Here is a 56,236-nt window from a genome sequence, read left to right as displayed (position 1 = left end):
GGCACGGCACCGATGGCGCTGATCGAACCGGTAAAATCGTTGAAATGCCGCACTCCCATATCGGTAAGTGCCACCAGGTCACACTGGCCCTCGCGAAAGTCCCTGATGGCCAGGTCTTCATCTGTGTAGGACTGCATCACCAGAGATGTACCTGCGGAGACTGCGCCGCGCTGGTAATCACGAAGTAACTGATAGACAAAGCCGTTAACGCCGGCCACATCAAACACGCAGAACTGCTTTCTTTCGGTAGCCGCCAGTGCCGGGCGAACCAGGAGCACCAACAGACCAAAAATCACTGCCAGGGTAAGGGAGAATTGACGGAACGTCCTCATTGGGCTGCTTCCTTATCGTTGTTATTGGCAAGCCGTGGCAAATCGCCACGCATTCTTTGCCTTAAACTGACAGAAGTTGCCCTGAAATGGATTGACAGCACGGCCAGGCGCTGGGGCCTGCTTCGGTCAACCGATTAACAGCCAGCGCCACCTGCACCAAGACAGCGCCCGTCAAGGCGCACCACAAAAAAACCGCTGCCGGACATAGCCCGGCAGCGGCTTCCATTACCAACGATTGCGGTCAAACCGCTTCGGCTGGCTCGTCCTCATAGTCAAAGACCAGTTCATCGTCCTTCAACTGAATGAACACGTCCCCGCCCTTCTCCGACAACCGGCCAAACAGGATCTGCTCAGCCAGCGGCCGCTTGATCTTGTCCTGAATCAGGCGAGCCATCGGTCTGGCACCCATGGTGACATCGTAGCCCTTCTCTGCCAGCCAGGATTTAGCGGCATGGTCCACGTGCAGCACCACGTGCTTCTCGTCCAGCTGGGCCTGAAGTTCGGTCAGGAACTTGTCGACCACGTGGGTGATCGTTTCCTTCTGCAGGTCGGCAAACTGGATAATGCCGTCCAGGCGGTTACGGAACTCCGGCGTGAAGGTCTTGGTGATCACTTCCATGCCATCGGTGCTGTGGTCCTGCTCGCTGAAGCCAATGGAACGGCGAGCCATACTCTCGGCACCGGCGTTGGTGGTCATCACAAGAATCACATGGCGGAAATCGGCCTTCCGACCGTTGTTGTCGGTCAGGGTACCGTGGTCCATCACCTGCAGCAGCAGGTTGAACACTTCCGGGTGCGCCTTTTCAATTTCATCCAGTAACAACACGCAGTGCGGGTGCTTGTTAACCGCCTCGGTCAGCAGGCCACCCTGGTCATAGCCGACATAACCGGGAGGCGCACCAATCAGCCGAGACACGGTATGCCGCTCCATGTACTCAGACATGTCGAACCGCACCAGCTCGATGCCAAGCACCTTCGCCAGCTGTTTGGTCACTTCTGTTTTACCAACCCCGGTTGGGCCCGCAAACAGGAAGGCGCCTTCCGGTTTCTCCGGCGCTTTCAAGCCGGCACGGGCCAGCTTGATCGCCGTGGCCAGAGATTCGATGGCCGGGTCTTGTCCGAATACCACCATTTTCAGATCGCGCTCAAGGTTACGCAGCAGATCCTTGTCGCTGGTGGACACGTTCTTCGGCGGAATCCGGGCGATGTTCGCGACCACGTCTTCGATGTCGGTAACATCAATGGTCTTCTTGCGCTTGTCTTCCGGCTGCAGGCGCTGCCTTGCGCCGGCTTCGTCGATCACATCGATGGCCTTGTCTGGCAGATGCCTGTCGGTGATGTAGCGGTCCGCCAGCTCAGCAGCCACCCGAAGCGCCTTGTCGGTGTACTTCAGGTCGTGGTGCTTCTCGAAGCTCGGCTTCAGCCCTTTGAGAATCTGATAGGTATCCTCGACACTTGGCTCGTTCACATCGATCTTCTGGAAGCGACGTGCCAGAGCACTGTCTTTCTCAAAGATGCCGCGGAACTCCTGGAAGGTGGTGGAGCCGATGCAACGCAACTCCCCGGAGCTCAGCATGGGCTTGAGCAGGTTGGACGCATCCATCACCCCGCCCGAGGCCGAACCTGCTCCAATGATGGTGTGGATCTCGTCAATAAACAGAATGGCGTGATTCTGCTTCTTCAGATCACTCAGCAAGCCCTTCAGGCGCTTCTCAAAATCGCCCCGGTACTTGGTGCCCGCCAGCAGGGCGCCCATATCCAGGGAATACACCACCGCATCGGAAATGATCTCCGGTACCTGGCCATCCACAATTCGCTTGGCCAGCCCTTCGGCAATAGCGGTCTTGCCAACACCGGCCTCGCCCACCAACAACGGATTGTTCTTGCGACGGCGCACCAGTATCTGGACCACACGCTCTACTTCGTGCTCACGACCAATCAACGGGTCGATGCGGCCCTGACGGGCCTGCTCGTTCAGATTGGTGGCATAGCTTTCCAGCGGCCTGGACTGGGAGCCTTCCTCGCCGGCCTCTTCATGGGCAGCATGGTCTGCGCCTTCCTGGTCTTCCGCGCCCTGCACCCGGGAGATACCGTGGGAAACGAAATTGACCACATCAATCCGGGCGATGCTCTGCTTCTTCAGGACATATACCGCCTGGCTCTCCTGCTCGCTGAAGATAGCCACCAGTACATTGGCACCGGTCACCTCTTTCTTGCCAGAGGACTGGACGTGGAATACCGCTCGCTGCAGCACGCGCTGGAATCCCAGCGTTGGCTGGGTTTCACGCTCGCTGTCTGTGCTTGGAATTAATGGTGTAGTGGAGTCGACAAATTCGACCAGTTCATCTTCAAGGCGCTTGAGATCTGCACCACAGGCTTTGAGGACACCCACCGCCGATTCGTTATCGAGGAGAGCCAGCAACAAATGCTCGACCGTCATGAATTCATGGCGCTTATCACGGGCATTTTTGAAGGCCGTATTCAGCGTAATTTCAAGATCTTTGCTCAGCATGGGCCACCCCGCCGTCTATCAGTCCGCACGTTCAATCTCGCAAAGGAGCGGATGCTCGCATTCCGAAGAATACTGGTTCACCTGTGCCGCCTTTGTTTCCGCGATGTCACGGGTATATACCCCACATACGGCTTTTCCCTGCGTATGGACGAGCAGCATCACCTGCGTCGCCTTTTCTTCGTTCATTCCGAAGAACTTCATCAGTACATCCACCACGAAATCCATGGGTGTGTAGTCATCGTTCAGGAGCACAACCCGATACCGGGCCGGGCGCTTCAGAGCTGGCTTCTCGGGCGCAACACTAACACCTTCATGACGCCCGGGCTGTTCGTCCTCCCCCTGATTAAATACTAGTAGAGAATTCTCAATTGTCCGCATGGTTCTGTTTACCGGTTATTCGGTTTCCTGACTAAATGTGGTTGCCCGCAACCCGGTTTTCAAGCGAAAGCCCGGTTCAAGCGTGAGTTATTTATCAATACGGACATGATACCGCTTCCGGACCTTGTTGAACCACTCATTCGGCGACTACTGCCCCTTGACTCGAGCCCGGGTTTGGCCGACAGTTAAGGTGCATTGTAAAATAATGTAAACCTGTGCAACCGGCATGTAACAGCAAGCGACACCTGCCATGCCGAATCGCACCATTTATGACCCGGCCCGTCCGGGTCTCAGGCAGCAATTCCAATAATAAGAGTGACAGCAAAGGAACAGGGGAGTTCATCATGCCTAGAGGCAAGGTCAAATGGTTCAACAACGCCAAGGGATACGGCTTTATCATCGAAGACGGCTGCAGCGATGACCTGTTCGCCCACTTCTCTTCGGTGCAAATGGACGGCTACAAAACGCTGAAAGCTGGCCAGGCGGTCACCTTTGAGAAAAAGCCCAGTGACAAAGGGGTGCACGCCGTCAATATCGTTCCTGACGAAACTCAGGCGAAGCAGCCCTCTGAAATTGGGGGCAAGCAGTCTGAGCCGTCCTCCCGGGACCAATCGTCAGGCCGGGACGGATATCCGCCCAGAGCCGTTAACGCCTGAGAAGGCGCCTTGGCCAATCACTCTCACCTGCCAGTTCAGCTGGCAGGTACGTTTTTTTATGCTTTTTTCACAGGGGTTAATCCTATACGCTTGCCGCTTTCGAGCACCCGTTAGCGAGACAGGACCCCGTGCATGGCGGAGCTGATTCTATTCAACAAGCCATTTCAGGTGTTAAGCCAGTTCACCGATGAACGCCAGAACAATCCTCGCGCAACACTCGCCGACTGGATCAGGAAACCGGGCTTCTACCCCGCCGGCCGTCTGGACTATGACTCCGAAGGCTTGCTCCTGCTGACCAACCACGGCCTGCTACAACATCGAATTGCCGCTCCCGACAACAAGATGCCAAAAACCTACTGGGTTCAGGTGGAGGGCGAGATTTCCCAGCAGGCCGTTGAACAGCTTTGCCAGGGGGTAAAGCTGAAAGACGGGTTAACGAGGCCCGCAACAGCCCGCCGCATAGAAGAACCGTCGGTTTGGCCCAGGGTGCCGCCGGTCAGGTATCGGGCAACCATCCCGACCAGTTGGCTTGAACTTACCATTACCGAAGGCCGCAACCGCCAGGTAAGACGCATGACAGCCGCCGTCGGCTACCCTACCCTTAGACTGATCCGGTACCGGATCGGGGACTGGACCCTCGACAATCTGGCGCCTGGCCAGTATCGGCTTGAGACTGTACACCTGCCCGACAGCCCGGTAACCAGCAAACCGAAACCCGGCCGCCACAAATCGCGCCCGTTCAGACACAGGAGCCCACGTTAACCATGACCTGGAAACCCCATGCCACCGTCGCCGTTGTGGTCGAAAACGAACAGGGTCAGTTCCTGCTGGTTGAGGAAATCAGCAACGGCAAAGTGGTGTTCAATCAACCAGCGGGCCACATTGAAGAAAACGAAGCCGTGCTGGATGCGGTGCGCCGTGAAACCCTGGAAGAGACCGGCTGGGAAGTGGAGCCTCAGTTCTTTTTGGGCGTATACACTTATAAAGCACCGGCCAACGGCGTTACCTATCACCGCTTTTGCTACGCCGCCCGCGCGACAAAGCAGGTCACCACGGAGCTGGACACCGGCATTATCCAGCCGCACTGGCTCAGCATTGAAGAAATTCGGGGACTCGGCGACAAGCTCCGCAGCCCTTTGGTGCTGCGCTGTATCGAGGATTACCGAAATGGCCGGCAATTCCCCCTTGATGTAGTGGTGGATGACCAGACGTAACCACCACAAGATGATAAAATCGCCGTTTTCAACCGGCTACCGAAAGGCTCATGATCCAGAATCCTGACTCCAGTACTCCCAAGAACACCCGCGTGATTGTCGGCATGTCCGGCGGCGTGGACTCCTCTGTTGCCGCCTGGCTGTTGAAAGACCAGGGCTACCAGGTGGAAGGCCTGTTCATGAAAAACTGGGATGAAGACGACGGTACTGAGTACTGCACCGCCATGACCGACCTCGCCGATGCCCAGGCAGTGGCGGATGCCATTGGTATCAAGCTGCACACCGCCAGTTTTGCGGCTGAATACTGGGACCGGGTGTTTGAGCACTTTCTGTCAGAATACAGCGCAGGGCGCACCCCCAACCCGGACATCCTGTGCAATAAGGAAGTGAAATTCCGGGCGTTTCTGGATTATGCCGTCACCCTGGGTGCCGACTACATCGCTACCGGCCACTACACCCGCCAGCGCCCTCTTAATGATGGCACTGGAAAAGCTCAACTGCTGAAGGGTCTGGACCCCAACAAGGATCAGAGCTACTTCCTGCACGCGGTGTCTGGTGACCGTATTGCGCGCACCCTGTTCCCGGTAGGAGAGCTGGAAAAACCGGAAGTTCGCCGTATTGCCGAGGAACAAGGCTTTGTTACCCACGACAAAAAAGATTCTACCGGTATCTGCTTCATCGGCGAGCGCAAGTTCACCGACTTCCTGAAACAGTACCTGCCGGCCCAGCCCGGCGACATCGAAACACCGGATGGCAAAGTGATCGGCAAACATCAGGGCCTGATGTATCACACCATCGGCCAGCGCCAGGGGCTGGGTATCGGCGGCCTCGCGGAATTTGGTGACGAGCCCTGGTATGTGGCTGAGAAAAACCTGTCCCGCAATGTACTGATTGCCGTTCAGGGCAAGAACCACCCCCTCCTGTTTTCCCGCGGCCTTGTGTCTGGCGCCATTGACTGGGTGGCCGGTGAGCCGCCCGCCCAAAGCTTCCGCTGCAAAGCAAAAACCCGCTATCGCCAGCCAGATCAGGACTGCGAAGTGACCGTTATCGAAGGCGGCGTCAAAGTGGTCTTTGACGATGCCCAGCGGGCCGTCACCCCCGGCCAGTCAGTGGTGTTCTATCAGGGCGATGTCTGCCTGGGCGGCGGCGTGATAGAACACACCTGGCGGGATGGCGAAGCGCTGCCATCACGGCTGGAGCTAACTGTCGATGCAGGGGCCCGCGCATGAGCAAATCCCTGCACGACCAGACCCTGGCGTTGGCTGGCCTGTTCCAGGCCGCAGCACTGGTGAGGCAGATTGCCCATAATGGCAGCTGTAGCGACGAGTCCCTGGAAACCTGCATACGCTCTCTGTTCGCCACCGATCCCGCGTCCACCCTGGATGTTTACGGGGGCGAATTGTCCGACATCCGTGAAGGCCTGGAGGCCCTGTCTACCTCACTGGCGCAACAGAGCCGCCCACAGGATGTCGAGATACTGCGCTACGTGCTGAACCTCGTTCATCTTGAGTCCAAACTCAAGCGCGACGGCGACATGCTCAATGTGATTGGCAGCCGGATTGAACAGGCACGGCATACCGCCAGCCACTTCGGATACACCCACAGCAACCTGATCGGCAATCTGGCGTCCATTTACACAGACACCATCAGCACGTTCCGCCTACGCATTCAGGTCAGCGGCAACCCCCAGGTGCTGCAGCGGGAAGAAAATGCAGCGAAGGTCCGCGCCCTGTTGCTGGCTGGTATCCGCTCGGCAGTGCTCTGGCGTCAGAGCGGCGGCCACCGCTGGCAGCTGATCTTCAAACGCAAAAAGGTCATCATGCACGCCCGGGAGTTGCTGCGCTGATTCGCGGCGCCCTCTGGTGTATCATTAGCGCCTTCATATATTTCCGATCCGATTTTTCTTTGATGAACTGAGAGGTTTTCGATGGAACTCACCGCCCTGACCGCCATTTCCCCGGTCGATGGCCGCTACGGCAGTAAAGTCAGCGTATTTCGCAGCATCTTCAGTGAATACGGGCTGATCCGTAACCGGGTAACTGTCGAAATCCGCTGGTTGCAGAAACTGGCCGCTCACCCGGCCATTACCGAAGTGCCAGCATTCTCCGACGAAGCCAACGCCTTCCTGGACAAAATGGTCAGCGAATTCAGCCTGGCTGACGCCGAGCGCATCAAGGACATCGAACGCACCACCAACCACGATGTCAAAGCGGTCGAGTACCTGATCAAAGAAAAGATCGCCGATGTGCCCGAGCTGCACGCGGTGACCGAATTCGTCCACTTTGCCTGCACTTCCGAAGACATCAACAACCTGTCTCACGGGCTGATGCTGCGCGAAGGCCTGGACCACGGCCTGTTGCCGGCCATGGACAAAGTCGTCGACAAACTGGCCGAACTGGCCAAGGAACATGCCGAACAGCCCATGCTGTCCCGCACCCACGGACAAACCGCGTCTCCCACCACCGTCGGCAAGGAACTGGCCAACGTGGTGTATCGCCTGCGCCGCCAGTTGATGCAAATCCGCGAAGTGGAAATCATGGGCAAGATCAACGGTGCGGTCGGCAACTACAACGCCCATCTGTCCGCCTATCCGGATGTGGACTGGGCAGCCAACGCCGAAGAGTTCATTGAGAGCCTGGGCCTGGACTGGAACCCGTACACCACTCAGATCGAGCCCCACGACTACATCGCCGAACTGTATGACGCCATTGCCCGCTTCAATACCATCCTGATCGATCTGGACCGGGACATCTGGGGTTACATCTCCCTGGGCTACTTCAAACAGAAGACAGTGGCCGGCGAGATAGGCTCCTCCACCATGCCCCACAAGGTAAACCCCATCGACTTCGAGAACTCCGAGGGCAACCTGGGCATCGCCAACGCGCTCTTCAGCCACCTGTCTGCCAAGCTGCCAATCTCCCGCTGGCAGCGTGACCTGACAGACTCCACAGTGCTGCGTAATCTGGGCGTGGGCTTTGCTCACAGCCTGATTGCCTATGAGGCTACCCTGAAGGGCCTGGGCAAACTGGAAATCAACCCGGCCCGCCTCAACGAGGACCTGAACAACGCCTGGGAAGTGCTGGCCGAGCCAATCCAGACCGTGATGCGCCGTTACAACATCGAAAAACCCTACGAAAAGCTCAAAGACTTGACCCGTGGCAAAGCCATGAGCCCGGAAGTCATCAAGAATTTCGTGGAAACACTGGATATTCCGGAGCACGCCAAGGCCGAACTGCGCGCCCTGACACCGGACACCTACATTGGTAATGCCGTCGAACAGGCCGGCAATATTTAACCTGGAGCAACACCATGGACATGCTTGGCGGACTGACAGCTTCTGAATTTCTGCGGGACTACTGGCAGAAGAAGCCGCTGGTTATCCGTCAGGCATTTCCCGGCTTCCGGTGTCCGGTCAGTCCGGACGAACTGGCCGGGCTAGCCTGTGAGGAAGCAGTAGAATCTCGCATCGTGATCGAGAACGATGCCGGTAAACCCTGGCAACTGCACAACGGTCCTTTCAACCCGGACCGCTTCAGTGACTTGCCGGAACAGGACTGGACCTTACTGGTTCAGGGCCTGGACCACTGGGTACCGGAGATTGCCGACCTGCTCGACAACTTCCGCTTCATTCCCAACTGGCGTCTGGATGACATCATGGCCAGCTACGCCCCGAAAGGTGGCAGCGTTGGCCCCCACTACGACATGTATGATGTTTTCCTGCTGCAGGCCCAGGGCCACCGGCGCTGGACGTTCGGCGGCCACTGTGACCATACCTCGCCGAGAGTAGAAGGCACCCCACTGCGCATCCTGAGCAGCTGGGATGGCGAGGAAACCGTCACCCTGGCCCCGGGCGACATGCTGTACCTACCCCCGGGTATAGGCCACCACGGCGTGGCTGAAGACGACTGTATTACTCTTTCCGTGGGTTTTCGTGCCCCGACCATCGATGACTTGCTCACCAGTTTTACCGATTTTCTCAGTCAGAAAGAAAAAGCCGCCGAGCATCTGGATGACCCGGACCTTCGAGTACAGGACAACCCCGGTACCATCGGCCCGGAGGTCATCAACCGCCTGGACACCATCATCCGTGAACAACTGGGTGATCGCCGCAACCTGGCCCTGTGGTTTGGCCAGTTCGCCACCGCTCCCAAGAGCCTGGAAATTGTGGTGCCGGCGGATGAACCTGCAGAAGCAGAAGATCTGGCTGAAGCCATCCGCGCCGGCGAGCAACTGCGCTGGAACGAGGGTTCCCGCTTCGCCTATCATGAACTGGACAGTGAAACTGCCCTGTTTGTGGATGGCGAACAATACCTTCTGAAAGGCGATGCCCGGCCACTGGCGCCACTACTCTGCGCCAGCGCCAGGATGAATATGGCCGCGCTGGCAGAGTTTGCCGGCGACGAGGCCTTGCTTGGCCTGCTCACCAATCTGTACAACCAGGGCTCGGTGTATTTCGAGTAAGCCATGAACCTGAGATTCCGAAAATACAGCTGGCAACTGGCGCCATCATCCATCAGGGACATCCGCCAACGGGTGTTCGTTGAGGAACAGCAGGTGCCACCGGAGCTGGAGTGGGACGACACCGACGAGATTGCTGACCATTACCTGGCGGTGGATGACAGCAACACACCGGTGGCTACCGCTCGCCTTTTCTCCACAATGGAGGAAACCGGTTACATCGGTCGTATGGCGGTGTTACCGGAGTATCGTGGCCTGGGGGCTGGTGATGCCCTGCTCAGACACCTGCTGGCCGAATCCGCTGGTCGCTTCCAGGAACTGAAACTCTCCGCCCAGCAGCACGCCACCGGGTTCTACCAACGCTTCGGCTTTCACATCTGCTCGGATATCTATGATGACGCTGGCATTCCCCATCTGGATATGCGCTGCCTGGCTCCCACACTGGCCAGTCATCCAGGTGATCAACGCGCGAAGCCACTGATTCTTGGCGAGGATTCCGAAAGCTGGCTGTTCGGCGATGAAAGCACCATGCTGGAATTGATGGACTCATTGGTAGCCCAAGCCGGCCAACGCATATGGCTGTATGACGACGTGCTTGATCACGGCCTCTACGACCGCTACCCGTTACGGGAACTGATCTCTGCGGTGGCTCGCCGGCACCGGCTTAGCGAAGTGCGCATCCTGATTCACGATGACAAGCCGTTGGTTAAACGCCGGCACCAACTGGTAGAGCTGATGCGCCGGCTCACCAGCCGGATTGAGCTGCGGTTGGTCAACACCGATTATCCGATGGAAAACCAGCCGTTCCTGCTGGCAGACCGTGAGGGTGTACTGTACCGCCACGATTTCAATAAGCCGGAAGGCTTCGCCAATTTTGCCAACCCGGGCCGGGTCAAGCTCATGGAGGAAGCCTTCCAGCGCATGTGGGATGCTGGCCGGGGCTCGCTGGAACTTCGGGAACTACCGCTCTGAATGCAGCCCCGGGGTAGCTTGTGGCGACTCAAATCTGGCACCGAAGGGTGCAAACTCCTCGTCCACTTCTTCCGCCACCTCGGCAATCAGCTTACGCAACCATTGATGATCGCTGTTGTGCTGCAGTAATGGACTCCAGGCCATTTTCAGCTCGAACGGCGGAATCTCGAACGGTGGCACCTTCACCACCAGGTTCGGGTTGTCTTTCTGCAACCAGGCCGCGCGAGATGGCAGAGTGGCAATCAGGTCATGCTGCTCCGCCAGCAACATGGCCACCTGATAATGCCGGGTGAAAACTGAGATCTGCCGCTTGCGGCCCATTCGCCCCAAGGCTTCGTCTACCCACCCCAGCCGCTGGACATCCTTGGGGTTCACCCCCACGCCCACACCAAAACCGGTTTTACTGACCCAGATATGGCTGGCATCCAGGTAGGTATCCAGGGTAAACGGCTCTTTAAGAATGGGATTACGGGCATTCATCAGGCAGGCAAAATACTCGATCCACAAGGTTTTCTGGTGGAACGATTGAGGAATCTTGTCGAAACGGTTGATGGCCATATCCAGCCGGCCCTGCTCCACATCCAGAAAGCTCACGTCGCTGGGGGTCAGCACGTCCAGGGTAACGTGGGGCGCCTCCTGGCGAATCCGCCGCAACACCCTGGGCATCAGACAGGATTCCGCGTAGTCACTGGCCATGATACGGAATACCCGCTGGCTCTCCTGGGCAGCAAAGGGGGTTTTCTCCTGCACCGCCTGTTCAATGTCCGACAGAATGCCACGGACCAACGGCTGCAGTTCCCGGGCCCGCTCCGTGGCTGTCATGCCTTCACTGGTACGCACCAGCAACGGGTCGCCAAACAGATCCCGTAACCGGCGCAAACCGTTGCTCATGGCGGGCTGGGTGATGCCCAGATGATTGGCGGCCTTGGTGACATTGCGTTCACGCAGCAGCACGTCAAGGTATACAAGCAGATTGAGATCTACCCGGGAAATGTCCATGCAAAAAATCCTGGAAAGCAGAGTGGCGGCACCGGTCTGGCCCGCCCACACATTCACCAGACCAATATACAGGAAACCCACAATTCATTAAATGAATGAAGCATTTCCTGTACTTACAACCGGAAACGGACGATTGCCCAGATTTCTGCTAGGCTTTCAGGGCGTTACCCAATAATATCTGACAATTAGAGGCGCGCCCGCAAAGGCGGTCCGTTCACTGTAATCCGGAGCCATTACCGACACCATGGATACCACCACCATTGTGCTGCTGCTCGCGGCGATCGTCACCGTCTCACTGGTCATTATCGTTATCAGTCAGATGCGTGAAAAGGCGCGGATTGAGCGGGTTCGCAAGATGACCGCCCGGGAAGACGAATACAATCGCGCCTACCGCCTGTTCTCGGAGATTCCGGCCCAGTACCTGTCCCCCGACCTCAAGCTGCTGCTGCTCAAGCGCATGGAGGAATCCTGTCACGATCTGGTCGCGCTTAAGTCCGAGCAACCGGTCAGCGAATGGCTCGACACCATCAAACAGACTAGGAAACAGGTACTGGAGAACAATGATAACCGGGCATCGGTCAGAATCGACTCCCCCGAGAAAGCAACCTACGTCAAAGAACTGCTTCAAAGCCTGTTTAAAATGATTGAGGCCATGCACAAAGCCGGCCGGCTCGACACCGCCAGCGCCAAAAAGCACCTGAAGCATGTACTGTTTCTGGTGCACAAGACCCACGCCGACCTGCACGTTTTCCAGGCCCGGGACCATATCCGGCAGAACCAGATCCGCAAGGCTATCCATGCGTACCACCTGGCCAGCACGGAAATGGGTAAATCCAAAGATAATCCGCTGGCCATGAAAGCCGTCAAGAGCTTCAGAACACGCATCAAGGAGCTTGAAGCCAGCATGGCCGACGGCACCACACAAACCGAGAGCCACTCAAAGCTCGACCGGGAATGGGATAACTTCTTGCAGGATGATGGCACCTGGAAGAAAAAGGCTGATTACGACGACTGAGGAACACGCTTTACCCCATTGACCAGCCACAGGGACGACCATTCACCGTGTTAAAGAGCTTCCGGCACAGACTTTCCTACCGCCTTACCCGCGACACCGTACTGGTGGCCATGGCTCTTGGCCTGATTCTGAACCTGATTCAGATCACCCTCGACTATTTCTCGGCGAAAGACGCCATGGAACAGGACATACGGGCACTGATCGAGATCAGTAACAGTCCAGCGTCCCAGATTGCCTACAATATCGACGTGCGGCTGGCCGAGGAACTGCTGGATGGCCTGTTACGCCACCCGGCGACCATAGATGCGCGGATTGTGGACAGTGATGGCCAGACCATGTCGGCCGCCAGCCAAAGTAGCCCGATCTCCCGATACCGCTGGATCAGCGATCTGCTGTTCGGTTCCAGCAGTGTCTTCAGCACAGAACTCCAGGTACCCCAGTTACAGGACCTGCCATTGGGCCATCTGGTTGTCACCATCGATACCTGGCACTACGGCTGGCAGTTCCTGCAGCGGGCAGTCAACACATTCGTCATTGGACTGTTCAAGAGCCTGGTGCTGTCGGTTGCGCTGCTTGGCATTTTCTATTTCGTGCTGACCCGCCCCATGCTCAACGTGATTGAAGCATTGAGCCGGGTCAGGGCCAGCACCCCGGAAAAAGTCCGGCTGCCGGTGCCTGCCAACCATCGTTTTGACGAAATCGGCACCATGGTTGGCATCATCAACCAGCACCTTGAACACATGGAAGGCAGCGTGGCCCAGTTGAGGGCAGCCGAAAGCGCCATGAAAAACTACTCCAGCCAGCTGGAGCAGGAAGTTGAAGATCGAACACGGGAGATTTCGGAAAAGAATCAGGCCTTGCAACGGGGTAATCGGGCATTGGTTCGTGCCAAGGAAGACGCGGTGCGACGGGCCCGGGCACGAGCCAACTTTCTGGCCAGCATGAGCCATGAGATCCGCACCCCCCTGAACGGGGTGCTGGGAATGCTCGGGCTGGCGCTGGAAAGTGAACAGGACGCTGGCCAGAGAAACCGCCTGGAGATTGCATTGAACGCCGGTGAGAGCCTGCTTGGCCTGCTCAACGACATTCTTGACATCTCCAAGGTCGAAGCCGGAAAACTCAATCTCGAGAATATTCCGTTCAGCGTTCGCGACCTGGTAGAGGAATGCTCAACGCTTCACGCCCAACAGGCTCGCCGCAAACACATCAATCTGGTCAATGAAACCGACCCTATGCTACCCGAGCAGTTTCTGGGCGACCCGACGCGCACGCGCCAGATCCTCAATAATCTGCTCAGTAACGCGGTCAAGTTTACCGACGATGGCCATGTCAGGGTGCGCACCACCTACTCCGGTGGAAGTCTTCGCATGGAGGTTATCGATAGCGGGATAGGCATGTCCAAAGAAGGCTTGCACCGGATCTTCTCGCCGTTTTCGCAGGCCGACACCGACACCACCCGGCTGTACGGCGGCACCGGTCTTGGCCTGACGCTGTGCCGCCAACTGGTGGAACGTATGCACGGGCAGATACTGGTGGATTCCAGCGAGGGCGCCGGTACTCATTTCACCGTCACCCTGCCCCTGCCGGTACATGAACCCGCACACCCGACCCTGCCAGAAGCCGCTGCCACCCGGCTATGCGAAACAGGTGTTGCCATGGCCATACCGCAGGATCACCCGCACCGGCTGGCGATTGAATCACAACTGCGGGCCTGGGCTATCCCGGTCAGAAGCGCCAGCCGTCATCCCAAGGGCATCTTGCTGGTGGCCGCAGAGCCAGGCGACGAAGAATGCAAGGCCTTTGCCGATGACTGGCAGGGAATGGGCGTTATCCTGGCAGACAGCACCGGCTCAATCAGTTCCGGCCGTCCCGGTCAGTTTATTCTGCCGCTGCCGCTCAGACGCACCGAACTCTACCACTGCCTCTGCGCCGCCGCAGGATTGCCGGACAGCGGCACTTCAGAACCGCTGGATCAATCAACCAGGTCTGCGAGAACCGAAAACCAACTCACCCTGCTGTTGGTCGAGGATAATCAGGTCAATCAGCTGGTCGCCAGCAGCCTGCTGAAAAAGCTGGGCCATCGGGTAGACCATGCAGAGAATGGCCAGAGGGCATTGGAGGCGTTGCAAAAGCGCCGTTACGACCTGGTTCTTATGGATTGCCAGATGCCCGTTATGGATGGTTACGAGGCAACCCGGGCCATCAGGCGCAACCCGGAATGGCAAAACTTGCCGATTATTGCGGTGACCGCCAATGTTATGCAGGGTGATCGGGAGGATTGCCTGGAAGCCGGAATGAACGATTACATCACCAAACCCTACAAGCGTGAGGAGCTCAGGGCCGTTATCAATCGCTGGGCCCCGAACGCTCCAGAACCTCAAGCAGACTTCTGAGCTCCTGCCGAAGGGCGACCAACCGTTCCGGCGCCACATCCAGGCCGCACATCAATTGCCCTGGCACCCCGCGAGCCTGTTCCCGTAACCGCCAGCCGTCGCCTGTCAGGCTAAGGCGAACAACCCGCTCGTCACTTGCCTGCCGGCGCCGGATGAGCAGACCGCGCTCCTCCAGCCGCTTCAAAAGCGGCGTGAGAGTGCCACTGTCCAGGCGCAACCGGGCGCCTATATCCGATACCCGGGCGGCCTCGCCAACCGGGCCATGCTCCCAGAGAGCCAGCATCACCAGATACTGCGGATAGGTCAGTCCCAGTTCCGCCAGCACGGGACGATACCGCGCTGTGACGGCCCGATTGAGGGCATAGAGGGCAAAGCAGATCTGGTTATCGAGCGCCAGCATCTGATCATCACCGTTCATGTCAGAGCAGCTTCTCGATATCAGCACGAATGTCAGCGGGTTTCGCTGTGGGTGCGTAACGGCGGATAACCTGTCCGTCGCGGTTGACCAGAAACTTGGTAAAGTTCCACTTCACCTTCTCCGACCCCATCAGGCCCTTGGCTTCCCTCTTCAAAAACTGGAACAGCGGATGAGCCCCATCCCCGTTCACGTCAACCTTGGCAAACATCGGAAAGCTGACACCATAGTTCAGGGAGCAGAACTGACTGATGGCATCCTCGTTTGCCGGATCCTGATTCATGAACTGGTTACAGGGAAAGCCCAATACCTCGAATCCTCGGTCACCGAGTTCCTCATGCAGCGCTTGCAAGCCCTCAAATTGAGGTGTGAAGCCACACTTTGACGCAGTGTTCACAATCAGCAAGACCTTGCCCTTGTAATCCGCCATGGAGGCTTCATTGCCCTTAATGTCACGAACACTGAAATCGTAAATGGATTCGCCAGACATACGTTTACTCCTGTCGATGATTTGCATGATTTTATATTGTGCAAAATATAATTTTGTAAAGCCACAGTCCAAAAAGTCTTAACGGGCCAGTGATCCAGAGTTCCCTTTCAAAAACCGCCGCAAACTATCCGTATTTGGCCACAATTCAACACATTTGCCCCTGTTGCCCCGGGGCTCCCCTCCGCTAGAATAGGATGCTTCCGTTTACCGGAACCTCTTTCAGACTGTTTGTTAAGGACGCCAGCGACCCATGCAGAACTATTTCAAATCCGCCAAGCTCGACAATGTGTGCTATGAAATTCGTGGCGTGGTTCTGCGTGAGGCGCGTCGCCTTGAAGAAGAGGGCCATCGGGTTCTCAAGCTGAACATTGGTAACCCGGCGGCGTTCGAGCTGGATGTACCGGAAGAGATCCAGCAAGACGTTATCTACAACATGCACCAGGCCCAGGGATACGTGGAGTCCAAGGGTCTGTTCTCTGCCCGAAAAGCCGTGATGCATTACTGCCAGCAACGGGGTATCGCCAAGGTCGACATCGACGACATTTTCCTGGGCAACGGCGTCAGTGAGCTGATCGTCATGTCCATGCAGGCACTGCTGAACACCGGCGATGAAGTGCTGATTCCGGCACCGGATTACCCGCTCTGGACCGCCGCTGTGACCCTCTCCAGCGGCAAGCCGGTGCACTACCGGTGCGATGAGCAACAGGGCTGGTTCCCGGATATCGATGACATCAAGAAAAAGATCACCCGCCGTACCCGGGCCATTGTGCTGATCAACCCCAACAACCCCACCGGTGCGGTGTATTCGGAAGAGTTGTTGCAGCAGGTCATCGAACTGGCGCGGCAGCACAACCTGATCATCCTGTCAGACGAGATCTACGACAAGATCCTGTATGACGGCACCCAGCACACCTCCGTTGCCTCACTGGCCGACGACGTGCTGTTCTTCACCTACAACGGGCTGTCGAAGAACTACCGGGCCGCCGGCTACCGTTCTGGCTGGATGATTATCAGTGGTGCCAAACATCGCGCCCGAGACCTGATCGAAGGCATCGAGATGCTTTCCAATATGCGCCTGTGTGCCAACGTTCCGGCACAGCTGGCCATCCAGACGTCTCTGGGTGGCTACCAATCCATCAACGATCTGGTGGCACCCGGCGGCCGGCTTTATGAACAGAGGGAAACCGCCTGGCGCATGCTCAACGACATTCCCGGCGTCAGCTGTGTCAAACCCCAGGGTGCCCTGTACCTGTTCCCGAGACTGGACCCGAAGCACTTCCCGGTGGTCAACGATGAAAAGCTGGTGCTCGATTTGCTGCTGCAGGAGAAAATTCTGCTGGTTCAGGGCTCCGCCTTCAACATCGATGACAAACAGCATCTGCGCGTCGTTTTCCTGCCCCGGGAAGATACCCTGGCAGACGCCATGGGCCGCCTGGGCAATTTCCTGGAGCATTACCGCCAGTAACCGGAGCTGATATGGCCGACATACATGTCGAGGAGTTCTACAAGGACGTCGCTATTGCGCTGATCCAGCTTTATGCTGCGTTCCCGAGAAGGATCAACCTGTTCGTGGAAGACATCGCCGGGCCAGACGAGCCGGATGAATTCGGCCTGCACAGCAAACGGCACATGGCCTGCTTTGGAGCGCTCCTGTGGCTTTCAGAGGAAGGCCTGTTGCGCTACGTCGACACCATTCGGCAGGAAGCCCTGGACCAGGCGGTGCTGACCCGCGAGGCGTTTGTGCGCCTCAGCGCCCCGGCGCCCCAGGCGTTGATACGTGAGTTGAATGCCTCCAGCGCTGAAGCGGAACTCCCGCCCTCCGTACAAAAGGATCTCTCAACCTATATCCACCTGCTGAGATCGGCCCTCAAGAGTGGCAGTTCCAGCCGAATCAGCCTGGCGGTTCAGTCCTCCTTCTTCATTGATACCGGCGCAGGGCGAGTGCATTAAATCCAGGTAAGACTCTTGAAGGAGTGAACCCGGACCACATATATCGGTCAGACAGGCAACCAGTTTCAGGGATCGTTAACACGGGAATAGACTATGCGGATTTTGTTGTTTCTGGCCACCAACCTGGCGGTCATCCTGGTCGCAAGTTTTACCTTGCGCCTGCTGGGCGTTGACAGCTACCTGGCCCAACAGGGCATCAATTACGGCTCGCTCCTGGCGTTTGCTGCCGTATTCGGCTTTGCGGGTGCCATCGTCTCGCTGCTGATCTCCAAACCCATGGCCAAGTGGAGTACCAAGGCCCGGGTTATCGACTCGCCCAGAACCCCGGCCGAGCGCTGGCTGGTGGACACCGTGGCAGAGCTGTCAAAGAAAGCGGGCATTGGCATGCCCGAGGTGGCTATTTTCCCCGCCTCCCAGTCCAATGCTTTTGCCACCGGCTGGAACAAGAATGACTCGCTGGTAGCCGTCAGCGAAGGGCTGCTGCACCGCTTCAACAAGGATGAAATCCGGGCCGTACTGGGCCATGAAATTGGTCATGTGGCCAATGGTGATATGGTCACGCTTGCGCTGATTCAGGGTGTGGTGAACACCTTTGTGATTTTCGCGTCCCGGGTCATCGGCTCCTTCGTTGACCGGGTGGTGTTCAAGAACGAAAATGGCCATGGCATTGGCTTTTTCGTGGTCAGCATCGCGGCCGAGATTGTCCTTGGCATACTGGCCAGCACCATTGTGTTCTGGTTCTCCCGCCGCCGGGAGTTCCGGGCCGATATTGCAGGGGCTCAGCTTGCCGGTACCGGAGCGATGATCAGCGCTCTGGCTCGCCTGAAGCAGGAAAGTGAAGTGCCGGATCAAATGCCCGATACCCTCCAGGCCTTCGGCATTAATCGCGGCGCCCGGGCCGGCCTGGCAGCCTTGTTCATGACTCACCCGCCACTGGAAGATCGCATCGCAGCTCTGCAGAACGCCAGGGTGTGACAGAAAACAAAAGGGGGGCGCTATCGGCGCCCCCCTTTGCCTGTGCAATCAGGTAATGTTAATCAGATCTTGAGTTTGCAGCCCAGCGCACGGAAACCGTCCTGGAGCGATTTACTGGTCCCTTTGAGCTGAATCTTCAGGCTGGAGCACTCCCGGCGCACCGGATAGTCCCGGCGCAGGCGGTCAAACGCCACAGCCCGTTGCTCCGGATTTCCCCGCATGGCCAGTCTCAACCTGGCGTCATCCCGCCTTGGGTCATAACAGACCCGCAGTGCCGTACGAATGGCCTCATCTTCCTCGGCGGAACTGGTAAACGAGACTTTGCTCACCGCTGGTTCAGGTAAAAACTGGCCTGTTTTCTTGCGTATGGGCAGGCCCAGGAACTGACACAGCGCCCGATAAACCATTTCCGTGCCCTGCATCTTGCCTTCCAGGCTGTACCCGGCAATATGGGGCGTCGCGAGCCATACCTTGTCCACAAGATCGGGACGTATCCCAGGCTCATGCTCCCAGACATCCAGGGCCACCAGCGGTGCATCAGCCTGTTCCAGTCTGCGCATCAAGGCCTCGGAATCAACGACCTCTCCCCTACCACCGTTGATCAGCAGTTGATCGGCGCCGATCAAAGCCAGCTCCGGGTCAGACACCATGTGCCAGGTGGCGTGGGGCTGATGGCGGGTTAATGGCGTATGCAGGGTAACCACGTCACACTCCAGCGCCTCAGCCAGACTGACAAAGGGCGGCTCAGCACCGGGTTCCCGTTCCTGCCTCGGCGGGTCACACAGGCGCACCTCAAAACCAAGGCGCTCCAGGCATTGAGCCAGCTGACCACCGACATTACCAACGCCAACGATACCAACCGTCAGGGATGTCCAATCGTCCAGCCCCCGTCGCTCAGCAAACAGCGATACCACCGACAACACGTATTCGGCCACACTGGTGGCGTTGCATCCGGGGGCGGCGGCAAAGCCGATACCCTTCGCCTGCAACCACTCCAGGTCAATATGGTCTGTGCCAATGGTCGCAGTACCCACAAAACGAACCCGGCTGCCTTCAAGCAACTCCCGGTTAACACGGGTCACCGAACGAACCAGCAGGATATCCGCATCCTGCACCTGCTCACGACTCAGTGTTCGCCCTGTAACTCGGCGTATTTCTCCAATATCACCGAAGAACGCGTCCAGTAAAGGAATGTTCTCGTCCGCAACGATCAGCATAACCTGGTCTCCATCACCCTAAATCGCCCTGTACCAACGCGACTCAGTTGCGCCGGGGCCGCGAACCGCCGCGCCCTGCCGGCCCGCGGCCGCTCTGGGGGCGGCGACCACCGCGCTTGCGCGTGATCGGCGGGTTATCCATGGTGGCCATCAAGTCTTCGTCTGGCACCGCGGTTTTCAGCTTCTGGCTGATGTACTTCTCGATCTCCGGTAAGGCAAAAGAGTCGTCTTCCCCGGCAAAGCTGACGGAAACACCGGTCTTGCCTGCGCGCCCGGTACGACCAATCCGGTGTACGTAATCCTCGGCGTTCTCAGGCAGGTTGTAGTTGAACACGTGGGTAACGCCATTCACGTGAATGCCCCGGCCTGCCACATCGGTAGCCACCAGCACCTGGATCTGCCCCTTTTTGAACTGGTCCAGGGTTTTCAACCGTTTGTTCTGGGCGATCTCACCAGACATCAGGGACACCTTCACGCCCTGATTCTTCAGATCCTCCTCAAGATCCCGGCACTGGTCACGACGATTGGCAAACACAATGGCCTTCTCAACCTCCGGACGTTTGAGGTAGTTCACCAGCACCGGCAGCTTGTCGTCGTCAGACACAAGATACACGGTCTGTTCTACCCGTTCGGCGGTTTTCTGCTCCGGCTCGATCTCCACAAACTCTGCATTTTGGGTCCACATGGACGCCAGGTTCAGAACGTCCTGGTTGAAGGTGGCGCTGAACAGCAGGGTTTGGCGATCTTCTTTGCTGGTGCACTTGCGGATAATTCGTTTGACGTCAGGGATGAAGCCCATATCCAGCATGCGGTCTGCTTCATCCAGGATCAGGATGTCGATCTGGTCCAGAAACACGTCCTGGGAGCCCAAAAAGTCGATCAACCGGCCCGGGGTTGCCACCAGAATGTCGACAATCTCGTTCTGCAACTGCTCGCGTTGCTTGTCGTAGTTCATACCGCCCACGACGGTAACCACATTGTGGCCGGTGTACTGGCACAGTTGCTCTGCGTCCTTGGCAATCTGCATCGCCAATTCACGGGTTGGAGCCAGGGCAAGCACTCTGGGCTCAGAGGCAAACCGGTCTTTTTCATCCACCGGTGTTTCCAGCAGAGTCTGTATCGCCGTAATCAGGAAGGCTGCCGTTTTACCGGTACCGGTCTGGGCCTGGCCGATCAGGTCTTCGCAAGCCAGGGTCCAGGGCAGGGTTTCGGCCTGAATGGGCGTGCAGTATTCAAATCCGATTTTACTGATGGCATCCAGCAGACGCTTGTCCAGGTTAAGATCGCTGAAGCGTAAATCGCCGGTAGGTTTTGGGTCAGCTGTCATAGAGGTTCTGTTATCCTTGATTGGTCGTGTTCGGTTGCCATGGGCGCCAAACGGCGCTTGTCCTGGTTCCAGTGATGCTGGACCCTGTCGGCAGTCCCGTAGAAAGACTTGAGTGTATCGAAAAATTGCTGGGCCCTTGATGGCAGGCCATGAGCCAGATATTGGGAGGCCTGCAGGCGCACATTCTGGCGAAAGCCTTGCTCATTGGCCGCACCGCTGCCGGCAAGGTTATCAACGCTGATATGAAAGCGAGAGCCGGCCGCCAGGGAAAACAGCCATTCAACGGCCTGAGGCTTGACCTCCACCTGCTCAAACGCCTGCTGTTGTTCCAGGCTGCGACCATCCGGACAATACCAGTATCCGTAATCGTGCAATGTGCGCCGATGCTCACCGGCTATACACCAATGGGCAATCTCGTGGAGGGCACTGGCAAAAAAACCGTGGGCAAACACCACCCTGGCAAGTCCGTCTGGCTCGCTGGCAGGCAGGTACTCCGGTTCTTCACTGCCCCTGACCAGAATGGTCCGGAAGGATTCCCGGAACAGGTCGTTGAACAGCATGATAAGATCGTCTGGATTGTGATTCATCGGTTGGCTATTGTGCGACTTTAATGCAGGCAATACCAGAGGGAACTTTGCCATGGCGATGATGTCACTGGCGGCAAGGCGACGAGCCGCGATACCGCCCACATTGGAAACACCCAGGATAACGAAGGATTCATGACAGCTATTCCGGCCCCCCATCAACGATTGCGTCAACCGGTCACCCAGCTCGTGGCCTTACTGGCACTGCTGTTTGCCCTGCTTCCGGCCTCCGCCCTGGCCTTTGGTAACTCAGGAAGCTCCCTGTTTGGTGGCGGCAACAACGGCTTCCTGCCCGTAGACGAGGCGCTGCCCTTCAACCACAGCACGGAAGGCGACAGCGTTGTCCTGTCCTGGAATATTGCCCCGGAACACTATCTCTACAAAAGCCGTATACAGATTACCCCGGTCACTGAAGGCGTCAGCATTGGCGAGCCCGAGTTCTCACTGCCCGGCACCCTGACCGAAGACGAATACTTCGGCGAAATGGTGGTGTTCTTCGATCCGGTCGAGGCCCGGGTGCCGGTCATCCTTCCTGAGGGTATACAGGAAGCGGAACTGCAGGTGACCTACCAGGGCTGCGCAAAGGCGGGTCTGTGTTATCCGCCGCAGACGCGGGACGTTCTGTACTATCCGGGTAAAGGTGATAGCCAGGGCAGCAGCCCCACATCCGCTTCAGGCAGCGACTCCAGCGGCGGAGCATTCAACACGACGAATAACACCTCTTCGGCAACCGGCCTGGCCGGATTCCTGTCCAGCCAGTCAATCTGGATGATCGCCGGGGTATTCTTCCTGCTGGGGCTGGGGCTGACCTTCACTCCGTGCGTATTGCCCATGGTGCCGATTATTTCCACCATGGTCTCAGGCCACAACACCCGCACGACAGGCCATGCTCTCCTTCTTTCCGGTAGCTACGTACTGGGCATGGCGCTCACCTACGCCGCCGCTGGCGTGATTACCGGCCTGCTGGGCGCCAGTTTCAACCTGCAGGCACAACTCCAGTCGCCCCTGGTGCTCGGTGTCTTCGCGGCACTGTTTGTGGTGTTTGCCCTGGCGATGTTTGACCTGTTTGAGATTCAGCTACCCAGGTTTATCCGCGAGCCGCTGAACGATGCCAGCCAGAAGCTCACCGGCACCCGGGTGATCAGTATATTCGGCATTGGCTCATTGTCAGCACTGATTGTCTCGCCCTGTGTCTCTGCGCCTCTGGCCGGCAGCCTGCTTTACATTTCAACCACCCAGGACGCCGTCATTGGTGGCGTTGCCCTGCTTGCGCTTGGGCTCGGCATGGGTGTGCCACTGATTCTTGTGGCCGTCGGCGGTCGCAAGCTGCTGCCTACCTCAGGCCACTGGATGACAACCGTCAAACATTTTTACGGCGTCATGCTGCTTGCCGTTGCCATCTGGCTTATCGAGCGGATGGTGCCAGCCTGGGCAGGCCTGACCATGTGGGGGCTACTGGTCGCCATCACAGGCGTTCAATTGGGCGCTTTTGATGCGGCCAGGGCTGGCTGGGAACGCACACGCAAGGGCCTGGGCCTGGTAATGTTCGCCTATGGCCTGGCGCTCCTGGCAGGGGCGTTCAGCGGCGCCAATGATCCGCTGCGGCCGCTGGCACCGTTTACCGCCTCTGCCGGCCAGGTTCAGGGCGGCGGCGCCAGCCATGCAGACTTCCAGCGGGTCGAAGATCCGCAACAGATTCGCGCAATGCTGGCCGATGCCCGCGCCAACCAGCAACCTGTTGTGCTCGACTTCTACGCGGATTGGTGCGTGTCGTGCAAAATCATGGAGCGGAACGTGTTCAGCGACCAGGACGTGATCCAGGCGTTAGCACCCTACACCCTGTTGCAAATCGACATGACCGACAACACCCGTGACCAACAGGCCCTGCTGGATGAACTCGGGCTGTTTGGTCCGCCGGCAATTCTGTTCTATCGAACCAACGGCGAAGAGCTACAGGAAGCACGGGTGCTCGGGGAAATGAACCGTAGGCAGTTCCTTGACCATCTTGGCAAGGTGGCCCGGGAAAGCTGAGCGGTGTGCTCAGCTCTCACAACGGCGAATCAGGAAATGGAATTCCCCTTCCAGTTCCTGTTGGCTCAGCAGCTCATGGCCCAGGAACTGGCAAAAACGGGGTATATCCCGGGTTGTTGAAGGATCGGTCGCAACAACGCGCAACACTTCCCCCACGCCAACATCGTTGATCCGGGTGTGCAGCATCATTACCGGTTCCGGGCAGAACAGCCCTCGAGCGTCCAGCTCGGCTTGAAACTCCAGGGTTGTCACAACAGCCACCTCCAGTTCTCGTGATTTTCAGAATCCGGTGCTAAATTATTGTTTACAGCAACGAAAATAAAGGACCAATTGCATGATTCGGGTTTTGATTGAACGACACATCGCAGAGTCTCTGGAAACCGCCTACGAGGAGCGTTCACGTTTGGTACTGCAGCAGGCCGTTAGTACACCCGGTTTTATTTCAGGTGAGACGCTGGTCGACAGCCATGACCCGAACCACCGTATCACCCTTGCCAACTGGCGCTCTGAAGCTGACTGGGATCGCTGGTACCATTCCCGGGAGCGGCGCGAGCTGATGGCAGAACTGGTGCCCATGATGGACCGCGATGAAATCATCACGGTTCTTGAGCAAAGCCCTACGCCCTGAGCCACTCCGGCTTAGTCCAGGCGCTCGATAAAACAGGTGATTTCCTCTCGATCATGATAAAGGTGGCGGGCCCGTACATGGCAAGTCAGGCCCGCCTCCTCAAGACCACGCACCAGGATGTCCTGGCATACCAGCCATTCGTCGTAGCGCTTCTTCATCGGCAACTTCAGGTTGAATACCGTGTAACGGCAAAGCCTGTCTGCCAGCCAGTCCACTGCCATCCGGGCGGTGCGGCGCGGCTTATCGACTATGTCGCAAACCATCCAGTCGACCGCCCGCTTCGGGCGCCAGGCATAGCCATCCGCCTCAATGTGCTCAACATGCCCGCTGGCCATCAGATCCGGATTCATCGGACCATTATCAACAGCCGTCACCATCATACCCTGGTTCACCAGTTGCCAGGTCCAGCCACCTGGCGCGGCTCCCAGATCGACGGCTTTCCTGCCACCACCCAGGTAGTCGAGCCAGCGATCCTCCGGCAGGAATACCTTCCAGGCTTCCTCGAGTTTGAGCGCGGAGCGGCTGGGGGCCGAGGCGGGCAATCTGAGCCGCGGCACGCCCCCTGGGAACGGCGACCGGTTACCAGCGAGGCTGTAGCCAATCACAGCCGTGCCAAAGTCTGCCAGCAGTATTTCCAGCCGTGCTCTGGTTTTTGCATCCGCCGTTTCCTGAAGCAATCCCGCGCCCCGCAGGCCCTTGGATAACGGCGCTACCCATTTTCGGGAAAAGTTGCCCAGGTCCCGGTCCTCGTTGTTCTCCGGTAAACGCACCTCTACCCGTGCACAGCCACTACCGTTCCAATCCTGATCTCGCAGAAAACCGACCACGGCCCCAACCCGATCCTGGACTGGCAACGCGCAATCGCCCAGGATAACGAACCAGTCCCGGACAAATACCAGTTCGTCCAACGGCAGGCGGCCCATCAGCTCCTCCGGGCTTTCCTCACTGCCAATGGTAAACCGGACCAGCCCGCTATTCCTGACCGGCTGAAAGTAACCAAACACGCCTTTAAGGGCTGCCTGATCCGTCACTTCCTGGCCCGCCTCGGCTTCGAATCCCGGGCGGCACACCAGCATAACCTGTTGCATCTATCACCTTTTCATTCAAAATTGTCAGGAATCTGACACCCTGACAAACAAGAAACTTGAACCTGTTTAACAGCAGGATTTGTTTACGCTGGCTACACTTCCGCCTTCATTCGACATGGGATTTCGTTGATGACGCCTCGATTCTGCGCCCTGCTGATGCTTGGCCTGCTGGCCTTTGCCGGCATTATGCCCGGTTACAGCATGGCGGCGGAACCATGCCCGATCCTACAGGCGACCAACCCCGAAGCCCGGAGCGCAATTAATCATCACTTGTGCTTCCATTCCGCCCGCCCCGGCGAGCCAGCTCACGCCGCTCAGAGCGCATCAGAACTGCCGGCGGATATGCCCTGGACACCAGCCAACGGCCATGACCTGGTGTTCAGCCATACAGACGCCGTCTACTGGATACAACTGACCGTCCACAACCCGGGCGCCAACCGGGCGCTCTGGTATCTGAAACTTAACTACCCGCTGCTGGACGAAATCACCTTCTGGCAGCATCGCCATCAGCCGGACAGCCCGGATGTCGTCACCGAGGCCGCACCACCACTGGCCACAGGTGATTCACTGCCGTTTGCCACCCGGGGCATAGATTACCGTTATTACCTGTTACCGGTCACGCTGGATCCGTCCGAACGGCGCACCATTACCATCCGGGTTCACAGCAGCGGGGCGCTGAATGTGCCCCTGGCCCTGATGACACCGGAAGAGGTCATTGCTGAAAGCAATCACCTGACTTTGATCCACGGCCTGTTTTACGGGGCGCTGCTGATTCTGGCCGCCTTTAACCTGCTGCTGTTCTTCAGCTCCGGCACCCGGTACTACTTCTACAACTCTTTCTATATCAGCTCCATGGCGATGTTTCTGTTTGCCATGGGCGGCTTCGCGAATCAGTATTTCTGGCCCGAGAGTGCACAGCTGGCGAACCTGTCGATCCCACTCACCCTGGTCATCTGCTCAGCCGCCATGGCACTGTTTGGCTGGTCATTTCTTGATGTCAGTGCCGGGACGATTTCAGAATCCGTGCTCCGGGGGTTGGTCTGGTCTGCTGTGGGCTTCCTGGCCCTGACCTTCCTGCTACCCTACTCCAAAGCCATCCTGCTCAACACAGCCCATGCGCTGGTGGTGATTGCCGCGTTGTCGGTCATTGCGACTATCCGCTGGCGCCAGGGCTATCTCCCCGCCTTCTGGTACATCGCTGCCTGGATGATCATGGTGGTCGGCGCCCTGGCCTATGCCCTGGCGGCCTTCGGCTACCTGGGCGACTACCTGGCCCGCGAGGTCATGATGCAAGCGGCTGTCGGGGGTCAGGTTATCCTGCTGAACTATGCCATGGTGCAACGCTGGCGCCTACTGAATCAGAAGTTGCTGGATATTGAGCACCAGGCACGCACAGAGCTGGAGTTCAAGGTTCACGAGCGCACCGCACAACTGCGCAATACCATGCGGGAACTTGAGCAGGCGAACCGGAAACTGGCGTCCCTCAGCCTGAACGATGCCCTGACCGGACTACACAACCGCCGGCATATGGATAACCTGTTACCGGAACTCTGCCGTGAAGCCCGTCGAACCGGCCAGCCATTGTCGCTGGCGCTGGTGGATGCCGATCACTTCAAGCGGATTAACGACAGCTGGGGCCACGATTTCGGTGACCAATGCCTCAGGCACATCGCGACCTGCCTGAAGAACCAGATCAAGCGACCACGGGATGTCGCGGTCCGTTTTGGTGGTGAGGAATTTGCCCTGCTGCTACCCGGTACAGACGCCACCGGCGCTTCCAAGTTGTGCCAGGATATTCTTGAAGCGGTGCGGGACTCTCGCATTACCGCTCCCGATGTTACAGCCGTCAGCCTCACCGTTAGCGCCGGCATCGCGGAACTGGGCGTCGAAGAGCAGCCAGACAGCCTGTTCCGACGCGCCGATGAAGCCCTCTATGCCTCCAAAGCCGCCGGCCGGGACGCAATCACCCATGCTCAACACAGCTCCGAACCCGCCAGCAACTCCTGAACAAATCGGCCGGTTTCGCCAGCCGCCTGCTCGATAAGGGTTGCCTGGCTGTCCGGATGCCTTGCCGGTGTCTGAAAGTCATGGTTTCCGCCATCCAGCCAGCACAGCCGGGAAAGCCCCGGCATCTCGCCCTGGGCCGCTACCTCCTCCGGCTTGCCGAAAGGGTCCCGGGTTCCCTGTACAATCATCATCGGGCAGCCAACGGTCGAAAAATGATCAATGCGCCACCGATCTGGCTTGCCCGGGGAATGGAAAGGGTAGCCATAGCAGATAACCCCGGCAATACCCGGAGCATGTTCACTGGCCAGCATTGAGGCCACCCGACCACCCATCGACTTGCCTCCAACCAGCATCAGGCAATCTTCACCCACCTCATCTCGCACCCGCGCCACTTCGGCCCGGAATGAATCCAGCAACACAGGCATTCGGTCCGGTGGCCGCTTGCGGCCGTCGTCCCGCCGCCGAGTCATATACGGAAACTCAAACCTGACCGTTGCAATCCCCTGCCGCTCCAAAGCGTCAGACAGTTGCTCCATGAAAGGAGAGTCCATGGGCGCGCCGGCCCCATGGGCCAGCAACATGACACTTTTGACCCCTTTACCGTAGCCTTTGGTCTTAATCCGGTTCACAACATTCAACTCCTCGCTGTCAGGGGGTATCATTAGCAACCGAGCAGAAACCTTCAAGGTGCTTTTGTAACGCGGTTCAAGCCTTGCAAACTGTTGGCCAAACTGCTGATTCCAGCGGATTTGACGAATGTCAGGAGTTGACCTGAATCATTGCAAAGGCCTAATGGTTTCTCCATACTTGCGCCCGCATATTTCCCCATCCTAAACCCATTGGTAAGGCTATGAGCACAGTAAATGCAAACCTGACATACAACTACAAGGTGGTGAGACAATTCGCCATCATGACAGTGGTATGGGGTATTGTAGGCATGGCTCTGGGTGTGCTGATTGCAGCACAGCTGGTTTGGCCATCCCTCAACCTCGATCTGCCCTGGACTCACTTCGGTCGCCTGCGGCCGCTGCACACCAACGCCGTCATCTTCGGCTTTGGTGGAAGTGCCCTGTTTGCTACCTCTTACTACGTAGTACAGCGGACCTGTCAGGCCCGCCTGTTCTCCGATGGTATGGCAGCGTTCACATTCTGGGGCTGGCAGGCGATCATTGTATCGGCCGCCATTACCTTGCCACTGGGCATCACGTCTTCCAAGGAATACGCAGAGCTGGAATGGCCGATTGATATCGCCATTGCCATCGTGTGGGTAACCTACGCTCTGGTGTTCTTCGGCACCGTGATGAAGCGCAGCACACCGCACATCTATGTGGCCAACTGGTTCTACGGCGCATTCATCATTACCGTGGCAGTTCTGCACATCGGTAACAACATGGCTCTGCCAGCTACCGCCTGGAAATCCTACTCGGCGTACGCGGGTGTCACTGACGCCATGATGCAATGGTGGTACGGCCACAACGCCGTTGGCTTCTTCCTGACCGCCGGCTTCCTGGGCATGATGTACTATTTCGTACCCAAGCAGGCGAACCGTCCGGTTTATTCCTACCGCTTGTCGATCGTGCACTTCTGGGCGCTGATCACCACCTATGTGTGGGCCGGCGGCCACCACCTGCACTACTCTGCCCTGCCTGACTGGGCACAGACTGCGGGCATGGTGATGTCCCTGATCCTGCTGGCTCCGTCCTGGGGCGGCATGATTAACGGCATGATGACCCTGTCTGGCGCCTGGCACAAACTGCGTACCGATCCGATCCTGCGGTTCCTGGTGGTCTCCCTGTCCTTCTACGGCATGTCGACCTTCGAAGGCCCGATGATGTCCATCAAGACCGTTAACGCACTGTCCCACAACACTGACTGGACCATCGGCCACGTGCACTCCGGTGCCCTCGGCTGGGTAGCCATGATCAGTATCGGCGCCGTCTATCACCTGGTCCCGAAACTGTGGGGCCTGCAAGCCATGTACAGCAGTGCGCTGATCAACGTTCACTTCTGGCTGGCTACTGTTGGTACCGTCCTGTACATCGTTGCCATGTGGGTTAACGGCATCATGCAGGGCCTGATGTGGCGCGCAGTTAACGAAGACGGCACTCTGACCTACAGCTTCGTTGAATCTCTGGAAGCGTCCTACCCCGGCTATTTCGTCCGGTTTATTGGTGGCGCCATCTTCCTGGCCGGCATGCTGATCATGGCTTACAACGTGTACATGACCGTACGCCAGAAAGAAGCCGCAGCACAGGACAACGCTGCCGTTCAAGCGGCGTAAGGGGAGAGACCAGATGAGACACGAAATAGTAGAAAAGAACCTTGGCCTGATGATCGTCCTGATTGTGGTGGTCATCAGCGGCGGCTTTCTGGCCGAAGTAGTGCCCCTGTTCTTCCAGAAGGACGTGAACCAGCCCGTTGATGGCCTGGAACCGCTGTCCGCACTGGAACTGGAAGGCCGGGACATCTACATCCGCGAGGGCTGCCACGTGTGCCATACCCAGCAGATTCGCCCGTTCCGGGCGGAAACCGAGCGTTATGGCCACTACTCTGTGGCGGGCGAGTTCGTTTATGACCGCCCGTTCCTGTGGGGATCCAAGCGCACCGGTCCTGACCTGGCCCGCGTGGGTGGTCGTTACTCCGATGCCTGGCAGCGCCAGCACCTGTACGATCCGCGCAGCGTGGTGCCTGAGTCCAACATGCCGGCATTCCCCTGGCTGTTTGATAACCGTGTGAAGCACACCACCATCGAAGCCCGAATGAGAACACTGCAGACCCTCGGCGTGCCTTATACCGACGAGCAGGTAGCAAGTGCTGCCTCAGACATCGAAGGCAAGTTTGAAATCGAAGCACTGGTCGCATACCTGCAACAGCTGGGTACTGTGATTTCAGACAAACGGTGATCCCATGGATATTAATGAGTTACGCGGCATACACTCGCTGGTCATCATGGCGATTTTTCTCGGCATCATTTGGTGGGCGTTCAGCGCCCACCGAAAGAAGGCGAATGAGGAAGCCTCAAAGCTGCCCTTCTCCGATGACGACGATGAAGTAGCCAAGCGTACGCTCGAACAGGAAAAAACGGAGAAGAAACAATGAGTACCTTCTGGAGCATCTGGATCAGCGTGATCGTGCTCGGTACCGTCTTTGGCTGCTGGTGGCTGCTCTGGGCCACCCGCAAGAGTCAGACGACCGATACCGAAACCGATCGCACAATGGGCCATTCCTTCGATGGCATCGAAGAGTATGACAACCCGCTGCCAAAGTGGTGGTTCTACCTGTTCGTTGCTACTTGCGTGTTCGCATTGGGCTATCTGGCACTCTACCCGGGCCTGGGTAACTATAAAGGCCTGCTGGGCTGGACTTCCACTAACCAGTGGGAAGCGGAAGTTGCAAAAGCCGATGCCAGGTATGGTGAAATCTATGCCCAGTTTGGCGATACCCCGATCCCGGAGCTGGCGCAGAACGAAGACGCCATGAAGATCGGCCAGCGTTTGTATGCCAACAACTGCTCGGTGTGCCACGGTACAGCGGCTAGAGGCCAGGTAGGCTTCCCCAACCTGACCGACGACGACTGGCTGTGGGGCGGTGAACCCGAGCAAATCTGGCACAGCATCGCCAAAGGTCGTCAGGGCAACATGCCGGCCAAGGGTGTCATGCCCAACATGACCAGCCAGCAGGTTGATCAGGTGGTTAATTTTGTACTCAGCTACAGTGGTCGTGAGCGGGATGCCGAGGCTGCAAAAGCGGGTGAAGCGGTTTACCAGCAGGCCTGCGCGGCTTGTCACGGTGCCGATGGAACCGGCATGACTGCCATGGGTGCGCCCAACCTGACCGACAACATCTGGCTGTACGGCTCTACCTACGAGTGGATCCGTGAGACCGTCGAACACGGTCGCCAGAACGAGATGCCAGCTCAGGAAGGCCGTCTGACAGACGATCAGATCCAGATCCTGGCAGCCTACGTTTACAGCCTGTCAAACTGAGCCAGACCGGCCGGGAGTATCCCGGCCCGGTCTTCTCAACCCTGTACCTGCCCCGCGGGTACAGGCTTGAGAAGATCAGCTGACCCTCCGAGGCCCGCTCCCAGCACTACATCTTTCGGGAGGTACCCATGAGCAATGAAATTCCGGTCACCCAGGTAGACCCCTCCTCCGAGCCTCCCAATAAAAACAACAAGCCGGAAACCGTCGATCTCTACGCCAGCCGTAAGAAGATTTACGTCAAGGAAGTGAAAGGCACGTTCCAGAAGATCCGCAACGTCAGCCTGACACTGCTCATGGGTATGTACTTTCTATTTGTGTGGCTAACACTCGATGGCCAGCCGCTGATTCACTTTGATCTGCCGGCACGGGAATTCCACCTGTATGGCGTGACCTTCTTCCCCAAAGACTTTTTTCTGCTCTCGGGCATGCTGATTATCTGTGCCTTTGGCCTGTTCTTCGTTACCACTTTGTTTGGCCGGGTCTGGTGCGGTTATACCTGCCCCCAGACGGTCTGGACCTTCATCTTCATGTGGATCGAGGAGAAAGTTGAAGGCAGCCGTAACAAGCGCATGAAGCTCGACAAAGCCCCCAACTCAACGGAAAAGGTCACCAAGAAAACCATCAAGCACAGCTTGTGGCTGTTTGTCGCTCTGGCAACGGGCCTTACCTTTGTAGGTTATTTCTACCCGATCCGGGAACTGATCGTTGATCTGTTCACCCTTCAGGCCAATGGCTGGGCCTATTTCTGGGTAGCGTTCTTCACTGTCGCCACCTACCTGAACGCAGGCTGGATGCGCGAGCAGGTTTGCCTGTACATGTGCCCGTATGCCCGTTTCCAGTCGGTCATGTTCGACCCGAACACCCGGATTGTCTCCTATGACCCAAACCGGGGCGAGCCTCGTGGTGGCCGTAAGAAAAGCGTCAATCCCGCAGACGTGGGCCTGGGTGACTGCATTGACTGCGGCCAGTGCGTGCAGGTATGCCCCACAGGTATCGATATCCGCGATGGCTTGCAGTATGAATGCATCGGCTGCGCGCTGTGTATCGACGCCTGCGATGAAGTCATGGAAAAAATGGATTACCCCAAAGGGCTTATCCGATACACCACCGAGAACGAGCTGGAAGGCAAAACCTCCAAGCTTCTGCGGCCAAGGACCTTTGGCTACGGTGCCGTTCTGACCCTGATGATCGGAGCGATTATTTTCACTCTGGTCACGCGGGTACCGGCCAAAATGGACGTACTGCGTGACCGTGGCGCGCTTTTCAGCTTCAACGGCGAAGGCCACGTTGAGAACTCGTACACGATAAAAATCCAGAACATGTCGGAGGTTCCCCAGACCTTCAACCTGTCGGTTGAGGGGCTTGAGGGCATCCGGATTCTGACAACAACCAACGTCACAGTTGCCAGCTCTGAAATCCGCTCGCTGCCGACCGTCGTGGATGTTCCGCCCGAATCTATCCCGGACACCAATAACACCATCCGTTTCTATGCGGAGTCCGAAACAGATCCATCACTTATTCTTGAAACTGAAAGCCGTTTTGTTGGTCCAAGGCCGCGATAGGATATCGTGAGCCGAGACCCGATACACTGACAAGAGTTGATAGCGTAATGACTGACAACACCCCCGTAGCACCCTGGTATCGCCAACCCTGGTTCTGGTTTTTGACGATATTTCCAATCGCTGCAATTATTTCCGGTATCACCATCCTGACGGTGGGCAGCATTCTTTCTCCTTCCATGGTGACGGATGACTACTCCCGTGAAGGCCGCGGCATCAATATGGCCATCGCACGGGACCAGAAAGCCCTGGATCTTGGTCTGAAAGGCGGACTGACCGTGGACGAGCGCTCTGCACGCCTGACTCTTCAAAGCAAAGAAGGCGCAGCAGACTACCCGTATCTGGTTCTCAACCTATACCACCCGACCATGTCGGAGCGGGATCGTACCATCCAGTTTCGTCGAATGGCCGCCGGAGAGTATACCGGTAACCTGATTGAGGATATGGACGGCCGCTGGTACTACGACCTGCAGGGCCCAGACAACGACTGGCGTGTGAAAGGCGAATTCTGGCTGCCGGCGTCCGACAAAATCGCCCTGAAAGCGACCAGCTCCACCCAGGGGTGAGTGGCCTGAAATGCTTCCATTGCGGTGAGCCAGCGGACGGCCACCCGCCGATAACCCTGGAACTTGATGGCGAAACCCGGCCCTTCTGTTGCCAGGGTTGTAAGGCTGTGTGCGAAACCATTCATAACGAAGGGCTCACAGGCTTCTATCAGTTTCGAACAGAACCCGCCGTTACCCCGCGGGAGCTGACCCGTTCAGAAACCGATCGCCTGAAGGAGCTGGACCACCCGCTGGTCCAGAAATCCTTCGTCGTCCCGGTAAAAGGCGGGCAGGAAGCGAACCTGCTGATCAGCGGCATCACCTGCGCGGCCTGTATCTGGTTGCTGGAGAACCACCTCAAGCAACACCCCGGTGTTCAGGCTTTCTCGATTAATCACAGTACCCAGAGAGCGCGCCTGGTGTGGGCACAGGATCAGACCCGCCTCAGCGATCTGCTGATTGCCATCCACCAGCTTGGCTATACCGCTCGCCCCTACCAGGCCGACGAAGCCGAGCAGACCCTGAAAGCCGAGCACCGCACCATGCTCATCCGGCTGTTAGTTGCCGGCGCCGGTTCGTTCCAGACCATGATGCTGGCGTTCCCGCTCTATTTTGAGCTGATCAGTGAGTTATCTCCGGAATACGTCAGCTTCTTTCGGTGGTTCAGCCTGATCGTGGCAACGCCAGTGTTGCTGTACAGTGCCCGACCGTTTTTCGAGAACGCCTGGCGCGACCTGACCACCCGCCATCTGACCATGGATGTGCCCGTGGCCATTGCTATCGGCCTCGCCTATGTGGCCAGTGCCTGGGTCACTGTGTTCGGTGGCGAAGAGGTGTATTTCGAATCCGTATGCATGTTTACCTTTTTCCTTCTGCTGGGGCGCTACGTGGAAGTCCAGGCCCGCTACCGCGCGGGCCTGACAGGCGGCGCCCTGGCCGGATTCCAGCCAACCGTCGCCGCCATGGTACGGGATGGCGAGACAGATCTGGTGCCGGCCCACGAAGTCAAACCTGGCGATATTATCCGTGTACGCCCGGGCGAGACACTGCCGGTGGACGGAGAGATCGTGTCTGGTGAATCTACCCTCAACGAAGCCGCCCTGACCGGCGAGTACCTGCCTGAATCCCGGGGGCCCGGCGATACCGTTCATGCCGGTAGCATCAACGGCGAGAATCCGCTGGATATCCGGGTGGTCAAAGCCGGTGCGGAAACCCGGCTTTCCGGAATCCTGCGGATACTGGACCGGGTTCAGTCGGAGAAGCCTCCGGTGGCGCGCCTGGCAGATCGCATCGCTGGCAAGTTTATTCGCCAGGTACTGATACTGACGCCCCTTGTCTGGGGCGGCTGGGTTCTAGCCGGCGCCGGTAACGCCTTCGACATCGCCTTGTCCGTGCTGGTGGTTACCTGCCCCTGCGCCCTCTCTCTCGCAACACCAACAGCACTCACCTCGGCCACCATGCGCTTGCGAAAACTCGGCTTCCTGCCCACCAAAGGCCACACTCTGGAATCCCTGTACAGCATCGACACCGTGGTGTTCGATAAAACCGGCACCTTGACTCGTGGCGAGCTGACTCTGACTGGTAGCCAGACCTTCGGTGACATGGACCAAGCCAGCTGTCAGAAACTCGCAGCCGGCCTGGAAAAACACTCCGAACATCCGATCGCCAGAGTTTTTCACGAATGTGCATCGGTGGCCGTGGAGAATGTGAACAACCATCTGGGCGGAGGTTTGTCTGGTACTTTTAATGGCAAGCCCGTGTTTATCGGTCACAAGGCGTTCGTTGAGCAACACACTTCCGCTCCGCCCCCCCATGCGGAAATTGCTTCTGGCATGGAAATCTGGCTCGCTACCGCCGATCAATGGCTCGCCAGCTTCCAACTGGATGATCAAATTCGCGAAGATGCCGGGCAAGCCATCAAGGCACTCAATCAAGCCGGAATACGGACCCTGCTCCTCAGTGGTGATCGATCGGCCCATGTCCAGCAGGTTGCTGAGGCACTGGGTATCAAAACGGCGATTGGCGAAGCCTCACCGGAACAGAAGCTGGCGGTGCTCGATCAGCTTCGCGATGAAGGTCACAAGGTAATGATGGTGGGCGATGGCCTGAACGACCTCCCCTCCATGGCCGGAGCGGGTATCTCGGTCGCTATGGGCACCGCCGCCGACCTGACCCAGCTAAAAGCCGATGCAGTGCTGATGAATGGTCAGCTGATGCAACTGCTCCAGGCGATCAAGGCAAGCCAGCAGACCCGCAGGATCATTCGGCAGAACATGCTCTGGGCGCTTGCCTACAATGTCGCCGCCCTGCCCCTCGCAGCAGCAGGCCTGGTCACCCCATGGATGGCGGCCATCGGTATGTCGGCCAGCTCTCTTTTGGTCGTGCTTAATGCCTTGCGGCTTGGCACATCCTCAAAGAGGTCCGGCCAGGAACCTGATACAGTTGGCTCTCATGCTACGGCTTGATACCGTAATCATCTACTTATCGTTTAGGAGCGCATCGTGCAGATAGTCATGTTCCTCGTCCCCCTGATGCTGGTTCTGGTGGCACTGGGGGTCGTGCTGTTTTCCTGGGCGGTGAAGAACGGCCAATACGATGATCTGGAAGGCCCTGCGCACCGGATTCTCTATGACGACGACAAAGACATGATTCCTGACGAAGCGCGTCAGGATAAAGCCCGTTCAGACGATACCGACCCCGAGCCTTCTTCGAAACAGAGCGATCCGGAAGACAAAGCCTGAATGCAACCTGAACTCTACCTCAGTTACTCCAGTGCGTTTCTGATCGGGCTGCTGGGGAGCACCCATTGTCTGGGAATGTGCGGTGGGATCAGTGCCTCGCTGTCGATGACCCTGCCGGTGGGCAAAGGGTTCCGGCTGCGCCAGACCGTGATGTTGCTGGCCTTCAATCTGGGCCGGGTTGGAAGCTACGCGCTGATTGCCGCTTTGATTGCCATTTTCAGTACCAGCGCGGCGGGCCAGTGGCGCTGGGCGGCCCTTTTGTTGATGACCCTGGCCGGGCTGCTGCTGATCTTTATGGGGCTGTCGATGGGCCAGTGGTGGCAGGGAATTCGATTTGTAGAGAAGGTGGGGGCCCCGGTGTGGAAACGACTGGCCCCGCTGACCCGCCGCTTTATTCCCGTCAACAATTCCGGCCAGGCCCTGGCCCTGGGCGCGCTTTGGGGCTGGTTACCCTGTGGTCTCGTTTATAGCACCCTGGGCTGGGCAGCCCTGCAACCCACGATTGGCGCTGCCGCCCTCACCATGCTGTTCTTTGGTCTTGGCACCCTGCCATCGATGCTGGGCACCGGCTACGCCGCCAACTGGATTCGCAACCTTCAGGGCAACCGGGGGTTCCGCAGAATCAGTGGAGCGCTGCTCATCCTGTTCGGATTATGGACGCTTCCGTTCCAGGCCTTGATGCACTGAGCCGACCTTCAGAGATTCAGCACATCCAATCGGCCGTAGTCCGGCTCAGGGCTGGCTGTCTGCACCGCCTGGCGCTTGCCCCCCAACCGTTTGCCTTCCTTGAAATCGTATAGATTCGGATCAGCCAGGTGTGAAGGCTCCACATTGCACAAAGCCCGGAACATGGTTTCCAGGCGGCCCGGATGCTGCTTGTCCCAGGTCTGGAACATGTCCTTGATCACCTGGCGCTGGAGGTTCTCCTGGGAGCCGCACAGGTTACACGGAATAATGGGGTATTCTCGCAGTGAGGCGTATCGGGCAATGTCTTTCTCGCGGGCATAGGCCAGCGGACGAATCACGGTATTGCGTCCGTCATCACTGTGCAATACCGGCGGCATGGACTTGAGTTTGCCCCCGTAAAACATGTTCAGGAACAGGGTTTCGAGCATATCATCCCGGTGGTGGCCCAACGCAATCTTGGTGACACCGTGCTCTTCCGCAAAATTGTAGAGAATTCCCCGGCGCAAGCGTGAACACAGTCCGCAAGTGGTCTTCCCTTCAGGAACTTTTTCCTTAACAATACTGTAGGTGTCTTTTTCGATGATGTGATACTCGATGCTCAGGGACTTCAGGTATTCCGGGAGCACATGCTCAGGAAAACCCGGTTGTTTCTGGTCAAGGTTCACAGCAATCAGTTCGAAGTCGACCGGCGCGCTTTTCTGAAGGTTCAGCAGGATATCCAGCATGGCGTAGGAATCCTTGCCACCTGACAGGCAGCACATGACCTTGTCGCCGGCTTCGATCATCGAAAAATCGGCAATGGCCTGCCCGACTTCCCGGCGCAGGCGTTTCTGCAGTTTGTTCAGTTCCAGTTTCTGGCGACGATCCTGCTCAGAAACAGCGGTCAGTTCGGGATTGGCGGTCATTGCTTGGGACATACTCTCGCACGTTCACAGGATAAGTGAGCGGGCAATTATACGCGTCACAAAGTATCAGGGACAGGATAGCAACATGGATATGTTGAAATTGAGCAACGACGTTGGCGGAAAACGGGCAATGAACCGGATCCGCAACCGCAATGCCATACTGGTCGCGGCCAGGGAGTGCTTTCGCGAAAATGGCTACGATAACTCCACCATCCGTGACATGGTCCGCAGAACCGGCCTGGCGGCGGGTACCTTCTACAATTACTTCTCCAGCAAACAGGACATCTTTGCCGCACTTCTGACGGATTTCCTGAGTCACCTTAATGAAGACATGAGCCGCTACCGCCGGTCCGCCAGCTCAACTCGCGACTTTATCTACTACGCCTACCTGGCACTCTATTCCGCCACCGCCAGAGACCCGGCGATCTATGAACTGGCGCACCAGAACCAACGCGCCTTGCGGGATCTGTTCGGCTCAGACATTCTAGGCCTGGCCATGTTATCACTGGAAGAAGACGTGCGTGACGCCATCACCAGGGGCCTGCTGCCGGATCTCGACCCGGAGTACCTGTGCGCAGCTTTCTTCGGTGTTGCCTATGACATCAGTACAGTGGTGGCCAGGCGCACACATCAAGAGCCGGAGCTTGCTCAGCAGGAGGCCGAGAAGGCGGCCCGTTTCTCCACCGAGCTGTTCCTGGGCGGGCTACCCGCCATGGCCGAGCTTTCAAGCCAGGGCTGAGTCGCATACCATGGAGTCATGATGACTTCCCCAGACGTGACCGCAACAGAACCGGATCCCACTGTCTCCAGCTCAGAACTGCGATGGCTGGAGCAACACACCGAGCACTTGCTGGTGGCGGTAGAGCATGAGCTACGCCAGGCGGGGCCAGGCGGATTAAGTGAGCTGGAGCTGATCAAGGCGCTTCAGGCAGAACCCTGGGCGCTGATTGGCAGCGTCAATTACCACGAACCGGATCAGCTCTACCCGGTGCATTTTCTGCTCTTTCACGTACTCTACCGACTGCGGGACCAACTGGCTCCCGGTGGGGAGTCGCTGCTGATTTCACCGTTGCGCCTGACCATTACCAAGCAGCAAACCGTTGCTGGTGATGGATTGCCGGGGGAAGAAGACAAACTCAGGGCGTTCTATCTGGATCTGTCCCAGTATCATATGCCCGAAGCAACCATCCACCAGATGATGGATAACTTCTGGCGTGGGCAGTGCCGCACACGGCCAGACCTGTCGGCGGTATCAGAGGCTGCCGGAACACTCGGTTTTACCGAACTGCCTGAACACTTCTCTCCGATCAAACAGCGATTTCGTAAGCTGGTGATGCAGGCTCACCCGGACCGGGGCGGCAATACCGAAGCAGTCCAGAAACTTAATGAGGCCTTTTCGGTCTTGAAAGCACACTACGCATAATCCATTTAACCGATATTCAGGACAGACGACGATCATGATCAAACGGTTTACGTTCCTTATGATGATCACCGCCCTCTCCATGGCGGGCGCCAGCGCAAAAGCGGATCTGGTGGTTCTGCAATACCATCACGTGGACGACAGTACGCCGGCATCAACCAGTACCTCCCGGTCACTGTTTAAAGCCCAGCTGCAGATGATCGCAGACCTGGAACTGGAGGTGGTGCCCCTTCTGGTAGGTACCCGGCAGGCATTGGCAGGCGAGCTGGATAGCCGCCAGCAGATTGCCATCACGTTTGACGATGCCTATGAATCCGTCTACAGCGCAGCGGCTCCCCTTCTCGAACGTTTCGATATGCCCTATACGATTTTCGTGAATACTGATGCCATCGGTTCAAGGGGCTACATGACGTGGGACGAACTCAGGGAACTGGGTAGCCATGAAAGCGTGACCATTGCCAACCACAGCACAGACCATGGGCACCTGGCACGCAAGATCGATGAACCCGAAGCCGTGTGGGCAGAACGGGTAACCCGCAGCCTGGATGTTGCCCAGAAGGTTCTCAAGGAAAGACTGAACGTTGAAGAGCCGATGTTTGCCTATCCTTACGGCGAGTATGACGAAGCCCTGGAAGCCAAACTGGCGGAGCGAGGCTGGTACGGCTACGGGCAGCAATCCGGTGCCATTGGCCGTTGGTCACACGAGACACGCCTGCCCAGGTTCCCCATGGCCAACCCCTACGGCCAGCTTGGCAGCCTGAAAGACAAGCTATTGAGCAAAGGCTTCCCTGCCCCTGCCAAAGACCTGCCAGATGGTATTCTGGATAAGAACCCGCCCCTACTGACCTTCCCACTGGGCGACAAACTGGATGCCAACCGGCTCACCTGCTTTGCCACCGGCCAGGGCCGGATCGACTTCGACGTGGTTGACGGCGTCGTCCGGGTTCAGGCCCCCAAAGCCGGGCAAAGCCGGCGCTTCCGCTACAACTGCACCCACCCCGCCGGCCAGGGCAGCTTCTATTGGTTGTCACAACAATGGCTGGACCGGTCGAAACCCGAAGACTGAGCGGTTAATCTTCGAAGGTGGCGATACCGAACTCCCCAAACCGGACGTGCGGTATCGCCTTCGGACCCTGTCGGGTCTCAACAACGGTTTGAGCCTGCAAATCCTGCTCACGGGTATAAAGCAGCAGCCAACGCTCGCCCTGGCCCGGGAACACCGGCACCCAGGCCTCCAGATAACCCCTTCGGCGCCAGGTCTCTGGTGAGTAATTCATGACCAGATCGGTCACCAGCCGGACGGGCTGAAAATCCTTGTCGAGAAAGGCCAGGCTTGGAATAACCAGGCCGTTGTGATCATAACTTCTCAATCGGGCCACAAAGGCCGGCACGGTGGCTCGGGTAGGCAAGGCTATCAACTGGAACGGCGAGCGACCGGTGTCAAAATCATGTTCCGGGGACGACGCCTCAAGCCTGACGCCGAATTCACGCCCCTCTTGCCAGGTCTGAGTGGAGCGGGACGACAGACTGCCACAACAGTGACGACTGAACGCTTCAAACTCACTTTCAGGTTCCTGCTCGACGCCCAGTATGGCAAAGGCATCCGGATCGTAACCCTCCACTGGCTCGGCATAGGCGCGTTCACCTCGGTGATAAACGCTGGCGGGGCTCAACTCTACAGGTGCCGCAATCAAACCCTTCTCAACGTCGCTACGGGTGTCGGGCGTAAAATAGCTGACACGCACATTGCCGTCGGCATCCCGCCAGGTGAAATAGGGTTGTCGCTGACCAGGCCGAAGATTGCCGGCTTTGTCCAGCTCATCGCCATCGGGATAGCTGTCGAGGGTGTATTCTTCATCCGGCTCAAGCGCTGGTTCCTCCCGCTCAGCGGGGCGCCGGGCGCCCTCCGCCTGCGAAGATGTCGGCCTGGCTTCGGCGTCCGGAATGCGGGTGTACTGAACACGCCCCTGCTCATCCACCCAGGAGAAGTAGCCCTCGCGCTCCCCCGCAGGCGCTCCAGGCGATTGGCAGCCTGTCATCACCATCGCTACCATGAACGCCGTCAGGCATTTCAATTGAGCCGTTGTCATACCCGTTTCCCGCCAGCAGCAATCAGAACTTGGTCCGGAAGCTCAGCCCCGCCATAACCACCCGCAACGAGGTTTTTATATCCAGTCCGGCATAGGGGTTATAGATGATGTTGGTGATGTTGTCACAGTTCACGTTACAGCTGGTGTTGGCCGGAATGGTCTCGATGGAGTGGAGATAAGACAGATTCATGTCGATCTCGGTCTTTTTGTCCCACTTATACCCCATTCCGATGCTGTAGAGGTTGGCGCCACCGAACGGCGCCATGATCGAGCGCTGGTCATCCGGAATGACTGAGTCCCGAATCTCGACACCGGCCCGTAAGTCCAGGCGCGATGACGCATGGAATTCAGCCCCAAACGCCCAGTTCCACTGACTCTTGAAGCCCAGCGGCAATCGGAGGGTGTTCGGTGTTGCGTTGTCGGGCGACAGAATCCGCGCGGCGTTCAGGAACTCCAGATTACGGTCAAAGCGGAACACGAAGGCATCCCACTGGGCGTAGTCTGTCCAACCCACATCGGCATTCAGCGTCAGCCTGGGGTGAACATCGACACTGATACCGGTCTGGAAATGCTGTGGGTAGACCAGATCCATGCTGACATTACCCGCTTCCCGGGGTGCCCCAGACGGCAGGCTCAGGATGGCAGAGGTAATGGCCCCCAATACCGAACCGTTAACACTCTGCCAGAAACCGGACCAGTCGTCGGTGTACTGGATCTCGAACGTCCCTTTGAGGTTCATGTCCGCTTCAGAGGTATAGCTTGCCCCCCAGCGAAACCAGTCGTTCGGCTCCCAGAGCACCCCCAGGGTGTAGGTTGGCGATATGGTTTCCTGAACATTGATGCTCAAAGCACCAATATCATCCCAGGGGCCCACGTTACCGCCACACAGGGCCAGCCAGGGCTGTAGGGGCTCATCGCCACTCTCACAGTTGAACGCATCCTGAAGCACTTCCGCAACACCCAACAACATGTTGGGGGCACGCATATACTGATCGGCCGCAATGCCCATGTGTGACAGGTGAATACCCGCACCCACCGACCACTGGTCATTGATTTCATAACCCACGCTTGGCGACAGATAGGTGGTGCGCTGCAATGCCGTGGCCTGGGGCTGGTAACGGCCCGGGTCGTCCTTGTCCCGATAGAAACCGGCGGCCAGCGGCAGGTAGAAGGCGTTGGCAAAGGTCAGTTTTGACCCCGGAGGATTGATACTGATGCCAGCAGATGGCGCGACTGCGGGACCCGGTGGCGCTTTCAGAATCCCGAACCCTGGCACGTAGAGCGCTACGTTGTTGGTGTGACTGTGAGTATTGGCGACGGGATCCCGCTGTTTACCCGTGTTCGGGTCGATTTCAAGCCCGTCGATACCGAAGATTTCATAACCATCCGGCGCGATGAAATCGGCATCGATATCCAGATAGATACTCAGCAGGTTTACCTCAAGCTGACGATCTTTCAGCCTCGTCAAACCGGCCGGATTATAATGAATGGCCATGACGCCGGGCGGGTCCGCCGTCACCGCGTTTCCCAAAGCCAGAGCCTTGGGATGAATAGTAAGGTTCTGGGCCAGCTGCGCGTGCGCGCCACAGGACAGGGATGCAGCGATAACGGCTCCCAGAAGCTGCTTTTTTTGGCTGAAATGTGCCATGAAGTTCTTCCCTTCCCTTAAATCGTCTGCAGCTCCAATCACTCTTTGAGGCCGGAGAAATTAATGGGCAGGGATACACCCAGGGAGAAATCCGGAGCATCTTCGGTCAGCCCGATGCCCAGGCTGGTGTTGACGATGGTGGTGTCACTCACCCGGGTACCCAGGGACATGCTCAGAAAGCCGGTCATCTGGTCTTGTGCAACGGCTTGATCACCATTGCGGAACGTGAGCACGGTTTCGTCGCTGTAACTGAGCTGGGCTGAAATGCTCAGGGAAATGTCGTAGGACAGCGAGTAGGCAAAGCCGGCAGAACCGGACAACCCGAAGCCGGGCTCAACCTTGGTCAGCAGGCGGGCGCCCCGGACCTGCTCCAGACCATCTTCTTCAATATTGTAGGTAGCACTGACCGAACCGAAGACCACCACAGGGTCCAGCACCTTGGACATACTGAGGCCGCCGCCGATGGAGTAATATCCACTGCCGGTGGACAGCTGCTCCTTGATGTCAATTTCATAGGGGCTGACACCGGTTTTCGAGGTCAGCGTTCCAAAGAAGGTGGTTGATACCTTGCCCGGTACGTAAGCGAAGGGTTGCCAGCGGCCAGTGAAGGAGATGTCGCCGAAGTCATAGACTGACAACTCGTCCTCGGTGTCGTATTTCACCACCAGGGGAATACGTGTGCCAATGGTCAGGTTATCCAGCAGGCCATAGTCGTAGGAGAAAGCGTTGGTGAAGTTGTGCGTGGCTGAGGGCACAACATCGAGATTACGAACCGAACCATTGGTAATGGCCAGGTCCAGGCGCTGGTCACCGGTGTAGGAGTAGTCAAAGGAATAGTTCAGGGAGTGAGTGCCCTTTTTCTGCAGCGAATAGTTCTTTTCCGCCGCCTGGAACACTTCCTCCAGCTGCCTTGTGGCATCCTCATCGCCTTCCTGACGGGCCAGCGCTTCCCGCGCCTGATCAACATTGCCATCCTGGGCCATCGACATGGCCGGAAGCAGACCCGAGGCGGAAACAAGGATAAAGCCTCGCACTAACCAACGATTCATCCTGACTCCCTACTTTTATTGGTTTTATTCCTGTTCCGGGCTTGCCACCCGGAAAATTAGTTGCGGCGGTAGTACAGCTGTTTTCGAGTATTCTCTACGCTGCCGTCCGGGTTGTTTTTCTGACGTTCGAGCACATTCTGGATACGTCTTTCGGTGGATTCATGGAATACAGGCATTTGCTGTAACGCCAGCAGGGTCATTGTCTGGTCATCCACGAATCGCAGATCTTCTTCTTTGAGTTCAAGGTTATCCAGCGGCTTGTCACTACCCGGAAAAACGATAAACAGAACGTTGTCGTCCCATTTTTCTTCGAACTGATCGAGCGTGAAGGAGATGTTGCCAACGGCAGGATCCGCCAGGTATACCCGCCCGTCACGAATGGTCCTAAGCACCACAAAATGCTTGAAACCGGCGTGATCGATGGGAACGATGGCGGGGTGGTCCAGCTCCATGAGGTCATCAATCTTGGCCCGGAAGCCACCGGAGGGATAACCCAGGGCGGTGACCAGTCGTTTCATGTCCAACATTGAAAACGCCCGGCGCTGAACAATGCGCTCACTCTCACCGTAGTGGAGCAATCCTTCCATCACCTGACGTTCAGACAGGTTTCTGCCCAGATAGAAATTCAGGACGGTTGTCAGGGCCGCACTGCCACAGCTGTAGTCGTATGCCTGACGGACGATGTTACGGAATTTCTGTTCAACCAGAGGCTCGACCCGAACATCAGAACGTAGCAGCGCCGGACTGGGGTCCACGTTCTGCTGGATAACAATCGTGCCCCGATCAAACGGCTCAACCTCGGTGGCTTCCTGCACCATAGTGAACGTGAGAATGGATCCGGCCAGCACCAGCAGCATCGTGGAAAGTCCCTGTTTTTATTAGACGTGCAACTTATCGGGTTACATGTTGTTACGGTACGATACCGAAATCGCGACCGGCTTAAAGATAACTGTGCCTCAAATCTGTCGCTGCAGAAGGGGCCTGACATGGAAGGACTGAGAACTGGTTCAAGGCTCGACGGAACCACGAATGCCGGCCCGCTCCGGAAGGTATCCGAAACAGGCCGCGGGGAAGGAAAACCGATGGGCGAGCTACCCCATCAGAGGGTAAAGACAACCCCCAGCAGCAGGTAGCTGATGAAGGTCACAACAATGATGCCAATAATGTTCAGGGCAAAACCAGCTCGAATCATATCGGCAATTCGCATGTGGCCACTGGAAAACACAATCGCATTGGGCGGAGTCGCTACCGGCATCATAAAGGCACAACTGGCCGCGATGGCCGCAGGCACCGTCAGCAACAACGGCGACACACCCTGCGACATGGCCAGGGCACCCAACAGGGGCAGGAACGCTGCGGCGGTGGCGGTATTGCTGGTCACTTCCGTCAGAAAAATAATGACAGTAGCGACCAGAACAATCATGACCAGTGTCGGCAACACCCCGGCAACACCAAGGCTTTGGGCAATCCACTCCGCCAGCCCTGAGCTACTGATAACACCCGCCATGGCCAGACCACCACCGAATAGCAGGAGCACACCCCAGGGCAGCTTGTTGGCCGAATCCCAGTCCAGCACAAACACCCGCTCGGCGGTGTTAACAGGAATAATAAACATGGCAATGGCAGCCGCAATCGCGATGCCGGTATCGCTGAGCCACGGCATCAGGCTGGCGGACAACAAAGGCCGGAAAATCCAGGCGGCCGCCGTTACCAGAAACACCAGGGCAACCAGCTTCTCACCCCGGCTCATGGAGCCCAGTTTCGCCAGCTCATTCTGAATCATCTCCCCGCTATCTGCCGAGCCACCAATGCCAAAATCCTTCCGGGTCAGCCACCACCAGGCTAGCACCAGCATGACCACCGACACCGGTACACCCAGCAGCATCCATTGGGCAAAACCCACGGAAATGCCTTGATTTTCGCTCAGGTACGCTGCCAACAAGGCATTGGGCGGTGTCCCAATCAGGGTGGCAATTCCGCCAATACTCGCCGAATAGGCAATGGCTAACAGCAAAGCGGTTGCATAGCGCCGCACACCCTCAGGGTTGGAGCTATCTATCATCGCCACCACAGACAAACCTATGGGCAACATCATGATGGCCGTGGCCGTATTGCTGACCCACATGCTGAGAAATGCGGTGGCCAACATGAACCCGGCCACCTGGCGCTTGGGCTGGTCACCCACGGCCCTGAGCGTAAGCAGGGCTATTCGACGGTGCAGGTTCCAGCGCTGCATGGCCAGCCCCAGGGTGAAGCCACCCAGGAACAGGAAAATGATCGGATTAGCGTAAGGTGACGTCGCCTGACCAATCGACCCCAGCCCCAGGGCCGGAATCAGAACAATCGGCAGCAATGCGGTCGCAGGAATCGGGATGGCCTCGGTTGACCACCAGGTGGCCATCAGCAACATCAGCCCCAGCGCCGCCCAAGCCTCCGGGCTCATGGTCTCCGGCGCTGGTACCAGAAGGGTGACAAGAAGAAACAGGACACCCAGGAAGAAACCGATAACCTGGCTTTTGGGTAAACCCCGAGGCTTGCTCTCCGAAGACTGCGTTGCTGTCATGTATTACCCCCTGGTTTGGGACGATGAACTGGCCTGCTCAATCAGCGGCGCAATCTACACAAACTGTGGTGTAGGGCAACACCTGCAAACGTCTGGGGTCAATTTCCTCACCACACTTCTCGCACTCGTCCCCAAGACCGTTGTTGATACGATCAAGGGCATGGGCAATCTGAACAAGCTCTGCCCGGGTTTCTACTTCCAACGAATCCACCACTTCGTCGTTCTGGGTCTGGCTAGCCTGCTCTTCAAAATCCTTGTCAAGGGCTCCGGTCTCCCGGCGCTGATGAGCCTGATAACGCACCAGCCTGGCTTCAAGGTCGGCCTTCAGGGTTTCAAGTTCAGATTTACGATTGCTCATGGCCATCTCCCGGCGGGTTGTTATTGGTCTATACCCTAGAGAATATGCTGAATCGGGGTTTGACGCCTGTCAAAATCGTGTCATTCCCCATACGGTAGACTAGCTGCTCAGTCATCCCATATACAAAGGAGTTGTATTAAATGAGCACCGATCTTTTCGAAAAAGCCAACCGCCTGAACCAAACCTTGTTCGCCCAGTTCAGCAAAGCTACCGAAATGCAGATGGAAGCCTTTCGTCGCTATGCCGACGTTGCCATGGATCAGGCCCGCAAGGTATCCGAAGTACGCAACCTGGATGGCCTGAAGCAGGTAACCTCCGAACAGGCAGAAACTCTCAAATCACTTAGCGAACAGTTCACCAGTGACTGGAAAGCCTGGCAGGACTATCTCACCGAGACCCGTGAGCAGGTGCAGAAAGTGTTTGAGGCCGAAGCCCCTGAAACCGCCAAAGAGAAAGCCCCGGCCCAGAAATCTGGCGGTAACAAATCCGCGGCTTGATGTTTTAACAGCTGCAACGGTCGGATTGGCACTGCCTTTCCGACCTTTTTATATCTGTTGCCAGGAGGCGCCATGTTTGGTCTGGATTTGGTCAGTAAAACCGCAAACCAGTTGGTAAAGGCGTTCGATGACAATGTCCGCCAGGGCCAGCAACAGCTGGAAAAATGGCTCGGTGACACCGGCCTGGTAGACGACACCAAGCTTTCTACCCTGAGCGAGATGTCGGACGCCTATCGAACTATGGCTGAAGACCTTTTGCTTCATCCGTTGCGGTTTGCCAGCGCGGAAATTGACCTGGCCAAAAAGCACCTGGGCCTGGCCCGTTACACTCTTGCCCGCCTGACTGGCAAACCCGCTGGTCCGGTTGTTGAACCCGACCAGGACGACCGCCGTTTTCTGGCCGAAGACTGGCAGAAACATCTGCCGTTCGACGTACTTCAGCAGGCCTACCTGATCAATTCGAAAGCCTTCCTGCAATGGGTTGAGAATATGGAGGGGTTGCCTGGCCCAAGCCGGGACCAGATGTTGTTCTACGCACGCCAACTGACCAGTGCGTTGTCACCATCCAATTATCCGCTGACCAACCCGGAAGTTCTACGTATTACCTGGGAACGCAAAGGCATGAACCTGGTTGACGGCATGCGCAACCTGGTTGAAGACCTGCGCCAGAACCCGAACCTGTTCAATGTGGGCATGACCGACCGCTCGGCGTTTGAAGTGGGCGGTAACCTGGCCACGACCCCAGGCAAGGTGGTTTACCAGAATGAGCTCATGCAACTGATCCAGTATACGCCGACGACCAAAACCGTCGCCCAGAGCCCGCTACTGATTGTCCCGCCCTGGATCAACAAGTTCTATATCCTGGACCTGACCGCCAGGAACTCCTTTATCCGATGGCTGGTAGACCAGGGCCAGACGGTTTTCGTGGTGTCCTGGCGCAACCCGGGGCCAGCGCAAAAGGACAAAGGCTGGGAAGATTACATGACCCTGGGGCCACTGGCTGCCATGGATGCCGTCAGAGAGGCAACTGGCGAGGAGCGGATGAACGCCATCGGCTACTGTATTGGCGGCACCCTGTTAGGCTCTACCATGGCCTGGCTCGAGAAAAAACAGCGCAAGCCAATTGTCAGCACCACCTACCTGACCACGTTGCTGGATTTTTCTGATCCCGGCGGTATTGGTGTATTTATCAACGACCACTCGATTCGTGGTATTGAACGCGCCATGGACAGGAAAGGGTATCTGGATGGCCGCGCTATGGCCTTTACCTTCAACCTGCTGCGAGAGAACGACCTGTTCTGGTCGTACTGGACCAATAACTATCTCAAAGGCCTGAAGCCCGCCGCGTTTGACCTGCTCTACTGGAACACCGACGGCACCAACCTGCCCGCTCGAATGCACAGCTACTACTTGCGGGAAATGTACCTGCACAACCGGCTGGTCGAGCCCGATGCCCTCAGCCTGGCTGGTGAATCTATCAACCTGGCCGAGATTCAGGTTCCGTCATTCTTCCTGTCTGCCCGCCAGGACCACATCGCCAAGTGGAAAACCACCTACGAAGGCGCCAAGGTTTACGGAGGCCAGGTCACTTTCGTACTGTCTGGTTCCGGACACATCGCAGGGGTTATCAATCCACCCTACAAGGAAAAGTACGGCTACTGGACCAACGACGACCTGCCAGCGGACGCGGACGATTGGTTCCAGTCCGCCGAGCACCACCAGGGTTCCTGGTGGCCGCACTGGAAAACCTGGATAGCGAACTTTGAAGGCCCCCAGGTGCCAGCGCGGCAGCCCGGAGACGGCAAGCTTGACATCCTGGAGGATGCGCCGGGCAGCTACGTGAAAGTTAAGGCAGCGGAGGCCGGTCGTTGCTAAACTGGAGCGGTGATAAAACGCTGATAAAAACAGGATTATCGATGGCGCAGCCGCTCCCCATTTCCCGCATTATGTACAGCGGGCTTTTACTGCAATGTAGTCCTCAAACCAGTATTGCCGACGCAGCGGCGCGAATGTCGGAAAACTCCGTTAGCTCGATCCTGATCGCGGACCAGGACCACGTGATCGGCATCTGGACAGAACATGATGCCCTGGCACTGGATTTCAGTGACCCCGACCGGTTCAACCAGCCGGTCAGCACGGTGATGGGCTCTCCGGTTCTGACCTTACCCAGCACCATGGACGCCGGCCAGGCAGCCATCAGATTGAGAGACAGCGGCAAGCGACACTTCCTGGTCGTCGATGAAAATGAAGCACCCGTTGGCATCTTGTCCCAGACTGACCTGGCGCTCAATCAGGGGCTGGAACCCTACCTGAAACTCCGGGAAGTCCGGGCCGTGGTTGCCCGGCCACCCTTGTTGGCCAATGGAACCCAATCACTCGCTGAAGTCGCCAGCCAGATGCACCATCACCACGCAGATGCGGTGGTGGTGACTTGTGGCGACGGTGAACTGGGCATCCTGACCGAAAGGGATATGGTGCGTTTTATCGCCCGCCACACCAGCAACACTCCGGTACATGAGCTGGCGACGCGCCCCCTGCTCACCGTCAACGAAGAAGACCCGTTGATCCACGCCCGGGATTTGCTGATTGATCACCGGATACGGCACTTGGCGGTGGTCAACCTGAGTGGTGAAGTGACCGGTCTGATCGGCTACCAGGATATGCTCGCTGGCGCCGAACAGATGTACCTGGATGACCTGCGGGAAGCGCTCGAACAGCGGGACCAGGCGCTGGCAAAGTCCCGCCGTACTCTGCAGCTGGCCGAGAGGGTTATCGAATCCTCGTTCGAAGGCATTATGGTGACCGACAAGGATGTCAGGATCGAGTTCGTGAACCCGGCCTTTACCCAACTGACCGGATACAGTCCGGACGAGGTCATCGGGCGCACACCAGAGGTGCTATCCTCCGGCCGGCACGATGCGGAGTTCTACAAGCGCATGTGGCAGTCCCTGACAACCCATGGCTACTGGCGCGGTGAGATCTGGAACCGGCGCAAAACCGGCGAGCTTTACCTGGAACTCCTGACCATCACCGCCATCACTGATGATCACGGGCAGACCACGCACTACGCCGGCCTGTTCACCGACATTACCCAGAATCGCAAGAACGAAGAGCAGATCCGCCAGCTCGCCTACTACGACGCACTCACCGGCGTTCCCAACCGGCGACTGCTGGAAGATCGTCTGGAACATGCCATACGCCACGCACACCGAAAAGACATGTTGCTGGCGGTGATGTTTATCGACCTGGACCGGTTCAAGGAGGTCAACGACACTCTTGGACATGCGGTCGGCGACGAGCTGCTGCTTCAGTTTACCGCCCGGGTACGCGATTACCTGCGTGAAGACGATACCCTCGCGCGGCTCGGCGGCGATGAGTTCATTGTGCTGCTGCCGGAGCTCGACAAGCTTTCGGACGTCACCCAGGTGGCGGAGCGGTTGATCGAGCTGAACAGGAAACCTTACATTATCAATAACGAAAGTATCCAGATCGGCTCCAGCATCGGCATCAGCCTGTATCCGGAGGATGGCACTACCGTTCAGGAGCTTCTGAACGGTGCCGATATCGCCATGTATCGTTCCAAACGCGACGGCCGGAACTGTTACACGCTGTTTGCGCCCAGCGCTGTCGAAAGCGCCTGATCAGCGGCGATCCAGGTAGCAACCCGGATGCCGCTCACACCATCAACTCGACAACAGCTCGATCGGATAACGAATGGTGGTTTTGTCTACCCCTGGCCGTGCACCAAAATCCACCAGCCGCAACCGGTTGCAGATTTTGTTCTCGAGTGCCGGTTCATTGAGCGTTGACTCCACTACCGAACAACTGGAAACCGCTCCATTTGGCTCAATGACCAGCTCTGGCGTGATACTGCCCTGGAGCGAAGGTTTTCGGCGCAACTCCCGATTGTAGATGCTGTAGATGGCGGACTTGTTGGCATCCATGGTGCGGCGCAGTTCCTCGCGGCTACGGGATTTCGAGGCAGTTTCCTGCTGCTCCCTGCGCACTGTCTCTTTTACCGCAGCCACACGTTCAGCCTCGGCCACCTCCGCGCGCTTCCGCTCTGCCAGGGCGAGCTCACGGGTTTCCCGGGTCAAGGCGGTTTCGTTCACGCCACTACTGCGGGTGTTTTCAGTAGCGCGGGACGCCAGCGTATCACCGGCCTTCCTGGCGATCGGCTCGGCGGTATTGGTAACCGGACTATCCAGCTTGACCGATTCCGCTAGCGAACTGATCTTCGAGAGCTCATTACCCATGGCCAGAATACCGGTGTTTTTCGCCTTTTCCCGAGCCTTGGCCACCTCTTCCGGCTTGGGTTCTGGTTCTGGCTTCTGAGCCACTTCCGGTTCTGGAACAACCGGCGTGGGAGCAGGCTCGGGTTTTGGCTCAGGCTTCGCCTGCTCCACCGGCTTTTCCTCAGGCTTTGGCGGCTCCGGTTCTGGCAACACCGGCTTGGGTGGCTCTTTTTTCTCAATAATCAGCTTCGCTAGCTGGGGCGGCAAGGCTTCCTGTTCCTGCCGATCCTGTTCCGGCAACTCTACCCAACTCACATAGCCCGCGAAAACCAGAAACAGGGGCACGACGACAACCGCCGCCGCCAACAGTCGCTTGCGCTCTCCCCTCTCCTGATTCCAGGGCAATCCGTAGCGATAATCCATTAGCCTCAGGCCCCCTGTTCCGTGCGCTGATTAACCGCCAGGGAAATGCTGGCAAAACCCGCATCCACACAGGTGGACATGATTTTCTTGAGCAGCTCGTAAGGAAGTTCCCGGTCCGCAAGTATGGTAATCGGGCGACCTGCATCCGGCGCTGGCGCCGACGAACGGCTGGCCTGGTAGTCGAGCTCCTGCTTCAGGGATGGCTCAACCTGCCCGTCGAAGGTCTGGAAGGCGTCACGTTTCACCACCAGTCGACCGTTTACCAGAATATCCCGGTCGGTCACGGTCAGTGCCAGTACATCACCCGGGGGTTGCTGGGCAGTGGAATCAGGCAATTTGATGGTGCTGTTCTGGTTGAGAACCTGTACATCAGACGACGAGTTCACCATCAGAAAGAACACGAGGATGGTGAAAATATCCATCAGCGACACAAGGTTCATCTTTCCCTGGCTCTTGTTGCGCCGATAGTGGCGCTTCAGACGGCGGGCCTTGGCGGATTCTTTCATGAACTCACCTCCGCGGATCCCGAGGCCTGGGCAGGCGCATCACCGAGCGAGATTTCGGGGAACAGTTCTGCCTCAACAACACTGCCAGCCACCACGGCTTCATAAGAACGCACGGTGTCCATCACGGAAACCAGTGACTGATAGGAGGTCTGCCGGGACGGCATGATGACCACATCCTTTTTGTCCGGCACACGGCTCTTGATTTCCTTCATGACATCCTTGAGCAGACCGAAATCATACTCACCCTCGCGCTGGGGGATGTTCTTGATAACCCCGCCCTGGTTATCCGCAACGACCAGCCGATCTTCATAGATCACCACCTGGATCTGCAGTTCTTCAGCCTGCTCTACCGACAAGCTCTCGCCGGTCGGGAAGTTCAGTTCCAGAACACTGGTGTGGGCAAACACCATGTTCAGCAGCAGTACCGGCACCAGCACAATCATGAGGTTCATGAATGGCGTGATGTCGAGATCGGCCTCACTTTGTAGGCGACGATGCTTCCGTCTCATGGCCTGATATCCTTCTGGCTGGTTATCAGGCCGGGCTACCGGCCGGAGTCGCTACCTGTGCCGGCGCGCCGACATTCTGGGGCTGTGGTTGGGCGCCGGGTTTATAACCAGAGCCGTCGCTGAGAAGGTTCAGAACCTTGATGCCGGCCATCTCGAAGCTGTCGACGATTTCATTGGTCTTGGTCTGCAGTAGCGAGTGGATCAGCAGCATCGGAATGGCCGACATCAGGCCGAAGGCGGTGGTGTTCATGGCAACCGAGATACTCTGGGACAACAGGCTCGCCTTCTGGGCCGGGTCCGCTGCGGCCACTGCGGTAAAGGCGGCAATCAAACCGATAATGGTACCAAGCAGGCCCAGCAGCGTGGCGATGTTGGCCAGCGTTGCCAGGTACTGAGTGCGCTTCTCCAGACGGGGCATGACATCCAGCAGCCCTTCTTCCATGGCGTATTCGATTTCTTCTCGACCCTGGCGGCGGGCCAGGCGCTGAAGACCAAAACCGATCATGGTCGACATGGCACTACCGGACTCCTGGGTATAATTCAGGGCCCCCTTCAGATCGCGCTTGGCAATCATCTGGTGTAGTCGGTTGAAGTCCCGACGGTTGGTCAGTTTCTGGGCGGAAAGGTAGACATAACGTTCAATGGCAACAATGAGTCCGACAATCAGCACAACGGCGATCGGAAACATAAAAAAGCCACCTTCCTGGAAGAAGCGAACGGCGGTATCGATCATTTTCTGGGCACTCCATGGTCCGGTTTTCAGATCAGTCTAAGCGCGTAACTCCCCTGCAAGGGTAAGTTCGCGAAAGTCTGTGTGAGGGTTTGTTTAATATTGCGCAGGAACACACTCGGGATGCGACAACCATCACAGTCTATTCCCCATCTGCTGCCTGGGTCTGGCTGATGAACGCTTCGTGGTACCTGATAAAACGCTGAAACTCGTAGCGCTCCAGGGGCCGAAGGCCCTGATCGACCATCAGGCGTTCCTCCGGCCCACGCAGCTCATCCACTTCAGGCGGCTGCCAGGGCACCAGATACATCACCGTAGGCACTTCCTGATCACCACGGATGCGTGTGCCCTCAATGGTCACAACGCCCAAGGTGTCCTGGGCGTATAGCATGGGCGCCGTGGGTATCAGGACGGTGACTGCGAGAGCGATTAGCGCGGTACGTTTCATATCACCTTTTCCACATCAGATTCTGTTCTTCGCATCGAAGATCCAGTCTTCCAGTCTCGGGTCCGGCTCGCTGGCAGCCGATTGATAACGCTCATAGAGTTCAACCGCATCCGCAGGTTTCCCCAGGTAGATATCAAACAGGAAAGCCAGATTAAGAATCGCGGGCGCATAATCCGGATCCGCGGCCAGCGCGGCGCGGTAATACCGTTCTGCCTCATCGAATTCTCCGGCGTGTCGGGCAATCACGCCCAGATGATTCAACACTTGGACATGTTCGGGATTCACCGCCAGCACACGCTCAAACCATTGTTTCGAGGTATCGGTCTCTTCTTCCTGGAACGCCATGATGCCAAGGTTTGCCATGGGTCCGGACTTATCGGGATAGTCCCTCGCCAGTTGCTCGAACCGGGCCCTGGCGTCGGTAAGGTCGCCCTGCTCCATGGCCTGAACCGCTTCGCTGAATGAGGCGTCAAGGACAGCCTGCTCAGCTTGCCCACCAGACTCTGGCGGCGTTGGGGCTGTCACGCATCCAGCCAATGTGACGATCACCAAAAGACAGAGCCCTTCGGCCTTAATCGAGCTCATAGACAACCCCCGAGGTCACTTCTTCCTTCCGGTAACGCCCCGGCAACAGGACTTTCAGGGCCTCGTAGCTGCGCTGAACCCACTCATCGAATATGCCCTCCCGGGCCCGCCGGATGTTCTGCTCGTGAATATCGATGGCGTTGTCCTCAAACGGGTAGGCCTGTTCTTCCAGGAGTAGCTCGTACTGAGCCAGTTCAAGCTCGCTCAAACCGGTGGGGCGCTCCGAGTCCATCAGATCGGCACCAAGGCGTCCATAGATATGGGCGATCTGGTAACCCGCTTCGGTGGCAAACGACGAGAGGCCGTAGCTGGCTGTTTTCTTGTAGGCATTGACGGCCCTTTCGAGTGCATCGGTCTTTGCCGTCATGCTCTCGTTCAGAGGCAGCGTCAGGCGGATGCTGTCATATCGGGCAAGGGCATCGCGGGCGAGCATTGCAGAGGCTGATGCCGCAAGGTAACGCATGCGATCGTCAGATGCGTCCGGGCTTTGGTCCACTGTTTCCATTTGCTTGCGCAACCAGAAATCCCGTTTTTCTGCATCACCTTCTTCCTGATAGAGCTCAGCCAGTCGATTGGCTGCTTCCATGTAGACATCAGCGGGTTCGGGATGGCGGTTGGCGTATTTTCGCCAGGTGTCGATCGCCTTTTCCCGGTTGCCGGCCTGGTCGTACAATTCTGCTGCAATTAACAGATTTTCCCTTCGCTCTTCCGGCGTTGTCGCCAGGGTCACCATTTGCTGAAGTTCGTCGGCTGCCCGCTCCCATTGCTCGGTTTCACGGTAGGCCAGCGCCAGTTTTGCCGGGACCGTATCAATCAGTTCATGGTCCGGGAAAGACTGCCGGAAACTGGTCAGCACACCGATGGCCTGATCCCAAAGGTTGGCGGTGATAAGGAGGGAGGCAGCGTCATATTCCGCATTTGCCCGCAGGACGGATTCGGGAACAGTGGTGCCGACTCGCAGGAATTCGCTGACCGCAGCCTCCACATTGCCGGCATCAGCCAACTGCTCTGCCTGCCGATAGACAGCTGCGGCGAGATTTTCGCGCACCCCGCCCCTGCGTTCATCGTCTTCAGTCATTGTCGCCAAGGCATCTCGGTAAGCCTGTTCCGC

57 protein-coding genes (2 of these 57 only partly in view) are annotated in these 56,236 nt (G+C 57.6%); 31 read left to right on the top strand and 26 right to left on the bottom strand.

Annotated elements, in window-relative coordinates:
• From QUE75_RS08715 to clpS, 3 genes are all read right to left on the bottom strand, one after another.
• Positions 1–332, bottom strand: partial view of a putative solute-binding protein gene (locus QUE75_RS08715; protein ID WP_286255202.1) — the 5' portion only. It extends 718 nt beyond the left edge of the window; the window shows 332 of its 1,050 coding nt (coding positions 1–332); its start codon is at positions 330–332; its stop codon lies beyond the left edge, outside the window.
• 241 nt (positions 333–573) lie between these two features.
• On the bottom strand, positions 574–2,844 hold the full coding sequence (clpA, locus tag QUE75_RS08710; RefSeq protein ID WP_058089552.1) for an ATP-dependent Clp protease ATP-binding subunit ClpA: 2,271 nt from the start codon (positions 2,842–2,844) through the stop codon (positions 574–576).
• A gap of 18 nt (positions 2,845–2,862) precedes the next feature.
• On the bottom strand, positions 2,863–3,222 hold the full coding sequence (gene clpS / locus QUE75_RS08705; protein ID WP_061330994.1) for an ATP-dependent Clp protease adapter ClpS: 360 nt from the start codon (positions 3,220–3,222) through the stop codon (positions 2,863–2,865).
• 344 nt (positions 3,223–3,566) lie between these two features.
• Here clpS and QUE75_RS08700 point away from each other — a divergent pair, with 344 nt between their 5' ends.
• The 8 genes from QUE75_RS08700 to QUE75_RS08665 all read left to right on the top strand — a co-directional run bounded on the left by QUE75_RS08700 (position 3,567) and on the right by QUE75_RS08665 (position 10,522).
• Positions 3,567–3,878 carry a cold shock domain-containing protein gene (locus QUE75_RS08700; RefSeq protein ID WP_058089870.1) on the top strand — a complete coding sequence of 104 codons (312 nt, stop codon included), beginning with the start codon at positions 3,567–3,569 and terminating at the stop codon, positions 3,876–3,878.
• 132 nt (positions 3,879–4,010) lie between these two features.
• A complete protein-coding gene (locus QUE75_RS08695; protein WP_286255197.1) occupies positions 4,011–4,640 on the top strand; it encodes a pseudouridine synthase in 630 nt (209 codons plus the stop codon).
• Between the two features lie 2 nt (positions 4,641–4,642).
• Positions 4,643–5,092, top strand: coding sequence for an NUDIX hydrolase (locus tag QUE75_RS08690; RefSeq protein WP_072677511.1), 450 nt, complete (start codon positions 4,643–4,645; stop codon positions 5,090–5,092).
• A 50-nt stretch (positions 5,093–5,142) separates the two neighbouring features.
• A complete protein-coding gene (gene mnmA, locus QUE75_RS08685; RefSeq protein ID WP_106695567.1) occupies positions 5,143–6,321 on the top strand; it encodes a tRNA 2-thiouridine(34) synthase MnmA in 1,179 nt (392 codons plus the stop codon).
• Positions 6,318–6,938, top strand: coding sequence for a high frequency lysogenization protein HflD (gene hflD, locus QUE75_RS08680; RefSeq protein ID WP_286255193.1), 621 nt, complete (start codon positions 6,318–6,320; stop codon positions 6,936–6,938). The genes mnmA and hflD overlap by 4 nt, the downstream gene beginning before the upstream one ends.
• Before the next feature lie 81 nt (positions 6,939–7,019).
• Positions 7,020–8,387: an adenylosuccinate lyase gene (gene purB / locus QUE75_RS08675; RefSeq protein ID WP_058089546.1), complete on the top strand. Its 1,368-nt coding sequence runs from the start codon at positions 7,020–7,022 to the stop codon at positions 8,385–8,387.
• Between the two features lie 14 nt (positions 8,388–8,401).
• Positions 8,402–9,553, top strand: coding sequence for a cupin domain-containing protein (locus QUE75_RS08670; RefSeq protein WP_058089545.1), 1,152 nt, complete (start codon positions 8,402–8,404; stop codon positions 9,551–9,553).
• A gap of 3 nt (positions 9,554–9,556) precedes the next feature.
• Positions 9,557–10,522 carry a GNAT family N-acetyltransferase gene (locus QUE75_RS08665; protein ID WP_061330989.1) on the top strand — a complete coding sequence of 322 codons (966 nt, stop codon included), beginning with the start codon at positions 9,557–9,559 and terminating at the stop codon, positions 10,520–10,522.
• Here QUE75_RS08665 and QUE75_RS08660 read toward each other — a convergent pair.
• Positions 10,511–11,521: a LysR family transcriptional regulator gene (locus QUE75_RS08660; protein ID WP_058089869.1), complete on the bottom strand. Its 1,011-nt coding sequence runs from the start codon at positions 11,519–11,521 to the stop codon at positions 10,511–10,513. The two genes, QUE75_RS08665 and QUE75_RS08660, sit on opposite strands and share 12 nt — an antisense overlap.
• A 244-nt stretch (positions 11,522–11,765) precedes the next feature.
• Here QUE75_RS08660 and QUE75_RS08655 point away from each other — a divergent pair, with 244 nt between their 5' ends.
• A complete protein-coding gene (locus tag QUE75_RS08655) occupies positions 11,766–12,536 on the top strand; it encodes a hypothetical protein (RefSeq protein ID WP_061330988.1) in 771 nt (256 codons plus the stop codon).
• A 110-nt stretch (positions 12,537–12,646) separates the two neighbouring features.
• Positions 12,647–14,929 (top strand): hybrid sensor histidine kinase/response regulator, encoded by a 2,283-nt coding sequence (locus tag QUE75_RS08650; RefSeq protein WP_396631709.1) that lies wholly within the window; start codon positions 12,647–12,649, stop codon positions 14,927–14,929.
• Here the strand turns inward: QUE75_RS08650 and QUE75_RS08645 are convergent.
• Both QUE75_RS08645 and QUE75_RS08640 read right to left on the bottom strand, forming a co-directional pair.
• Positions 14,883–15,347, bottom strand: a complete 465-nt coding sequence (locus QUE75_RS08645) for a MarR family winged helix-turn-helix transcriptional regulator (protein WP_061330986.1) — start codon at positions 15,345–15,347, stop codon at positions 14,883–14,885. The two genes, QUE75_RS08650 and QUE75_RS08645, sit on opposite strands and share 47 nt — an antisense overlap.
• A 1-nt stretch (position 15,348) precedes the next feature.
• Positions 15,349–15,834 (bottom strand): glutathione peroxidase, encoded by a 486-nt coding sequence (locus tag QUE75_RS08640; RefSeq protein ID WP_286255182.1) that lies wholly within the window; start codon positions 15,832–15,834, stop codon positions 15,349–15,351.
• A 250-nt stretch (positions 15,835–16,084) separates the two neighbouring features.
• On the opposite strand from QUE75_RS08640, the gene QUE75_RS08635 reads away from it, so the two are divergent.
• The 3 genes from QUE75_RS08635 to htpX all read left to right on the top strand — a co-directional run bounded on the left by QUE75_RS08635 (position 16,085) and on the right by htpX (position 18,759).
• A complete protein-coding gene (locus tag QUE75_RS08635; RefSeq protein WP_061330984.1) occupies positions 16,085–17,299 on the top strand; it encodes a pyridoxal phosphate-dependent aminotransferase in 1,215 nt (404 codons plus the stop codon).
• An 11-nt stretch (positions 17,300–17,310) separates the two neighbouring features.
• The gene (locus QUE75_RS08630; RefSeq protein ID WP_286255177.1) at positions 17,311–17,784 is read left to right on the top strand and encodes a hypothetical protein; all 474 of its coding nucleotides are present in this window, start codon (positions 17,311–17,313) and stop codon (positions 17,782–17,784) included.
• A 93-nt stretch (positions 17,785–17,877) separates the two neighbouring features.
• Entirely contained in the window at positions 17,878–18,759 is an 882-nt protein-coding gene (gene htpX / locus QUE75_RS08625; RefSeq protein WP_072677521.1) for a protease HtpX, read from the top strand.
• Between the two features lie 62 nt (positions 18,760–18,821).
• Here the strand turns inward: htpX and pdxB are convergent, their stop codons facing one another.
• From pdxB to QUE75_RS08610, 3 genes are read right to left on the bottom strand one after another with little or no spacing between them, the layout of a single operon-like run.
• Positions 18,822–19,976 carry a 4-phosphoerythronate dehydrogenase PdxB gene (gene pdxB, locus QUE75_RS08620; protein ID WP_286255174.1) on the bottom strand — a complete coding sequence of 385 codons (1,155 nt, stop codon included), beginning with the start codon at positions 19,974–19,976 and terminating at the stop codon, positions 18,822–18,824.
• A 43-nt stretch (positions 19,977–20,019) separates the two neighbouring features.
• Positions 20,020–21,303 (bottom strand): ATP-dependent RNA helicase RhlB, encoded by a 1,284-nt coding sequence (rhlB, locus tag QUE75_RS08615; RefSeq protein WP_286255172.1) that lies wholly within the window; start codon positions 21,301–21,303, stop codon positions 20,020–20,022.
• Positions 21,300–22,061, bottom strand: coding sequence for an elongation factor P hydroxylase (locus tag QUE75_RS08610; RefSeq protein WP_396631701.1), 762 nt, complete (start codon positions 22,059–22,061; stop codon positions 21,300–21,302). The genes rhlB and QUE75_RS08610 overlap by 4 nt, the downstream gene beginning before the upstream one ends.
• Between QUE75_RS08610 and dsbD the strand changes: the two genes are divergently transcribed.
• Positions 22,023–23,918: a protein-disulfide reductase DsbD gene (gene dsbD / locus QUE75_RS08605; RefSeq protein WP_286255170.1), complete on the top strand. Its 1,896-nt coding sequence runs from the start codon at positions 22,023–22,025 to the stop codon at positions 23,916–23,918. The genes QUE75_RS08610 and dsbD overlap by 39 nt on opposite strands.
• Before the next feature lie 9 nt (positions 23,919–23,927).
• On the opposite strand, the gene QUE75_RS08600 is transcribed toward dsbD, so the two are convergent.
• The gene (locus QUE75_RS08600) at positions 23,928–24,107 is read right to left on the bottom strand and encodes a sulfurtransferase TusA family protein (RefSeq protein ID WP_396631708.1); all 180 of its coding nucleotides are present in this window, start codon (positions 24,105–24,107) and stop codon (positions 23,928–23,930) included.
• 145 nt (positions 24,108–24,252) lie between these two features.
• Here QUE75_RS08600 and QUE75_RS08595 point away from each other — a divergent pair, with 145 nt between their 5' ends.
• Entirely contained in the window at positions 24,253–24,546 is a 294-nt protein-coding gene (locus tag QUE75_RS08595) for an antibiotic biosynthesis monooxygenase family protein (RefSeq protein WP_072677525.1), read from the top strand.
• Between the two features lie 11 nt (positions 24,547–24,557).
• Here the strand turns inward: QUE75_RS08595 and rlmM are convergent, their stop codons facing one another.
• The gene (rlmM, locus tag QUE75_RS08590) at positions 24,558–25,634 is read right to left on the bottom strand and encodes a 23S rRNA (cytidine(2498)-2'-O)-methyltransferase RlmM (protein WP_286255165.1); all 1,077 of its coding nucleotides are present in this window, start codon (positions 25,632–25,634) and stop codon (positions 24,558–24,560) included.
• Positions 25,635–25,763: 129 nt separating this feature from the next.
• On the opposite strand from rlmM, the gene QUE75_RS08585 reads away from it, so the two are divergent.
• Complete coding sequence (locus QUE75_RS08585) at positions 25,764–27,641, top strand: sensor domain-containing diguanylate cyclase (protein ID WP_286255164.1); 1,878 nt, start codon at positions 25,764–25,766, stop codon at positions 27,639–27,641.
• On the opposite strand, the gene QUE75_RS08580 is transcribed toward QUE75_RS08585, so the two are convergent.
• Positions 27,608–28,270, bottom strand: a complete 663-nt coding sequence (locus tag QUE75_RS08580) for an alpha/beta family hydrolase (RefSeq protein WP_286255162.1) — start codon at positions 28,268–28,270, stop codon at positions 27,608–27,610. The two genes, QUE75_RS08585 and QUE75_RS08580, sit on opposite strands and share 34 nt — an antisense overlap.
• Positions 28,271–28,491: 221 nt before the next feature.
• On the opposite strand from QUE75_RS08580, the gene ccoN reads away from it, so the two are divergent.
• The 9 genes from ccoN to QUE75_RS08535 all read left to right on the top strand — a co-directional run bounded on the left by ccoN (position 28,492) and on the right by QUE75_RS08535 (position 37,159).
• Positions 28,492–29,922 (top strand): cytochrome-c oxidase, cbb3-type subunit I, encoded by a 1,431-nt coding sequence (gene ccoN / locus QUE75_RS08575; RefSeq protein ID WP_286255158.1) that lies wholly within the window; start codon positions 28,492–28,494, stop codon positions 29,920–29,922.
• A gap of 13 nt (positions 29,923–29,935) precedes the next feature.
• Positions 29,936–30,544, top strand: coding sequence for a cytochrome-c oxidase, cbb3-type subunit II (ccoO, locus tag QUE75_RS08570; RefSeq protein ID WP_058089529.1), 609 nt, complete (start codon positions 29,936–29,938; stop codon positions 30,542–30,544).
• 4 nt (positions 30,545–30,548) lie between these two features.
• A complete protein-coding gene (locus tag QUE75_RS08565) occupies positions 30,549–30,740 on the top strand; it encodes a CcoQ/FixQ family Cbb3-type cytochrome c oxidase assembly chaperone (RefSeq protein WP_058089528.1) in 192 nt (63 codons plus the stop codon).
• On the top strand, positions 30,737–31,627 hold the full coding sequence (gene ccoP, locus QUE75_RS08560; RefSeq protein ID WP_286255155.1) for a cytochrome-c oxidase, cbb3-type subunit III: 891 nt from the start codon (positions 30,737–30,739) through the stop codon (positions 31,625–31,627). The genes QUE75_RS08565 and ccoP overlap by 4 nt, the downstream gene beginning before the upstream one ends.
• 128 nt (positions 31,628–31,755) lie before the next feature.
• Entirely contained in the window at positions 31,756–33,189 is a 1,434-nt protein-coding gene (ccoG, locus tag QUE75_RS08555) for a cytochrome c oxidase accessory protein CcoG (protein WP_286255153.1), read from the top strand.
• 47 nt (positions 33,190–33,236) lie between these two features.
• Positions 33,237–33,752 carry a FixH family protein gene (locus QUE75_RS08550; protein WP_286255152.1) on the top strand — a complete coding sequence of 172 codons (516 nt, stop codon included), beginning with the start codon at positions 33,237–33,239 and terminating at the stop codon, positions 33,750–33,752.
• The gene (locus QUE75_RS08545) at positions 33,749–36,196 is read left to right on the top strand and encodes a heavy metal translocating P-type ATPase (protein ID WP_286255150.1); all 2,448 of its coding nucleotides are present in this window, start codon (positions 33,749–33,751) and stop codon (positions 36,194–36,196) included. The genes QUE75_RS08550 and QUE75_RS08545 overlap by 4 nt, the downstream gene beginning before the upstream one ends.
• Positions 36,197–36,232: 36 nt before the next feature.
• Entirely contained in the window at positions 36,233–36,472 is a 240-nt protein-coding gene (ccoS, locus tag QUE75_RS08540; RefSeq protein WP_152437945.1) for a cbb3-type cytochrome oxidase assembly protein CcoS, read from the top strand.
• The gene (locus QUE75_RS08535; RefSeq protein WP_286255146.1) at positions 36,473–37,159 is read left to right on the top strand and encodes a sulfite exporter TauE/SafE family protein; all 687 of its coding nucleotides are present in this window, start codon (positions 36,473–36,475) and stop codon (positions 37,157–37,159) included.
• A gap of 8 nt (positions 37,160–37,167) precedes the next feature.
• Here QUE75_RS08535 and ttcA read toward each other — a convergent pair whose 3' ends face one another.
• On the bottom strand, positions 37,168–38,076 hold the full coding sequence (gene ttcA, locus QUE75_RS08530) for a tRNA 2-thiocytidine(32) synthetase TtcA (protein WP_152437943.1): 909 nt from the start codon (positions 38,074–38,076) through the stop codon (positions 37,168–37,170).
• A gap of 73 nt (positions 38,077–38,149) precedes the next feature.
• On the opposite strand from ttcA, the gene QUE75_RS08525 reads away from it, so the two are divergent.
• Genes QUE75_RS08525 through QUE75_RS08515 form a run of 3 tightly spaced genes read left to right on the top strand, consistent with a single transcriptional unit; the run spans position 38,150 to position 40,550 of the window.
• Positions 38,150–38,803, top strand: coding sequence for a TetR/AcrR family transcriptional regulator (locus tag QUE75_RS08525; RefSeq protein ID WP_286255141.1), 654 nt, complete (start codon positions 38,150–38,152; stop codon positions 38,801–38,803).
• 18 nt (positions 38,804–38,821) lie between these two features.
• On the top strand, positions 38,822–39,487 hold the full coding sequence (locus QUE75_RS08520) for a DNA-J related domain-containing protein (protein ID WP_286255139.1): 666 nt from the start codon (positions 38,822–38,824) through the stop codon (positions 39,485–39,487).
• Positions 39,488–39,521: 34 nt separating this feature from the next.
• Entirely contained in the window at positions 39,522–40,550 is a 1,029-nt protein-coding gene (locus QUE75_RS08515) for a polysaccharide deacetylase family protein (protein WP_286255137.1), read from the top strand.
• Positions 40,551–40,554: 4 nt separating this feature from the next.
• On the opposite strand, the gene QUE75_RS08510 is transcribed toward QUE75_RS08515, so the two are convergent.
• From QUE75_RS08510 to QUE75_RS08485, 6 genes are all read right to left on the bottom strand, one after another.
• On the bottom strand, positions 40,555–41,574 hold the full coding sequence (locus tag QUE75_RS08510; RefSeq protein ID WP_286255135.1) for a MalM family protein: 1,020 nt from the start codon (positions 41,572–41,574) through the stop codon (positions 40,555–40,557).
• A gap of 22 nt (positions 41,575–41,596) precedes the next feature.
• On the bottom strand, positions 41,597–43,222 hold the full coding sequence (locus tag QUE75_RS08505; protein WP_286255132.1) for an OmpP1/FadL family transporter: 1,626 nt from the start codon (positions 43,220–43,222) through the stop codon (positions 41,597–41,599).
• Positions 43,223–43,260: 38 nt separating this feature from the next.
• Positions 43,261–44,271 carry a transporter gene (locus QUE75_RS08500; protein ID WP_286255130.1) on the bottom strand — a complete coding sequence of 337 codons (1,011 nt, stop codon included), beginning with the start codon at positions 44,269–44,271 and terminating at the stop codon, positions 43,261–43,263.
• Between the two features lie 56 nt (positions 44,272–44,327).
• Entirely contained in the window at positions 44,328–45,128 is an 801-nt protein-coding gene (locus tag QUE75_RS08495) for a C39 family peptidase (protein ID WP_286255128.1), read from the bottom strand.
• A gap of 242 nt (positions 45,129–45,370) precedes the next feature.
• Complete coding sequence (locus QUE75_RS08490; RefSeq protein WP_286255124.1) at positions 45,371–46,834, bottom strand: SLC13 family permease; 1,464 nt, start codon at positions 46,832–46,834, stop codon at positions 45,371–45,373.
• A gap of 37 nt (positions 46,835–46,871) precedes the next feature.
• The gene (locus QUE75_RS08485) at positions 46,872–47,192 is read right to left on the bottom strand and encodes a TraR/DksA family transcriptional regulator (RefSeq protein WP_106695545.1); all 321 of its coding nucleotides are present in this window, start codon (positions 47,190–47,192) and stop codon (positions 46,872–46,874) included.
• Between the two features lie 140 nt (positions 47,193–47,332).
• On the opposite strand from QUE75_RS08485, the gene QUE75_RS08480 reads away from it, so the two are divergent.
• The 3 genes from QUE75_RS08480 (at position 47,333) to QUE75_RS08470 (ending at position 51,330) form a co-directional block, all read left to right on the top strand.
• Positions 47,333–47,689 (top strand): phasin family protein, encoded by a 357-nt coding sequence (locus tag QUE75_RS08480; RefSeq protein ID WP_286255122.1) that lies wholly within the window; start codon positions 47,333–47,335, stop codon positions 47,687–47,689.
• Between the two features lie 72 nt (positions 47,690–47,761).
• On the top strand, positions 47,762–49,564 hold the full coding sequence (locus tag QUE75_RS08475; protein WP_286255119.1) for a PHA/PHB synthase family protein: 1,803 nt from the start codon (positions 47,762–47,764) through the stop codon (positions 49,562–49,564).
• Between the two features lie 41 nt (positions 49,565–49,605).
• Positions 49,606–51,330 (top strand): diguanylate cyclase domain-containing protein, encoded by a 1,725-nt coding sequence (locus QUE75_RS08470; protein WP_286255118.1) that lies wholly within the window; start codon positions 49,606–49,608, stop codon positions 51,328–51,330.
• A 42-nt stretch (positions 51,331–51,372) separates the two neighbouring features.
• Here QUE75_RS08470 and QUE75_RS08465 read toward each other — a convergent pair whose 3' ends face one another.
• From QUE75_RS08465 to QUE75_RS08435, 7 genes are all read right to left on the bottom strand, one after another.
• Positions 51,373–52,347 carry an AgmX/PglI C-terminal domain-containing protein gene (locus QUE75_RS08465; RefSeq protein ID WP_286255117.1) on the bottom strand — a complete coding sequence of 325 codons (975 nt, stop codon included), beginning with the start codon at positions 52,345–52,347 and terminating at the stop codon, positions 51,373–51,375.
• A 5-nt stretch (positions 52,348–52,352) separates the two neighbouring features.
• Complete coding sequence (locus QUE75_RS08460; protein WP_106695540.1) at positions 52,353–52,853, bottom strand: ExbD/TolR family protein; 501 nt, start codon at positions 52,851–52,853, stop codon at positions 52,353–52,355.
• The gene (locus QUE75_RS08455) at positions 52,850–53,362 is read right to left on the bottom strand and encodes an ExbD/TolR family protein (protein WP_106695539.1); all 513 of its coding nucleotides are present in this window, start codon (positions 53,360–53,362) and stop codon (positions 52,850–52,852) included. Before QUE75_RS08455 ends, QUE75_RS08460 begins: the two co-directional genes overlap by 4 nt.
• 25 nt (positions 53,363–53,387) lie before the next feature.
• Positions 53,388–54,095: a MotA/TolQ/ExbB proton channel family protein gene (locus tag QUE75_RS08450; protein ID WP_106695538.1), complete on the bottom strand. Its 708-nt coding sequence runs from the start codon at positions 54,093–54,095 to the stop codon at positions 53,388–53,390.
• A 139-nt stretch (positions 54,096–54,234) separates the two neighbouring features.
• Entirely contained in the window at positions 54,235–54,540 is a 306-nt protein-coding gene (locus QUE75_RS08445) for a hypothetical protein (protein ID WP_106695537.1), read from the bottom strand.
• 15 nt (positions 54,541–54,555) lie between these two features.
• Positions 54,556–55,125 carry a tetratricopeptide repeat protein gene (locus tag QUE75_RS08440; RefSeq protein WP_286255109.1) on the bottom strand — a complete coding sequence of 190 codons (570 nt, stop codon included), beginning with the start codon at positions 55,123–55,125 and terminating at the stop codon, positions 54,556–54,558.
• On the bottom strand, positions 55,112–56,236 hold the 3' portion of the coding sequence (locus QUE75_RS08435; protein ID WP_286255107.1) for a tetratricopeptide repeat protein. 1,761 nt of this gene lie beyond the right edge of the window; the window shows 1,125 of its 2,886 coding nt (coding positions 1,762–2,886); its start codon lies off the right edge, out of view; its stop codon occupies positions 55,112–55,114. The genes QUE75_RS08440 and QUE75_RS08435 overlap by 14 nt, the downstream gene beginning before the upstream one ends.

The organism is Marinobacter shengliensis (assembly GCF_030297115.1).
Taxonomy (GTDB): domain Bacteria; phylum Pseudomonadota; class Gammaproteobacteria; order Pseudomonadales; family Oleiphilaceae; genus Marinobacter; species Marinobacter shengliensis.
The sequence above is the reverse complement of the archived record's forward strand: the minus strand, read 5'-3'. Positions and strand labels throughout refer to the sequence as shown.

Excerpts from the sequence above, each read along its gene's own strand:
- ccoG (WP_286255153.1), top strand. The coding sequence starts at position 31,756 with ATGAGCAATGAAATTCCGGTCACCCAGGTAGACCCCTCCTCCGAGCCT.
- QUE75_RS08485 (WP_106695545.1), bottom strand. The coding sequence starts at position 47,192 with ATGAGCAATCGTAAATCTGAACTTGAAACCCTGAAGGCCGACCTTGAA.
- QUE75_RS08515 (WP_286255137.1), top strand. The coding sequence starts at position 39,522 with ATGATCAAACGGTTTACGTTCCTTATGATGATCACCGCCCTCTCCATG.
- htpX (WP_072677521.1), top strand. The coding sequence starts at position 17,878 with ATGCGGATTTTGTTGTTTCTGGCCACCAACCTGGCGGTCATCCTGGTC.
- QUE75_RS08695 (WP_286255197.1), top strand. The coding sequence starts at position 4,011 with ATGGCGGAGCTGATTCTATTCAACAAGCCATTTCAGGTGTTAAGCCAG.
- clpS (WP_061330994.1), bottom strand. The coding sequence starts at position 3,222 with ATGCGGACAATTGAGAATTCTCTACTAGTATTTAATCAGGGGGAGGAC.
- QUE75_RS08440 (WP_286255109.1), bottom strand. The coding sequence starts at position 55,125 with ATGAGCTCGATTAAGGCCGAAGGGCTCTGTCTTTTGGTGATCGTCACA.
- rhlB (WP_286255172.1), bottom strand. The coding sequence starts at position 21,303 with ATGACAGCTGACCCAAAACCTACCGGCGATTTACGCTTCAGCGATCTT.
- QUE75_RS08600 (WP_396631708.1), bottom strand. The coding sequence starts at position 24,107 with ATGATGCTGCACACCCGGATCAACGATGTTGGCGTGGGGGAAGTGTTG.
- purB (WP_058089546.1), top strand. The coding sequence starts at position 7,020 with ATGGAACTCACCGCCCTGACCGCCATTTCCCCGGTCGATGGCCGCTAC.
- QUE75_RS08640 (WP_286255182.1), bottom strand. The coding sequence starts at position 15,834 with ATGTCTGGCGAATCCATTTACGATTTCAGTGTTCGTGACATTAAGGGC.
- QUE75_RS08655 (WP_061330988.1), top strand. The coding sequence starts at position 11,766 with ATGGATACCACCACCATTGTGCTGCTGCTCGCGGCGATCGTCACCGTC.
- QUE75_RS08650 (WP_396631709.1), top strand. The coding sequence starts at position 12,647 with ATGGCTCTTGGCCTGATTCTGAACCTGATTCAGATCACCCTCGACTAT.
- QUE75_RS08630 (WP_286255177.1), top strand. The coding sequence starts at position 17,311 with ATGGCCGACATACATGTCGAGGAGTTCTACAAGGACGTCGCTATTGCG.
- QUE75_RS08480 (WP_286255122.1), top strand. The coding sequence starts at position 47,333 with ATGAGCACCGATCTTTTCGAAAAAGCCAACCGCCTGAACCAAACCTTG.
- QUE75_RS08510 (WP_286255135.1), bottom strand. The coding sequence starts at position 41,574 with ATGACAACGGCTCAATTGAAATGCCTGACGGCGTTCATGGTAGCGATG.
- dsbD (WP_286255170.1), top strand. The coding sequence starts at position 22,023 with ATGACAGCTATTCCGGCCCCCCATCAACGATTGCGTCAACCGGTCACC.
- QUE75_RS08475 (WP_286255119.1), top strand. The coding sequence starts at position 47,762 with ATGTTTGGTCTGGATTTGGTCAGTAAAACCGCAAACCAGTTGGTAAAG.
- QUE75_RS08645 (WP_061330986.1), bottom strand. The coding sequence starts at position 15,347 with ATGAACGGTGATGATCAGATGCTGGCGCTCGATAACCAGATCTGCTTT.
- rlmM (WP_286255165.1), bottom strand. The coding sequence starts at position 25,634 with ATGCAACAGGTTATGCTGGTGTGCCGCCCGGGATTCGAAGCCGAGGCG.
- QUE75_RS08525 (WP_286255141.1), top strand. The coding sequence starts at position 38,150 with ATGGATATGTTGAAATTGAGCAACGACGTTGGCGGAAAACGGGCAATG.
- QUE75_RS08665 (WP_061330989.1), top strand. The coding sequence starts at position 9,557 with ATGAACCTGAGATTCCGAAAATACAGCTGGCAACTGGCGCCATCATCC.
- QUE75_RS08660 (WP_058089869.1), bottom strand. The coding sequence starts at position 11,521 with ATGGACATTTCCCGGGTAGATCTCAATCTGCTTGTATACCTTGACGTG.
- QUE75_RS08635 (WP_061330984.1), top strand. The coding sequence starts at position 16,085 with ATGCAGAACTATTTCAAATCCGCCAAGCTCGACAATGTGTGCTATGAA.
- ccoO (WP_058089529.1), top strand. The coding sequence starts at position 29,936 with ATGAGACACGAAATAGTAGAAAAGAACCTTGGCCTGATGATCGTCCTG.
- QUE75_RS08535 (WP_286255146.1), top strand. The coding sequence starts at position 36,473 with ATGCAACCTGAACTCTACCTCAGTTACTCCAGTGCGTTTCTGATCGGG.
- QUE75_RS08550 (WP_286255152.1), top strand. The coding sequence starts at position 33,237 with ATGACTGACAACACCCCCGTAGCACCCTGGTATCGCCAACCCTGGTTC.
- pdxB (WP_286255174.1), bottom strand. The coding sequence starts at position 19,976 with ATGCTGATCGTTGCGGACGAGAACATTCCTTTACTGGACGCGTTCTTC.
- QUE75_RS08505 (WP_286255132.1), bottom strand. The coding sequence starts at position 43,222 with ATGGCACATTTCAGCCAAAAAAAGCAGCTTCTGGGAGCCGTTATCGCT.
- mnmA (WP_106695567.1), top strand. The coding sequence starts at position 5,143 with ATGATCCAGAATCCTGACTCCAGTACTCCCAAGAACACCCGCGTGATT.
- ttcA (WP_152437943.1), bottom strand. The coding sequence starts at position 38,076 with ATGTCCCAAGCAATGACCGCCAATCCCGAACTGACCGCTGTTTCTGAG.
- QUE75_RS08595 (WP_072677525.1), top strand. The coding sequence starts at position 24,253 with ATGATTCGGGTTTTGATTGAACGACACATCGCAGAGTCTCTGGAAACC.
- QUE75_RS08445 (WP_106695537.1), bottom strand. The coding sequence starts at position 54,540 with ATGAAACGTACCGCGCTAATCGCTCTCGCAGTCACCGTCCTGATACCC.
- hflD (WP_286255193.1), top strand. The coding sequence starts at position 6,318 with ATGAGCAAATCCCTGCACGACCAGACCCTGGCGTTGGCTGGCCTGTTC.
- QUE75_RS08690 (WP_072677511.1), top strand. The coding sequence starts at position 4,643 with ATGACCTGGAAACCCCATGCCACCGTCGCCGTTGTGGTCGAAAACGAA.
- ccoN (WP_286255158.1), top strand. The coding sequence starts at position 28,492 with ATGAGCACAGTAAATGCAAACCTGACATACAACTACAAGGTGGTGAGA.
- QUE75_RS08495 (WP_286255128.1), bottom strand. The coding sequence starts at position 45,128 with ATGCTGCTGGTGCTGGCCGGATCCATTCTCACGTTCACTATGGTGCAG.
- QUE75_RS08460 (WP_106695540.1), bottom strand. The coding sequence starts at position 52,853 with ATGAAAGAATCCGCCAAGGCCCGCCGTCTGAAGCGCCACTATCGGCGC.
- QUE75_RS08565 (WP_058089528.1), top strand. The coding sequence starts at position 30,549 with ATGGATATTAATGAGTTACGCGGCATACACTCGCTGGTCATCATGGCG.
- clpA (WP_058089552.1), bottom strand. The coding sequence starts at position 2,844 with ATGCTGAGCAAAGATCTTGAAATTACGCTGAATACGGCCTTCAAAAAT.
- QUE75_RS08700 (WP_058089870.1), top strand. The coding sequence starts at position 3,567 with ATGCCTAGAGGCAAGGTCAAATGGTTCAACAACGCCAAGGGATACGGC.
- QUE75_RS08465 (WP_286255117.1), bottom strand. The coding sequence starts at position 52,347 with ATGGATTATCGCTACGGATTGCCCTGGAATCAGGAGAGGGGAGAGCGC.
- QUE75_RS08585 (WP_286255164.1), top strand. The coding sequence starts at position 25,764 with ATGACGCCTCGATTCTGCGCCCTGCTGATGCTTGGCCTGCTGGCCTTT.
- QUE75_RS08500 (WP_286255130.1), bottom strand. The coding sequence starts at position 44,271 with ATGAATCGTTGGTTAGTGCGAGGCTTTATCCTTGTTTCCGCCTCGGGT.
- QUE75_RS08455 (WP_106695539.1), bottom strand. The coding sequence starts at position 53,362 with ATGAGACGGAAGCATCGTCGCCTACAAAGTGAGGCCGATCTCGACATC.
- QUE75_RS08490 (WP_286255124.1), bottom strand. The coding sequence starts at position 46,834 with ATGACAGCAACGCAGTCTTCGGAGAGCAAGCCTCGGGGTTTACCCAAA.
- ccoP (WP_286255155.1), top strand. The coding sequence starts at position 30,737 with ATGAGTACCTTCTGGAGCATCTGGATCAGCGTGATCGTGCTCGGTACC.
- QUE75_RS08520 (WP_286255139.1), top strand. The coding sequence starts at position 38,822 with ATGATGACTTCCCCAGACGTGACCGCAACAGAACCGGATCCCACTGTC.
- QUE75_RS08470 (WP_286255118.1), top strand. The coding sequence starts at position 49,606 with ATGGCGCAGCCGCTCCCCATTTCCCGCATTATGTACAGCGGGCTTTTA.
- QUE75_RS08670 (WP_058089545.1), top strand. The coding sequence starts at position 8,402 with ATGGACATGCTTGGCGGACTGACAGCTTCTGAATTTCTGCGGGACTAC.
- QUE75_RS08450 (WP_106695538.1), bottom strand. The coding sequence starts at position 54,095 with ATGATCGATACCGCCGTTCGCTTCTTCCAGGAAGGTGGCTTTTTTATG.